This window comes from Actinomadura chokoriensis, from assembly GCF_039529475.1.
In the GTDB taxonomy this organism is placed as follows: domain Bacteria; phylum Actinomycetota; class Actinomycetes; order Streptosporangiales; family Streptosporangiaceae; genus Spirillospora; species Spirillospora bangladeshensis.
The window spans coordinates 1-56,084 of sequence record NZ_BAAAMW010000033.1 but is presented as its reverse complement, the minus strand read 5'-3'; the positions used below and the strand labels follow the sequence as shown (position 1 = coordinate 56,084).

Below are 56,084 nucleotides of genomic sequence, written 5' to 3'. Positions count from 1 at the left end.
GGCTTTCGGCCATGTCGCCCCCCTTGACTGAAGGTCCGGTAGCCCGGAGTCCCCGTGGCTCAAGACGTGAAACATCTTGAAGTTCAATGTTTTGCAGTGCATCACGAAATATGTTGAACTTCAAGGTATGTCCGAGGATCGATTCGCCGCCGACGCGTCGATCGACGCCGACATGGAGACGATGGTGCAGCTCCTGAGCCGGACGATGCGCGGCATGAAGGGCGCGCGCCCCGAGGCCGAGGACCTCATCCACCGGGTGAAGGAGGCCGGGCTCGGGCCCCGGCACGTGCCCGCGCTGATGCAGCTCGTCCTGCACGGCCCGGCGCCGGTGGGCGTCCTCGCCCGGCACATGGCGCTCAACCCCGCCACGGTCAGCCAGCTCGTCGGCGAGCTGCAGCGCGGCGGCTTCGTCGACCGGCGGCCGGACGAGCGGGACCGCCGCCGCATGATCGTCAGCCTGGCCGAGGCGCACCGCGCCGCGATCGAGCGGTTCGCCTGGCGCCGGCTGCGCCCGCTGCGCGCCACGCTGGAGGCGCTGACCCCGACCGAGCGCAGGCACTTCCTGCACGGCTGGCGCACGCTCGCCGAGAACATGGAGCTCCGCGGCCCCCTCGCCGCCGACGACACGCCCCCGGACTGCCCCGGAGACCACCATGAGCCGTGACCGCCCGAGGCCCATGACCATCGGGGCTCCGTGACCGTCCGGGTTCTGTGACCGTCCGAGCTCCGTGACCACCCGGAGTCCGTGACCACCTGGATCCGGACCGTCAGGGCCTCATGACCGCCCGAGCTCCGTGACCGCCGGGACTCCGTAATCGTCAAGGCTCCGTGACCCGGCTGGGCTCCAGGAGCGTCTGGGCGCCGTAGATCACCTGGAGCCGGTGATCATCGGGCCGGTCGTGCAGCGCGGCCGCGGTGATCATCGCGGGCCGGGGCCGCGGGCGGGGTCAGCCGCGGCGCATGAGGCGGCCGACGGCGGCCATCAGCTCGGTGGACATCTCGTCGCCCTTGCCCTCTTCCGCGCCCTCCGCCACGCAGTGCCGGACGTGCCCGTCCAGCAGGCCGAGCGCCACCTTGTCCAGCGCGGCCTGGACGGCGCTGATCTGGGTGAGGATGTCGATGCAGTAGCGGTCGTCCTCGACCATCCGGTCGATGCCGCGCACCTGGCCCTCGATCCGGGCCAGCCGGGTCTGCAGCTGGTCCTTGGTGGCGGTGTACCCGCGGGTGGGGGTCTCGCTGGTCGCCATTACCGTCCTCCGCAATCCTTCCGAGGGCGCACGCCCGGGTACCCCTGGGGGACATCCCCCAACAGGTACCTTATGCGCTGACCGGGGTTACGGCGGCGGGACGTTCCAGGCGCTGACGACCGGCCGGTCATGCTCGGTGCCGAGCGCCGAGAGCGTTCCGGTGCCGAGCGCGAACAGGCGCCCGAGCGCGGGCTCCAGGCCGAGCCACCGCGCCGTCAGCACCCGCAGGAAGTGGCCGTGCGCGACGAGCGCGACGTCGCCCTTCGAGAGCGGGCCGTCCGAGACCGGGCCGACCCGCGCGAGCACCGCGTCGGCCCGCGCGCCGACCTGCCCGACGGTCTCGCCCGGATGCCCGGCGCCGCCGGGGACGACCCCGTCGTCCCAGAGGAACCAGCCGGGACGCGTCTCCCGGATCTCGGCCGTGGTGATCCCCTCGTAGCCGCCGTAGTCCCACTCCCGCAGGTCCGGGTCGGTCTCCGCGGCGGGCAGCCCGGCGAGCTCGGCGGTCCGCCGCGCCCGCTCCGCCGGGCTGACCAGCGTCCGCACGATGCGCCGCTCCTTGAGCGCCGCGCGCAGGGCCCGCGCCTGCTCCTCGCCGCGCGCGGTCAGCGGCACGTCCGTCAGCCCGGTGTGCCGCCGCGCCCGGCTCCACTCGGTCTCCCCGTGCCGCACCAAGATCAGCTCTCCCATGGTGGAGTGTCTACCCGGCGGGCGGACGTCCCGGAACCCCGGGAGGGGTGAGGGCGCGGGGGAGATCCGTCAGTCCAGGATCGACGTGAGCGGCGTGTAGGGGAGGCCGTGGGCCTCGGCGACGTGGTCGTAGACGAGGTCGCCGGCGTGCGTGTTGAGGCCCCGCGCCAGGGCGCCGTTCTCGCGGAGGGCCCGGTGCCAGCCCTTGTCGGCGATCTGCACGGCGTAGGGGAGCGTCACGCCGGTGAGGGCGTAGGTCGAGGTGTTCGGGACGGAGCCGGGCATGTTCGCCACGCAGTAGAACGTCGAGCCGTGCACCGTGTAGGTGGGGTCGGCGTGCGTGGTGGGGCGGGAGTCCTCGAAGCAGCCGCCCTGGTCGATGGCGATGTCCACCAGGACGGACCCGGCCTTCATCGCCGCGACCAGGTCGTTGGAGATCAGCTTGGGCGCGCGGGCGCCGGGGATCAGCACGGCGCCGATGACGAGGTCGGCGGCGCGGGCCTCCTGCTCGACGGTGTAGGAGCTGGACACGAGCGTCCGCAGCCGGCCCTGGTAGATCGCGTCGATGTGGCGGAGGCGGTCGACGTCCACGTCCATGACGGTCACGTCCGCGCCCATCCCGACGGCGATCTGCGCGGCGTTGAGGCCGGACACGCCGCCGCCGATGACGACGACCTTGGCCGGGGCCACGCCCGGCACGCCGCCCGGCAGCACGCCGCGCCCGCCGTTGGACGCCATCAGGTTGTAGGCGCCGACCTGCGGGGCGAGCCGCCCGGCGACCTCCGACATGGGCGCGAGCAGCGGCAGCGACCGGTCCGGCAGCTGGACGGTCTCGTAGGCGATCGCGGTGACGCCGGCGGCCAGCAGCGCGTCGGTGCACGCGCGGGACGCGGCGAGGTGCAGGTAGGTGAACAGGACCTGCCCGCGCCGCATCCGGTGGTACTCGGGCGCGACCGGCTCCTTGACCTTGAGGATCAGGTCGCCCTCGGCCCACACCTCGTCCGGGCCGTCCAGGATCTTGGCGCCGGCGGCGGCGTAGTCGTCGTCGGGGATCGCTGACCCGAGGCCGGCGCCGCGCTCGGCGAACACCTCGTGGCCGTGCCGGGTCAGCTCGTGCACGCCCGCCGGCGTGATCGCCACCCGGTACTCGTGGTTCTTGATCTCTCGCGGCACGCCGATCTTCACCGGGGGCTCCTCTGTCCACGCTGACCAGGACCTGTGCTTCCAGCGTGCGGTCCGGAGCCCGCCTCCGACCATGAGCAGTGTGTCAAGGCATCGTCTTCATCCGTGACAGTCTGTAAAGGCCGGTGGGTCCGGCGGCCGGTGGAACGTTGCACGCTACGGGCGCGCCGGCAGCCACTCGTCGGCGATCGCGACCGTCAGCTGCTCCAGCAACGGCCCGGTCCGCCGGACGCGGCGCTCCTCGTCCGGCTCGATGTCGGCCAGCGCGTACGCGGCCTGGATCCGCGCCTTGCGCAGCTGCTCGCCGGTGAGCGCGCGGCGGCCGGCCACCGCGACGACCGGCGCGCCCGCGCGGGCCGCGGCGCGGGCCGCCCCGATCGGCGCGGTGCCGCGCAGCGACCGGGTGTCGAGCGTGCCCTCGCCGGTGACGACCAGGCGGGCGCCGCGCGCCTTCCCGGCGAAGCCCAGCAGGTCGAGCAGCAGCGCCGGGCCCGGCTCGATCGTCGCGCCGAGGAAGGTGAGCGCGGCGAACCCGACGCCGCCGGACGTCCCGGCGCCCGGCAGGTCGCGGGCCGCCCGCCGGGCCGCCGCCTCCGCGAGATCGGCCCAGCGGCGCAGCCCCGCGTCCAGCACCCGCACCTCGTCGCGGCTCGCGCCGCGGCGCGGGCCGTCCACGGCGGCGGCGCCGGTGCGGCCGAGCAGCGGCCCCGCGGAGTCGCCCGCCACCACCACCTCGACGCCCGACAGGTCGGGCAGGCCGCGCAGGTCGAGGGCGTGCAGCGAGCGCAGCGCCGCCCCGCCCGGCGGCAGGTCCTTGCCGAGCGCGTCCAGCAGCCGCCCGCCGAGCCCCTGCACGAGGCCCGCGCCGCCGTCGGTGCAGGCGCCGCCGCCGAGCCCGAGCACGATCCGGCGGGCACCGAGCCGTAACGCGTGCGCGACCAGCTGGCCCGTCCCGAGGCTGGAGGCGGTGAGCGGGCGCGGCTTGCCGCCCGGCAGCCGGCGCAGCCCGGACGCCTCGGCCAGCTCCACCACGGCGCTGCGGCCGTTCAGCGCCAGCCGCGCGGTGACCGGCCGCCCCGTCGGCCCGCACACCTCGACCTGGACCCGGCGCCACCCGGCCGCGACCGCGGCCTCCACGGTGCCCTCGCCGCCGTCGGCCACGGGCAGCTCCACCAGCGGGACGTCCGGCCGGGCACGGCGCAGCCCGGCCGCGAGATGCCGGGCCGCCTGCGCCGCGGTCAGCGCCCCCGGGAACCTGTCAGGCGCCAGCAGGACGTGACCCGGCGGAGACGGACGGGAGGGAGAGTCCGCGGACACCACAGCCACGCCTTTCACGCCGGGAGGTAAGGCCCTACCTTCTGCTTACGCCATGACGGCACTATTTGACACCCGCAAACGCGTCCCAGAGTCTCAAATGGCCGCAGAGCCGTGTTCTCCCGGAGCGGCTAGCGCACGTCCAGCCACTGCTCGATCGGGTTGATCGCGAAGAAGACCAGGAACAGCAGCACCACCGGCCACAGCCAGACCGACACCTCGCGGATCTTGCCCTTGGCCAGCTTGATCAGCGCGTAGGCGACCATCCCGCCGCCGATCCCGATGGTGATCGAGAACGTGAACGGCATCAGCACGATGGTGAGGAACGCCGGGATCGTCAGCTCCAGGTCGCTCCAGTCCACCTTGGCGACCTGCGTCATCATCAGCGCGCCGACCACGACCAGCGCGGGCGCGGCGGCCTGCGCGGGGACGGTCGCGGCGAGCGGGGTGAGGAACAGCGTCACGGTGAACAGCGCGCCGGTGGCGAGGTTGGCGAGGCCGGTCCGGGCGCCCTCGCCGACGCCGGCCGCCGACTCGACGAACACCGTGTTGGCGGACGAGCTGGTGACGCCGCCGAACGCGGCGGACAGGCCGTCCACCGACAGGATCCGGCCGAGCCGCGGCACCTCGCCCTTCTCGTTCAGCAGCCCCGCCTCGTCGCTGACCCCGAGGATCGTGCCCATCGCGTCGAAGAAGCCCGACAGCACCAGGGTGAACAGCACGACCAGCGCGGTGATCACCCCGGCCCGGCCGAACCCGCCGAACAGGTCGATCTCCCCGAACAGCCCGAAGTCGGGCGCGGCGAACAGCTGGTCGGGCATGTTCGGGGTGACCACGCCCCAGCCGCCCTCCTTGATGGAGGCGTTCTCCTGGATGGCGACCGCGCCGATCGTCCCGGCGATGATGCTGATCAGGATGGCGCCGGGCACCCGCCGCACGTACAGCACGATCATCAGCAGCAGGGTGAGCGCGAACACCAGCGTCGGCCAGGTGGCCAGGTGGCCGCCGGTGCCGAGGGACAGCGGCGGGCTCGTCGCGCTGGAGGTGACGAACCCCGAGTCGTAGAGGCCGACCAGCGCGATGAACGCGCCGATGCCGACCGCGATCGCGTGCTTGAGCGCCAGCGGGATCGAGTTCATGATCCGCTCGCGGATGCCGGTCAGCGCGAGGACGATGATGACCACGCCCTCGATCACCACCAGGCCCATCGCCTGCGGCCAGGTCATCACCGGCGCCGCCTGGAACGCCACCACCGCGTTGATGCCGAGGCCCGCGGCGAGCGCCAGCGGAGCGTTCCCGACCAGGCCCATGATCACCGTGGTGACCGCGGCGGACAGCGCGGTCATCGTGGTCAGCTGCGGGATCGACAGCGTCGCGCCGGTGACGTCCTTCGCCCCGCCGAGGATGATCGGGTTCAGCAGGATGATGTAGGCCATCGCGAAGAACGTGGTGACCCCGCCGCGCAGCTCGCGCGGCACCGTGGTGCCCCGCGCGGTGAGCTCGAACAGCCGCTCCAGCGGCCCGCCCCCGCCGGCCGGCGGCGATTCGTCGGTCTTCGCGGTACTGGTCTTGGACATGGCGGGCGCTCATCTCTGCGCGGCGGTGGTTCCGGCGGCGTAGAGCCGGATTCGGGCGAGCACAGATTAGCCGGTGCGAACTCCGCAGCGTGACGGGGGCGTTGGCGGGGCGGGGGCGCGCCCCAAAGCCCGCCCCTATAGCCTGCCGGAGTGCGGATTCGAACACGCTTCGGTACCGAATACGGCGAATCGCGGGCCTGACCGGCCGGGATATCGGCACACTTGAGGACCTGAGTCGGCTTCATCCTCGCCCCGCGCGCGGCGATTACCTGGTAGGCGGTGGTCACACGATGGATCGGGAGACACTGGGGCAGCGGATCCGCGCCCTGCGGATCCGGCAGGGCGTGAGCCAGGCGCAGCTCGCCTTCCCCGAACTGTCCGACAGCTACATCTCGCTGATCGAGAGCGACAAGCGGGTGCCGGCCCCGAGCGTGGTGGAGCTGCTGGCCGCGAAGCTGAACTGCTCGGCGACCTACCTCGTCAGCGGCGTCAGCGAGGACGTCGTGGACGAGCTGCGCGTCACCCTCGACTACGCCGAGATCGCGCTCAGCAACGGCGCGGCGGCCGAGGCGCGGGCCAGGTTCGCCGAGGTCCTCGCGAGCGCGGACGCGGTCGCGCTGCCCGACATGCTGCACCAGGCGCGCTGGGGGCACGCGCTCGCGCTGGAGGCCGCGGGCGAGCTGGAGGGGGCGATCGCCGAGCTGACCGCGCTGACCGAGGAGGCCTCCGCCGAGGCCGACCTCGACCACTGGGCGAAGGTGCACGTCGCGCTGAGCCGCTGCCTGCGCGAGCGCGGCGACGTCAGCGCGGGCGTCGAGGCGGCCGAGCGCGCGCTGCGGCACCTCATCGCCACCGGCGCCGACTCGACCGACGCGGCCGTGCTCCTCGGCGCGGCCCTGCTCGCCGCGTTCATCGAGCGCGGCGACCTCGTCCGGGCCCGCCAGCTCGCCGCCCAGCTCGTCGAGCGGGCCGAGCGGATCGGCAGCCCCCGGGCGCGGATGGTCGCCTGCTGGGAGGCCGCCTACGTCGCGGAGATCCGCGGCGAGTACGAGGAGGGCGTCACGCTCGCCGAGCGGGCGCTGATGCTGGCCGGCGACGGCGAGGACCCCCGCGACCTGAACCGGCTCCGCGTGATCTACGCCGGGCTGCTGCTGCGCGCCCGCCCCGACCAGGCCGCCCGCGCCCGCGAGCTGCTGGCCCGGGTGCGCGGCGAGATCAGCGCCAGCTCGTCCGGGGAGATCGACGTCGCCTGGTGCCTGACCGAGCTGGCCCGCGCGGAGACCGCGCTCGGCCGTCCCGCCGAGGCGGTGGCGCTCGCCGAGGAGGCCCTCGACCTGCTCGGGGACGCCCCGCGCCGGGCCACCGCCGGGGCGCTGACCGTGCTCGGCGAGGCGTCGGTGCGGCTCGGCCGCCGCGACCGCGCCGTCGAGGTGCTGACCCGCGCCGCGACCTGCCTGGAGCAGATGGAGTCCTCCCGCGAGGCCGCGCAGGCGTGGTTCGACCTCGCCGAGGTCCTGTCCGAGGCCGGCACCGCCGAGGAGTCCCGGATGGCGGCCTACCGCCGCGCGCTCACCTGCGTGGGGGTGTAGCCGAACCATCTCGGACGGCGCCGCGTCCATAATGCTGCGAGTTGTTCGAGGTGGGGGAGTCGCTGGTGTTCGGTGTGGTTCGTCCGTGCAGGCATGTGCTGTGCGGCTCGCTGTTCAAGGACTGGATGGCCCACCTGTGCGGGCTCTGCCTGACGCTGCGGGCCGAGCACGGCCAGGCCGCGCGGCTCGTCACCAACTACGACGGGCTGCTGGTGTCGGTGCTGGTCGAGGCGCAGGCCCCCGAGCTGTCGCCGCGCCGCAAGGCCGGGCCGTGCGCGCTGCGCGGGATGAAGACCGCCGAGGTCGTCACGGCGAAGGCGCGGGGCGCGCAGCTCGCGGCCGCCGCGTCGCTGCTGCTCGCCGCGGGCAAGGCGCGCGACCACGTCGCGGACGGCGACGGGCCCTACGCGCGCCGCCTGGTCGCCGCCGCGGCGGGGCGGATGGCCGACCGCTGGGACGCCGCCGGCGGCCGGACGGGCGCCGCGGTCGGCTTCGACCCGTCCGCGCTGCGCGACGCGGTCGCCCGGCAGCCGCTGCTGGAGTCGGCGCCGGGGCTCGGCCTCCTCGACCTGACCGAGCCCACCGAGACGGCCGTCGCCGCCGTGTTCGCGCACACGGCCGTCCTCGCGGGCCGGGAGGGCAACGCCGAGGCGCTCGCCGAGGCCGGCCGCTTCTTCGGCCGCGTCGCCCACCTCGTCGACGCCGTCGAGGACCTCGCGGACGACCGGGAGGCCGGCGCCTACAACCCCCTCCTCGCCACCGGCACCACCCTCGACGAGGCCCGGCGGCATGCGGACGACGCCCTGCACGGGCTCCGCCTCGCCCTCGCCGACCTGGAGCTGGAGCGGCCGCGGCTCGTCCGGGCGCTGCTGGACCGGGAGGTGGGCCGCTCCGTCGACCGGGTCTTCGCCGATCCGGAGAACCAGTCGAGGCACGGCCCCCGGCGGCCGCGCCCCGGCTGGCCGATCCCCTGCTTCACCGGGGCGGCCGTGTGCGTGACCTGCGGCGTCTTCCAGCCCGAGTGGAGCGACCACCACGGCGACTCGTGCGGGGACCGCTGCTGGTGCACCCGGCACTGCGACGACGGCTGCGGCGACTGCTGCGAGTGCTGCAACTGCTGCGACTGCGACTGCGATTGCGACTGCTGCGACGGCTGCTGCTGCGACTGCGGCTGACCGCGCTCCCGCGGCAACGCGATAGCACGACCCGGAACGGGCCATGGCGACCGGCTCAGTAAGGTGGACGCAGCCCTTCAACTCACTACAGAACCCGGCCCTCCATGAACATCCGCAAGCCCCGCCGGGCCGTGCGGCGCCTCGGCGTCGTCGCGGCCCTCGCCCTCGCCCTCGGCGCCGTGACCGCCACCTCCGCGCTCGCGCACACCCGGCTCATCGACAGCACCCCCGGCAAGGGCGCGTCCGCCGAGTCGGTCACCGAGATCAAGCTGGTCTTCAGCGACGAGATCAGCCTGGCGAAGGTGGTCGTCACCGACGCGCAGAAGAAGACCTACCAGTCGGGTGAGGCGGAACGCTCCGGCACGACGGTGACGCAGAAACTGGCGGGGCCGCTGCCCGCCGGGTCCTACACCGTGGCCTACCGGGTCGTCGGCGAGGACGGGCACCCGATCGAGAACGCCGACCTGACGTTCACCGCGACCGGGGGCGAGGCCGCCGCCCCCGCGCCGTCCGCGGGCGCGGTCGGCGCGGAGGAGCAGGCGGGTACGGCCGCCACCACCGACGAGCAGCCGCTCAAGGCCGACCAGGAGGCCGAGAAGAAGGACTCCGGTTCCGGCGCGGTGCTCTGGGTGCTGATCGTCGTCGGCCTCGGGGTCGGCATCGGCATCGGGGTCGGCATCGTCTACCGCGCCAAGCGCAAGCACCAGGCGGCGACCGGAAGTGAATAGCGGTGACTAAGGGCAGCCTGGTCGTCTGGCGGGCCGCCGCGGTCGCGGTGGCCGCGGCCGGGGCCGGCCTCGTGGCCGCCCTGGTCCTCGGCGGCTCGGTCGCCGAGAAGGTCATCCCCGGCCTCGGCGACGCCGGCGCGCTGACCCGATGGGGGCTGCCGGCCGCCCGCACGGCGATGGACCTGCTGTCCGCGCTGACCGTCGGCGCCCTGCTCGCCGCCGCCGCGTTCCTGCCCGTCGAGGGCGGGCGGGGCGCGCCGCGGCTGTCCAAGGACGCGATCGGCTACCTGAGCGTGGCGTCCTGGACCGCCGCCGGGTGGGCCGCCGCCGCGGCCGCCACCCTCGTCCTCACCGTCGCCGACGTCCTCGGCCGGCCGGTCGGGGAGGTTCTGACCGGCAGCGAGCTGAGCAGCTACGTCGGCTCGCTGCCGCAGGGCACCGCCCTGATGATCGTGGTGCTGCTGGCCGTGGTCGTGGCGCTGCTGGCGCGCACCACGACCACGCCCGGCGCCGCGTTCGGGCTGCTCGCGATGGCCGCGGTCGCGCTGCTGCCCGCGCCGCTGACCGGGCACTCGGCCTCCGCCGCCAACCACGCCACCGCGACGACCGGCGTCGCGCTGCACGTCGCCGCGGTCGCGCCGTGGGTCGGCGGGCTCGCCATCGTCGGCGCGCACGCGCTGCTGCGCCGCGACAAGCTCGCGATCATGGCGGACCGGTTCAGCCGGATGGCCCTCTGGTGCTACATCACCGTCGGCGTCAGCGGCCTGGTGAACGTCATCGCCCGGCTGCCCGACCCCGCCGAGCTGGTGACCACGAACTACGGGCGGCTCGCGCTCGGCAAGATCATCGCGTTCGCGGTGCTGGGCTGGTTCGGCTGGTGGCACCGGGAGCGGACGCTGCCCGCCCTGCACGACCGCAAGCCCCGCGCCTTCGCCCGGTTCGCCACCGTCGAGGCGGCGGTGATGGCGGCCACCATGGGCCTCGCCGTCGCGCTGGCGCGCACCGCGCCGCCCCCGCCGACCGAGCCGGAGTCCGCGGTCAAGTCGCTGCTCGGCTACGACATGCCGCCCGAGGTCACCCCGGTGCGGCTGCTGACGCTGTGGCAGTTCGACCTGTTCTTCGCCGCCCTCGTCGCCGTCCTCGGCGGCCTCTACCTCGGCGCCGTCGTCCGGCTGCGGCGGCGCGGCGACTCCTGGCCGGTGGGCCGCACCGCCGCCTGGCTCCTCGGCCTGGTCAGCATCATCGCCGTCACGCAGACCGGCGTCGCCAAGTACGCGCCGATCCTGTTCAGCGTGCACATGGCGCAGCACATGGTGCTGAACATGCTGACGCCGATCCTCCTCGTCGTCGGCGCGCCGGTGACCCTGGCGCTGCGCGCGCTGAAGCCGGCCCGGGTGCGCGGCGACCTCGGCCCGCGCGAGTGGCTGACCGTGCTGCTGCACAGCCGCTACCTGCGGGTGATCGCGCATCCCGGGGTGGCCACGGTCATCTTCGTGGTGAGCCTGTTCGCGCTGTACTTCACGCCGCTGTTCGAGGCGGCGATGCGCAACCACCTCGGCCACATCGCGATGATGGTGCACTTCCTCGCGGCCGGGTCGCTGTTCTTCTGGGTGCTGCTCGGCGTCGACCCGGCGCCGCGCAAGCTGCCCTACCCCGCCCGGCTCATCCTGCTGTTCGTGACGATGCCGTTCCACGCGTTCTTCGGCATCGCCGTGATGAGCATGAGCCAGGCGCTGGCGCGCGGCTGGTACGCGGCCGTCGACCCGCCGTGGGGCACCACCGTCCTGCACGACCAGCACACCGGCGGCGCGATCGCCTGGGCGTTCGGCGAGATCCCGACGTTCATCGTCCTGATCGTGATGGCGTGCCAGTGGTACGCCGACGACCAGCGGCAGGCGCGGCGCTCGGACCGCAAGGCCGACCGCGCCGCGAGACCCGGCGGCCGTCCCGAGGACGACGAACTGGCCGCCTACAACGCCCGCCTCGCCAAGCTGGCCCAACTGGACAAGGCCGCCGAAGAACAAGGCAAGGCGTAGGACCGCACTCCCTCTCACGGGGGAGGGGCATCGGAGAGGGGTCTGCCAGGATCGGGGTGTGGTTCACGTGCTGCGGCCGCTGATCGAGCGGACGACCTGGCAGCGCTGGTCGCACCTCGTGGTGGGCGGCGCGCTGCTGATGCCGTACTGGTTCCTGGCGATGAGCCTTTCCCCGCTGCTGCCGATCGGCAACGCCGTGGTGGCGGGCGCGCTGCTGCTGCTCGTGCTGCCGGCGGCGGCGACGTTCGTGACCGGGCTCGTGCCGACGGTGCGGCTGCTGGAGGCGTCCCTCGCCAGGGAGCTGCTCAAGGGGCCCGCCGCGGCGCTCGTGCCGGGGTCGGCGCGCTCGTGGGAGAGCCGGCTCCGCGCCGCGGCGTGGTTCAGCCTGCATCTCGGCGCCGGGGTGGTGGTCAGCGGTCTCAGCCTGGCGGTGCCGCCGTTCGCGGTCGTGATGACCCTGGCGCCGATGGTGACCTGGGACACCCGGTTCCTGGAGGTCTGGGGCTGGCAGGACGACTGGCGGCAGTGGACGACGCCGGCGATCGGGCTGGCGTCGCTGGCCGTGCTGCTCGCGCTGATCGTGGCGGCGGGCACCCTGCTGTCCAGGCTCGCGCCGTGGTTCCTCGGCCCGTCCGCCGCCGAGAGGCTCGCCGCCGCCGAGGACAGGGCGGTGAAGCTGGCCGAGCGCAACCGGCTGGCCAGGGAGCTGCACGACTCGGTGGGCCACGCGCTCAGCGTGGTGACGCTGCAGGCGGGGGCCGCCGGACGGGTCCTGGACGCCGACCCGGCGTTCGCCCGGGAGGCGCTCGGCGCGATCGAGGAGTCGGCCCGCGCCGCGCTGGAGGACCTCGACCACGTGCTGGGGCTGCTGCGGGAGGACGCGTCCCGTCCCGCGCCGCAGGCCACGCTGAAGGACCTCGGGCGGCTGCTGGAGCAGACCCGGATCGCGGGCGTGAAACTCGACGCGGAGGTGGCGGCGGAGGTGGAGCACGTCCCGGCGGCCGTGTCGCGGGAGGCGTACCGGATCGTGCAGGAGGGGCTGACGAACGCCCTGCGGCACGCCGGGAGGGTCCCGGTGCGGCTGCGGCTCGGCATCGCGGGAGACCGGTTGGAGATGGAGATGAGCAACCCGCTCGGCGCGTACCGGGGCGACGGCGCCGACCACGGCGGCGGCCGCGGCCTCGCCGGGGTCCGCGAGCGCGTCACCGTGCTGCGCGGCGACATGGCCGCGGGGGCCGACGGGGACGCCTGGCGGTTCCGCGTCTCGCTGCCGCTAAGGTCCGGAACATGACGATCAAGGTGCTGCTGGTCGACGACGAGCGGCTGATCCGCGCGGGCCTCGCCGCCATCATCGGCGCCGAGGACGACCTGGCCGTGGCCGGCGAGGCGGCCGACGGCTCCGAGGTGCCGGACGCGGTGCGGCGGCTGCGCCCCGACGTGGTCCTCATGGACGTGCGGATGCCGCGGCTGGACGGCATCCAGGCGACCCGCCGCATCCTGGAGACCGTGCCGGAGCCGCCGCGGATCATCGTCGTCACCACGTTCGAGAACGACGAGTACGTCTACGACGCGCTGAAGGCCGGCGCGCACGGCTTCCTGCTCAAGCGGACGCGGCCCGAGGAGATCCTGCGGGCGATCCGGATGGTCGCGCACGGCGACAGCCTGCTGTTCCCGGCGGCGATCCGGGAACTGGCCGCCCGGCACGGCGGCTCCGGCGCGGGCGGCGGCGCCGGCTGGCACGCGCAGCTCACCGAGCGGGAGGGGGACGTCCTGCGGCTGATGGCCAAGGGCCGCTCCAACGCCGAGATCGCCGGGGACCTGTTCGTGAGCCCGCAGACGGTGAAGACGCACGTCGGCAACATCCTCGCCAAGCTGCAGGCCCGCGACCGGACCCAGGCCGTGATCCTCGCCTACGAGACGTCCTTCATCACGCCCGGCTGAGCTGCCAGGGTGGGGGGATGAGGGACTTCCGCTTCGGGTTCAACTTCTTCGACATCGCCTCCCGCGAGGACTTCACCGAGCGGTGCCGGCGCGGCGAGCGGTACGGCTACGACATCGCGCTCGTGCCCGACCACCTCGGCGCCCCGGCGCCGTTCCCGACGATGGTCGCCGCCGCGGACGCGACCGAGCGGCTGCGCGTCGGCACGCTCGTGCTGAACGCCGGGTTCTGGAACGCGCACCTGCTGGCCCGCGAGGTCGCCACCGCCGACCGGCTCACCGGCGGGCGGGTGGAGTTGGGGCTCGGCGCCGGGCACATGAAGTGGGAGTTCGACGCGGCCGGGATCGCGTGGGAGCCGTTCGGCGCGCGGGCGGACCGGATGGCCCGGCTGATCGAGGAGCTGGGCGGGCTGTTCGGCGGCGACGGCTACGAGCGGCACCGGCCGGTGGCCGAGCACTTCGGGCTGGCGCCGCTGGAGCCGGTGCAGCGCGGCGGGTTCGGCGGGTCCGGGCCGCCGCTGCTCGTCGGCGGCACCGGCGACACGGTGCTGCGGGCCGCCGCCCGGTACGCCGACATCGTCGGGATCGCGGGGGCGTACCAGGTGAGGGGCGAGGAGCCGGGGACGTTCCGGCTGGGCACCGCCGCGGAGGCGGAGGAGCGGGTCCGGTTCGTCCGCGAGCACGCGGGGGAGCGGGCCGCCGGCATCGAGTGGAACGTCCTGGTCCAGCACGTCCAGGTGACCCCGGACCGGCGCGCCGAGGCCGAGCGGATCCGGGCCGAGCGGCTGCCGTACCTGACCGTCGAGGAGATCCTCGACACCCCGTTCGTGCTGCTCGGCACGGAGGCGCAGATCGCCGGGCAGCTCCGGGAGCGGCGCGAGCGCTTCGGGTTCTCCTACGTCACCGTGCACGCGCCGTTCCTGGACGTCCTCGGCCCCGTGATCGCGCAGGTCTAGGCGGCCCCATCGGGCGGGGCTTACACCTGGTTTACCTGCCGGTAGCTACAAAAGAGACATAAGAGACATGGCTGACCGATCGGGGGATCATGGACGCCGTTACCCTGTCCGAGCTGCGCAAGCCGCGCGCCTATCCGGCGGTGTCGGTGCTGATGCCGACGCACCGGTCCGTCCCGGACAACCGCCAGGACCCGATCCGGCTGCGCAACCTCCTGTCCGAGGTGCGGCGCCGGCTGCACGACGACGCCCGGGTCGCGCCGGACGCCGCCGACCACGTCCTGCGCGGGCTGGAGCGCGCCGCGGACGAGGTCGACCTGCGGCACGCCTCCGACGGCCTCGTGCTGTTCGCCGCGCCGGACGGCGAGCACCACGCCTTCACGATCGGCCAGCCCGTGGACGAGCGGGTCGTCGTGGACACCGGGTTCGCGACCCGCGACCTCGTCGCCGCCTACACCCGCACCCCGCGCTACTGGCTGCTGTCGCTGTCGGACCAGCGGGCGCGGCTGTGGGACGGCCGCGGCGAGGAGCTGACCGAGCGCACCGCCGCCGGGTTCCCGATCGCGCCGGAGCCGATCGACGAGGCCGGGTCCGGGCGGCAGGCGCGGCGCGCCGCGCAGGGCGGCGACGGCGAGCGGCAGCGCCAGGTCATGCGGGACGTGGTGGCCGCCCTCGACCGGGTCCTCGCCCGCGACCGCCGGCCCCTGATCGTCGCCGGCGTCACCCGCCACCAGGCGTTCTTCGACGAGGTGGCCGGGCCGCACATCACGGTGGCGGGCCGCGTCGACGGCAGCTTCGAGGGCGCCTCGCCGAGCGCGCTCGCCGAGGCGGCCCGTCCCGCGCTCGCCGCCTACGAGGACCTCCGCGAGGTCGGCGTGCTCGCCGAACTGGAGGCCGCGCGCAGCATCCAGCGCTACGCGGGCGGCCTCTGCGAGGTCACGCCGCTGGTCGAGGAGGGCCGCGGCGAGCACCTGGTCGTCGAGCGCGGCTACTACGCGCCCGCGGTGAAGTCGCACGGCGAACTCGTCCCGGTGGACGGCATGCCGGGCGTCCTCAAGGGCGCCGACGTCGTCGACGACGCCGTGGACGACGTCATCGAGACGGCGCTGGAGTACGGCGGCGAGGTCACCTTCGTCTCCGACGGCTTCCTCGTCGACCACGGCCGCATCGCCCTCGTCACCCGCTACTGAGTCACCCGCTGCCGAGTCACCCGCTACTGTGCCGCCCGCTGCCGAGCCGCCGCGCAGTCCGGGTCGTGCCAGGCCGCCCAGCCGGGCCGCGCGTGCACCCGCCAGGCCGCCGGGTGGGCGGGCCATGACGCCTCCGGGGACGTCCCGTCCGGCACCGGCACCACGACGGTGCACACGCCGGGCGCGGGCGGGCGGCCGTCGCGGACGTCGATCCGGCCGATCCGCGTCCACCACACCGGGTACATGAGCTTGGTCCGGGTCGCCCAGTTGAGCGAGACGTCCGCGACGACCCCGCCCGCCGCCGGGCCGGGCAGCGGCGGGACGGGCCGGACGCGCTCGCGCGACGGCGTCATGACGAACGTCATCGCGGCCAGGTTCACCCCGGTCAGGGCGATGGCGGCGAGGGGCGCGCGGCCCACCCGCGAGAGCAGCAGCAGCGCGCCGAGCAGTGCGGCCGCGGCGAGCGTCGCCTCGGGCAGGTGCAGCGCGGCGCGGTCGCCGGTCAGGAACATGATCTCGGGGAAGTCGAACCCGATGAACGCGTGGGTGCGCAGCCGCTCGCCCGCGTAGGCGGTCACCCAGAGCCCGGTCCCCGCCAGGACGAGGACGGACGACGCCGCCGCCCCGAGCGCCGTCCGCGCGCCCGCGCGGAGGAGGACCACCGCCCCGGCCAGCGCGTACACGAGGGCCAGGCACGACAGGTAGCGGCCGTAGGCGAAGTTGCCGACCCGGTGCTCGTCCGGCAGTGCCGCCGACGACGCGTACGCGATCCCGCAGGTCGCGGTCAGCAGCACGGCCGCCATGAGGCGGTCGGCGGCCGGGGTGCGGCGCCGCACCGGTACCACCGCGACCGCCGCCAGCCCGGCGCCGGCCAGCCCCCATGTCGAGGCGACCAGGTACCAGAGCTGCCCGGCGGCCCCGGACAGCGCCCATTGCTGCCCGGCCACCGTGCCCAGCCTGGACTCCAGGATCCCGGCGAGGTCGCGCACGCCCCCGGGGTACAGCGCGTCCGTGATCTGCGCGTTCAGCATCGAACCCGCCGCGAATCCGGCGAGGGCCGCGCCTCCCGCGACCAGGGCCGCCCGCCGCCGCGGGGGATGCAGCGCGAGGACGGCGAGCGCCAGCGCGTGGACGGCGAGCAGGACGGTTCCGCGCGTGTGCACGGCCGCCGCGCAGGACGCGACCGTGCTCGCGAGGACCGCGCCGCCCGCCCGCCCGCTCCGGACGAAGCGGTCGAGGCTCAGCAGCCATCCGAGGACGAGCGCCGGCAGGACGGCGTCCGCGAGCGCGAACGCGCCGAAGAACGTCGTGGCCGGCAGCAGCGCCGCCGCGAACGCCAGTGGCAGCGCGGTCCGGCGGCCGAGCCCGAACCGCCGCGCCGCCGCGTACCCGAGCGGGAACAGCGCGGCGCCCGCCAGCGCGTTGATCACCATGACGGCCGCGTAGACCGCCGCCGGGTCACGGGTGAACCAGTACACGGGGGTGAGCAGCAGCGGATATCCGCCCTGGTAGAAGGTGTTCCCGGACAGGTCGGCGCCGGGCCCGCCGGCCAGCCAGCGGGCCGCGATCAGGTAGCCGGTCTCGTCCGGGTCCGCGGCGGGTCCGGTCCGGGTGCGGGCGAGCCACAGGCGCAGCGCCACCTGGGCGAGCACTCCGGCGGCGAGCAGGCAGCCGAGCGCGCGGCGGCGGTCCGGTCGCGGGGGAGCGGCCGGCGCGTGGGGACGTGCCGGGATGATCGCGAGAGCCATGGGGCCCACCGTTCCGGCGCGGTGTCATCGCCGGGTGCGGGGAGTGTCCGGATTTCGTGACACAGCCCGGAACTTGATCACGAATATCCGATAATGACCTGGTGGCGAGCATTCTCTTCGTGGAGGACGACCCCTCCGCCCGCACCGCGCTGGAGCTGGCGCTCACCCGCCAGGGGCACGGGGTGACGTCCCGGTCCACCGGCGAGGACGGCCTGGCGGCGCTGCGGGCGCGGCGCCCCGAGATCGCGCTGCTGGACGTGATGCTGCCCGGCATCGACGGGATCGAGGTGTGCCGGCGCATCCGCCGCGAGGACTCGCTGCCGGTGATCCTGCTCACCGCGCGCGGCGACGACCTCGACATCGTCCTCGGCCTGGAGGCCGGCGCCGACGACTACGTGGTGAAGCCGGTCGAGCCCCGCGTGCTGGACGCCCGCATCCGCGCCGTGCTGCGCCGCGCGGACCAGACCCGCACCGACCGCTCCGTCTACGGCGACCTGGTCGTCGACCGGCTGTCGCTGAAGGTGACCAAGGGCGGCACCGACCTGCGCCTCACCCCGACCGAGCTGCGGCTGCTGCTGGAGCTGACGCGGCGCCCCGGGCAGGTCCTCACCCGCCGGCACCTGCTCGCCGAGGTGTGGGAGCACACCTATCCGGGCGACTCCCGGCTCGTGGACGCGTGCGTGCAGCGCGTCCGCGCCAAGATCGAGGACGAGCCGGCCGAGCCGCGGCTGATCGAGACCGTCCGGGGGTTCGGCTACCGGTTCACCGCGCCGTGACGGGCCGCCGCCGGCTCACCGGCCTGCGGATGCGGCTCGCGGCGGCCTTCACGGCGGTCGCGCTGCTGGCGTCGGTGCTCGCGTCCGGCATCTCCTACGTGCTGATGCGGCGGGTGATGCTGCAGCGCGCCCAGGACGCGGTGCTGACCGACGTGCGCACCACGCTCGCCCAGCGCGTCCCGCAGCGCCTGCCGCCGGAGGTCCAGGACACCCTCGGCGCGGATCTGGCGATCGCGCTCGAGGCCGAGGGCCGCAGGGCGGCATGGGTCCAGGTGCCGCTGGACGGATCCGTCCCGCGGCCGGGCCCCGACGTGCTGGACGTCCCGGTGAGCGAGGAGTTCGCGCGGCGCGCCATGCGGGGGATGGTCTTCCAGCGCGTCGTCCGCGAGGACCGGGCGAACCGGAGCCACCCCTATCTGCTCATCGGTACGCGCGTCACCGGCTACGAGACGACGGCGGACGAGCCGTGGCGCACCACCCCGCCGATGGTCTTCGTCTCGGCGAGCCTCGCGCGGGAGGAGGCCGACCTGCGCTCGTTCACCCGGGTGCTGTCGGTCGCCGACGTGCTCGCGCTGGCGGCGGCGCTGCTGCTCGCGCTGCTGGCCACCCGCGGCGTGCTGCGGCCGGTGCGCCGCCTCGCCGCGGCCGCCGGCGCCCTCGGCGCGGGCGAGCTCGGGACGCGGGTCCGGGTGCGCGGCCGCGACGAGCTGGCCGACCTCGCGCGCACCTTCAACGGCACCGCGGCGGCCCTGGAGCGGACGGTCACCGAGCTGCGCGCGATGGAGGCCGCGTCCCGCCGGTTCGTCGCCGACGTCTCGCACGAGCTGCGCACCCCGCTCACCTCGATGATCGCGATGACCGGCGTGCTGGCCGAGGAGGAGGCGGCGGACGGCCCGGACGGCGGCGCGGCGCGGCTCGTCGCGGCGGAGACGCGGCGGCTCGGCCTGCTGATCGAGAACCTGGTCGAGATCAGCCGGTTCGACGCGGGCGCCGCCGCGCTCGTCCTCGACGACGTCGACCTCGGGGACGCGGTCGCCGGCACGCTGGCGGCGCGCGGCCTGGCGGACGGGGTCGCGGTCGAGGGGCCGCACGGCCTGCTCGTCCGGTGCGACCCGCGCCGGCTCGACGTCATCGTGGCGAACCTCGTCGGCAACGCGGTCCGGCACGGCGGCCCGCCCGTCACCCTGCGCTTCGGCCCGGCGTGCCGGGCGGACGCGCCGGGCGTGGAGATCGCCGTCGCCGACCGCGGGCCGGGCGTGCCGGAGGAACTGCTCGGCGCGGTCTTCGACCGGTTCGTCAAGGCGGAGGCGGCCCGGTCCCGCAGTGACGGCAGCGGACTCGGCCTGTCGATCGCCAGGGAGAACGCCGTCCTGCACGGCGGGACGCTGGAGGCGGCCAACCGCCCGGACGGAGGCACGGTGTTCACCCTGTGGCTGCCCGCACGGCCCGGCGATGCGGAGGCGGCCGATGACTAGGCGCCGTTCCGGAGCCGCCGCGGCGGCGTCCGTGCTCGCGTCCGTGCTCGCGCCCGTGCTCGCCTGCGGGCTCGCCGTCGCGGGCTGCGGCGTGCGGCCCACCGGGATCATCAGCGCGGGAAGCCCCCCGGTCGCGGACGGCCAGGCGCCCACCATGACCCTGTACCTGGTGCGCGAGGAGCGGCTGACGCGGGTCGCCCGCCCGGGGCTGGCCGGCCATCCGTATCTGCCGCTGACCCAGCTCGGAAAGCCGGTGACCGTGGACGAGCGCCGCAGGGGCCTGTACAGCGAGGTCGGCGACACCGACGCCATGACGGTGTACGAGGTGCGGCGCGGAGTCGTGGGCGTCCAGCTGCCGGGCCTCAGGTTCGGCGGCGGGCGGGCCGAACCGGGAGGCGAGTGGTCCCGCACGGCGCTGGCGCAGGTGGTGTGCACCGCGGAGGCGATCCCGGGCGTGTCCGCCGTCCTGGTCTCCAACGCGTTCGAGGAGGGGGCGTCGCAGACGATGGGCTGCGACCGGTTCGCCGACCTGCTCGAATGATCAGTTCCTGGTCAGCCACTGGGCGGTGACGTCGCCGAGGACCGACCGGACGGCGAGGATCGCGATGCCGAGGGTGAGGACGGGCATCACGACCCAGCGCTCCACCTTGCCGTCGGTCTTCGGGACGACCGGGATGTCGATGCGCCACGGCAGCGGCCAGAACACCGGACACCCCCGCGGTGTCAGGCAGTCTCCGACGACGTGCGCCAGGCAGCCGAGTGTGACCGCGAATCCGACGAAGCTCATATCGATCTTGTGCATGAGCCAGACGGCGACGAGGGCGAGCGCGCAGTCGGCGAGCGCCGACTGGGGCTCCTTGCCCTCGAAGTCCAGCCCGACGCCGCGCAGCCCGAGGCCGACGATCATGAACAGGCAGGCCCACCAGGCGTACACGTAGTGGGTCGCGAGGGTGTCCATCGCCCAGCCGATGCCGACCGCGAACAGGATCGAGTGGGTCGCGTGCCGGTGCCCGCCGGACAGCTTCCCGATCCACTTGCACATGTGGTGGGTGATCGGGCCGAACGTGTTGGCGATGCGGCCGTTGTGGTGGTCGATGTCCGGCAGGATCGCCGCGCCCGCGCAGACCACGGCGCCCGCGGCGACCTGCTCCACCGACAGCGACACCGCGTGGTCGCCGAGCAGCGGCTCGTAGCCGAGCACCGGGACGGCGGCCAGCCACGCCAGCGCGCCGCTCAGGGCGTGCGTCTTGCCCATCATGTGCCGTTCCCCGCCTTCCAGAGCGCCCGCCGCCCGTACTCAGGGCGGGACTCTAACCCGCGCATGATCGGTTTCTGTGGCGACGCGCCGAAGCGGGTGCAACGTCCCTTTGATGCGGGGGAGGGCGCTCCGGTTCCGCCGTCAGGCGTGGGCCTCGCGGGCGGACAGGACGGCCCCGACGTTCTCCTCCGCCCAGTCGGCGACGGCCTTGATCGGCGTCTGCAGCGACAGGCCGAGCGGGGTGAGGGCGTACTCGACCCGGGGCGGCACCTCGGCGTAGACCGTCCGGACGAGGAGCCCGTCGCGCTCCATCGCGCGGAGGGTCTGCGTCAGCACCTTGGGGGTCACGCCGCCGATCGTGTCGCGTAGCTGGGTGAACCGGCGCGGCCCGCCGGTCAGGCTGAGCACGACCAGCACCGACCACTTGTCGCCGATGCGGTCGAGGATCAGCCGGGTCGGGCAGTCGGGGTCGAACGCGTCGCCTCTCATAGTTCCCAAAGGGTATCAATGGCACGTTGAAGTAACCAGTATCCGATAGATACCGTCGAGCGGACGACGTTCGAGGAGGTCACGTGAAGATCCTGCTGATCGGTGCGACGGGGATGGTCGGGAGCCGCATCGCGGACGAGGCCCGCCGCCGCGGCCACGAGGTCACCGGCGTCACCCGCAGCGGCGGCGCGGGGACGGCGAAGGCCGAGGCGGGCGACGCCGCCGCGATCGGCGGGCTCGCCGCCGGGCACGACGCCGCGGTGCTGTCGGTCCCGCCGCCCCGCGATGGGTCGGAGACGACCGGCCCGCTGCTCGCCGCCACGCGCGGCGTGCTCGACGGGCTGCGGCGGGCCGGCGTCCGCCGGCTGATCGTGGTGGGCGGCGCCGGCAGCCTGGAGGTCGCGCCCGGCGTGCGGCTCGTCGACACCCCCGAGTTCCCCGAGATGTACAAGAGCGAGGCGCTCGCGGCGGCGGAGCAGCTCGGCGTCATCCGGGCCGAGGCCGGCGACCTCGACTGGACCTACATCTCGCCCGCCGCCGTCATCCAGCCCGGCGAGCGCACCGGCACGTTCCGGCTGGGTGGCGACCAGCTGCTCGCCGACGCCGAGGGCAACAGCGCGATCAGCGCCGAGGACTACGCCATCGCGCTGGTCGACGAGCTGGAGAAGGGCAACGCCCTGCAGCGCCGCATCACCGCCGCCTACTGAGCGCCGCCGACTGAGCGCCGCCTACTGAGGCCCGCCCACGGGGACGAAGCGCCAGGCGCCGGACTCCTCGCCCGGCTCGTACGGGGAGTCCAGGCGCTTGGCGAGGACGCCCGGCAGGCCCTGGTCGCGGGCCGCGTCCCGGACGGCGTCGCCGTCGCCGGGGAACCAGGGGGCCGTCTGCCACGTCGGCCCCGACAGCCCGAGGCCGTCGAGCCGCTCGCGCCGCTCCCGGTACGGGACGTCCAGCAGCGGATGCCCGTCCAGATGGAGCAGGTCGTAGACCATGTACGTCTCGCGGCCGTCCAGGACGGCCAGTTCGCCGTCCAGCACCGTCCGCCGGACGCCGAGCTCGGCGCCGAGCCGGGAGCCGAGCCCGCCGGGGCCGTCCACGGCGCGGCCCCGGCCGTCGGTGAACCGGGTCCGGCCGCCCTCGACGTAGGCGGCCAGCCGCCGGCCGCCCCAGGCGAACTCGAACGCCCACGCGTCCTGGTCGCGGGGGAGGCGCGCCTTCTCGGCCGGGCGCATCGGGACGACCGACGCGGGCAGCGGCTCGGCGTCCGGGTCGGCCGGCGGGTCCATCCGGTGGATCATCCAGTTCTTGCCGCGCGTCCGGAACAGCACGTACCGGCCGGACACCCGCGAGCCGTGGATGACGATCTTCACCTCGCGCTCGGACCACTTCTCGGTCTCGTACGTCCCGCGATCCCAGACGGTCATCTGCCCGGCGCCGTACTCGCCGCGCGGGATCTCGCCCTCGAACGTCGCGTACTCCAGCGGATGGTCCTCGGTGTGCACGGCGAGGTGGTTCGTCTCCGGGCTCCACGGCAGGCCCTTCGGGACCGCCCACGAGACCAGCACTCCGCCGCGTTCGAGGCGCAGGTCCCAGTGCAGGCTGGTCGCGTGGTGCTCCTGGACGACGAACGTGTCGTCGTTCCCCTGGGGCAGGGCCTTCTCCTTCGGGACGGGCTCCGGCGTCCTCCCCGGATCGCGCCTGCCCCGGTACTCCGCCAGCCGGTCGCCGCCGTTCTTCCGCTTCTTGGGGGCCACGCAGGGTGCATACCCGAGATCAGCGGATGAAGACGGCGTAGTCGGCGAGGTCGCTCGTCAGCGACGGCGGCAGCCCCGCCACGGCCGACAGCTCCTCCGCGGACATGAAGCCGCCCGCCTCCTCCCGGACCCGCTCGATCTTCCCCGCCAGCTCCGGGGTGATGCCGGGCAGCAGCGTCAGCGCCTCCGCCGGGGCGTGGTTGACGTCGACGAGCCCGCCGTCGTTGTACTGGCGCGGCAGGTCGGGACGCCCGATCCGCAGCTCCTTGGCGAGGCCCGGGTCGGCCGCGGCCAGCTCGCGCGCCTTCTCCCGCAGCAGCCGCCGCCGCTTGACCCGCTCCACCACGGCCTCGTTGTCGACCGCCGACAGCCCGTGCGGGTCGAACACCCGGCGCCGGATCAGGAACGCGTGGCCGCAGCCGACCACCGCGAGGACGAACAGCAGGACGCCGACCGTCCGCTCGGTGCCGTCGTCCTTGCCGATGCCGGGGAGCAGGAACATCGCCGCCACGAACACGCCCAGGTACGCGGCCGTCGACACCACGAGGTGCACGCTGCGCCGCCACAGCGCCGCCGCCGCGAACGTGAACGGCGTCGCGTAGCCGAGGGTCAGGAACGGGAGCGCCGCCCACGTCACGCTCAGCGCGGCCCGCCCCGGCGGCATGCTGTCGGACGGAACCCGCGGCTCGTACGGCGCTGGGGCGTTCATCTCTAGAGAGTCTCCCGGCCGGTAAGGGGGCGAATCGGACCCTAGATCAACAGGACTGTCACGGCAGGGTGAGGATTTCGTGGCCGTCGTCGGTCACCAGCAGCGTGTGCTCGAACTGCGCCGTGCGCCTGCGGTCCTTGGTGACGACCGTCCAGCCGTCCGGCCACATGTCGTAGTCGTGGGAGCCGAGCGTCAGCATCGGCTCGATCGTGAACGTCATCCCCGGCTCGATGATCGTCGTGGCGCTCGGGTCGTCGTAGTGCGGGACGACCAGGCCGGAGTGGAACGTCGTGCCGATCCCGTGCCCGGTGAAGTCGCGGACGACCCCGTACCCGAACCGCTTGGCGTACGACTCGATGACCCGCCCGATCACGTTCAGCGCGCGTCCCGGCTTGACCGCGCGGATGCCGCGCATGGTCGCCTCGCGGGTGCGCTCCACCAGCAGCCGCGACTCCTCGTCGACGTCGCCGCACAGGAACGTCGCGTCGGTGTCGCCGTGCACGCCGTCGATGTAGGCGGTGATGTCGACGTTGATGATGTCGCCGTCGCGCAGGACCGTGTCGTCCGGGATGCCGTGGCAGATCACCTCGTTGATCGAGGTGCACAGCGACTTGGGGAACCCCCGGTACCCGAGCGTGGACGGGTAGGCGCCGTGGTCGAGCATGTACTCGTGCCCGATCCGGTCGAGCTCGTCGGTGGTGATCCCCGGCCGGACGTGCCGGCCGACCTCCTGCAGCGCCTGCGCCGCGATCTTCCCGGCCACCCGCATCCGCTCGATGATCTCGGGGGTCTTGACGTCCGGCTCCCCGGTCCTCGGCCGCTTCTTCCCGACGTACTCCGGCCGCGGGATGCTCGACGGGACCTTGCGCATCGGTGAAACGTGTCCGGGCCGGAGCAGCTGGGTCGTCATAGTGATGGAGTGTAGTCAGCGGGATCGGGGCAACGAATCCCGTCCGAGCGCGATCGAGAGGAGCGCCGATGGCGGACGACGACGGCGACTGGTGGTTCTGCCTGAAGCACATGAAGGTCGAGCACGGGGCGGGCTGCCCCGGCAAGGACCGCATGGGCCCGTACGCGTCCGAGGGGGAGGCCGCGAACGCCCTCGCGCTCGCCCGCGAGCGCAACGAGGCGTGGCGCAAGCAGAACGAGGACTAGACCCGGGGCCGGCCGCCTCACCGCTGGTCGACGACGGGTCCCGACACGGCGTCGAGCAGTTTGGCGAGGCGGTGGCGGAGCCCGCGCGGAGTGCGCGCGGGCTCCTGCCCGGCCGCCGCGCTGACGAGGTGCTGCGCGCCGTCGAACGACATGAGCGCCTCGTCCTTCGGGACGGTCAGCGCCTCATGGGCGAGGCCCCGCAGCTCCCGGTCGCCGCCCTCCAGCGCGAGGACGGTCGCGCCGGTGCGGCGCGCGTCGTCGACCCGCTCCAGCAGCGGGACGGGCGCGTCCTCCTCGGCGACGACGAACAGCGTCTCGCCGCGCCGCGCCGCCTCCAGCCGCTCCAGCCCGACGCGCAGGTGCGCGGGCGCGTTCGGCGGCGGCGTCCAGCGCACCAGCGTGGGCGCGAGGCCGGGGGCGCCGCCGAGCCGGCTCTCGTCGTCCAGGTGCGCCGCCAGGTGCCACGGGTCGCCGCCGGGCGTGCCGACCAGCAGCAGCCCGCCCGGGGTCCGGGAGGTGGTGCGCAGCGCGCGGGCGAACTCCCCGGTCCGCTCCAGCCAGCCCGTCGTCGACAGGACCTCGCGCAACATGGTGATCTGCTCGGCGTCCACGGGCACCATGGTGCCGCACCGGAGCCGCTGATCAGGCCGTTTTCGGCGATGCGGGAGCCCTGGGCACCGCCCGCCGGACCGGGTTTGGCAGACTCGGCGCCATGACTGAGCAGCAGCAGAAGACGCCCTACGACCTTCCCGACGTCGGCGGCCTGTCGATCGGCATCCTCGGCGGCACCGGCGACCAGGGCAAGGGGCTCGCGCGCCGGTTCGCGCTGGCCGGGCACACGGTGACGATCGGGTCGCGCAGGGCCGAGCGCGCCCAGGCCGCCGCCGCCGAGCTGGCCGCCGAGCGGGACGGCCTGCGGATCTCCGGCGCGGAGAACCCGGTCGCCGCCGGGCGGTCGGACGTGGTCGTCGTCGCCGTCCCGTGGGACGGCCACAAGGCCACGCTGGAGTCGCTGCGCGCCGAGCTGGCCGGCAAGATCGTCGTGGACTGCGTGAACCCGCTCGGCTTCGAGAAGGGCAAGGGCGCGTTCGCGCTGCCGGTCGAGGAGGGCAGCGCCGCCGAGCAGGCCGCCGCCGTGCTGGCCGACAGCCGCGTCGTCGCCGCCTTCCACCACGTCTCCGCCAAGCTGCTGCTCGACCCCGGCGTGGACGAGATGGAGCTGGACGTCCTCGTCCTCGGCAACGACCGCGAGGCCACCGACCTCGTCCAGGCCCTCGCCGGCCGCATCCCCGGCATGCGCGGCGTCTACGGCGGCCGCCTCCACAACGCCCACCAGGTCGAGGCGTTCACCGCCAACCTCATCTCCATGAACCGCCGCTACAAGGCCCACGCCGGCCTGCGCATCACCGACGTGTGACCGGTGACCGGAATGGAGCGCCAGCGGAATGGAGGGCGCCGGTCACACGGCACTTCCGCGGGGCCGGGGGGTCGTCCCCCAGAAGGGAAGGGGCTCCCTTAAGCTCGGTCCGGTGCCGAGCTTGAACGATCCCGAGGCGGCGCGGCGGCCGCTGGTGCTGCTGCCCTCGTCGACGACGGGGCCGCTGCGCGCGGTGGCCAAGCGCGTCGGGATCGCGCTGCTGCTGCTGTTCGCCGTGGTCGCCGTCGTGTACGCCGACCGCGGCGGCTACCGCGACAGCGGCGACGGGGAGCTGTCGCTGCTGGACGCCTTCTACTACGCGACGGTCACCGTCTCCACCACCGGCTACGGCGACATCACGCCGGTCGGGGACGCCGCGCGGTTCGTCAACATCGTCTTCATCACCCCCGTGCGGGTGCTGTTCCTCATCGTCCTCGTGGGCACGACCCTGGAGGTCCTGGCGGAACGCACCCGCGAGGACTGGCGCAAGTCACGCTGGAGGGCACGCGTGCGCGACCACATCGTGGTGGCCGGCTACGGCACGAAGGGCCGCAGCGCCATCAAGACCCTGCTGAGCACCGGCGTCGAACGCGACTCCATCGTCGTCGTCGACCCGGACCCGCGCGTGGTCGCCGAGGCGGCGGAAGCCGGGTTCGTCAGCATCGTCGGGGACGCGACCCGCAGCTCGGTGCTGAAGCAGGCGGCGGTGCAGCGGGCCCGCGAGATCGTGGTGGCGAGCGCCCGCGACGACACCGCGGTGCTGATCACCCTCACCGCGCGGCAGCTGAACCCGCATGCCGGCATCCAGGCGTCGGTGCGCGAGTCGGAGAACGCCCCGCTGCTGCGGCAGTCGGGCGCCGACCGCGTGGTGACCTCGTCGGAGGCGGCGGGGCGGCTGCTCGGGATGTCCACCAGCCAGCCGAGCGTCAGCGAGGTCATCGAGGACCTCCTGGAGCAGGGCAGCGGCCTCGACCTGGTGTCGCGCGAGGTGCTCCCGGAGGAGGTCGGCGGGTCGCTCGGCGCGGTGCGCCAGCCGGCGCTCGCGGTCGTCCGGGACGGCCGGACGCTGCCGTTCGACCACCCCGAGTGCACGACGCTCGAAGCCGGCGACCGGCTGATCGTGGTGCGCTCGTCGCCGCGGCTGCGGGCCGCGGCCAAGGACAAGGACGGGGACGGGGACAAGGACGGGGACGGGGCGGGCGCGTCGCGCGCGTCCGGCCGCTGACGCGGGAAGACCCGGCCGCGTCCCCGCGGGCTGCGGGGGGCGGCCGGGTCTCCGGGCGGGGCTCAGCGGTAGGAGTGCTCGGGGGCGGGGAAGGCGCCGCCGACGACCTCGTCGGCGTAGCCGCGGGCGGCCTCGCCGAGCAGCGTGTTCAGGTCGGCGAACTTCTTCACGAACTTGGCGGTGTGCGGGGTGAGGCCCGCCATGTCCTGCCAGACGAGCACCTGCGCGTCGGTCCCGGCGCCGCCGCCGATGCCGATCGTCGGGATCGACAGCGACGAGGTGACGCGGGAGGCGAGGTCGGCGGGGACGCATTCCAGGACGAGCGCGAACGCGCCCGCGGCCTCCAGCGCCTTCGCGTCGGCCATCAGCTCGTCGCCGTCCTGGCCGCGGCCCTGCACCCGGTAGCCGCCGAAGACGTTCACCGACTGCGGGGTGAGGCCGAGGTGCCCCATGACCGGGATGCCGGCGGAGACGAGCGACTCCACCTGCGGGATCACGCGGCGGCCGCCCTCCAGCTTGATCGCGTGCGCGCCCGCCTCCTTCATGAAGCGGGTGGCGGTCGTCAGCGCCTCGCCGACGCCCGTCTGGTAGGAGCCGAACGGCAGGTCGGCGACGACCATGGCGCGCTTGGAGCCGCGCACGACCGCCGCGGTGAGCGGGATCAGCTCGTCCACCGTCACGGGGATCGTGGAGTCGTAGCCGTACACGACCATCGCCGCGGAGTCGCCGACGAGCAGCACGGGGATGCCGGCCTCGTCGAAGACCCGCGCGGTGAGCGCGTCGTACGCGGTGAGCATCGGCCACTTCTCGTGCCGCTCCTTGGCGGCGGCGATGTCGCGTACGGTCACCCTGCGTCCGCTCGTACCGCCGTACAGTGCGGTCGGCTGCGCCGAGGGCATGGCAGAAGAAGACATGCGGGATCCTCCCGTCTTGAGGCGCCACGGTGGCGTACCCAGACAGCTCCGATCGTGCCACTTGGAAAACGATTCGGGAACCCCCGCGATTCCCGATTCCGGGCGGCCGGGAACAAGTTCCGAAACGATACCGTTGCGTATCGACATGGACCCCCAGACGATCCGGCGGCGCCGCTGGTACATCCTCGGCGTGCTGACCATGAGCCTGCTGGTGGTGGTGCTCGACAACACCATCCTCAACGTCGCGCTCAAGACCATCGCCGACCCGGAGAAGGGGCTCGGCGCCACGCAGAGCCAGCTCGAGTGGTCGATCAACTCCTACACGCTCGTCTTCGCGGGCCTGCTGTTCACCTTCGGCGTGATCGGCGACCGGATCGGGCGCAAGCGCGTGCTCATCGGCGGCATGGCGGTGTTCGCCCTCGCCTCGCTGGTGTCGGCCTACGCGCAGTCCCCGGACCAGCTCATCTACGCCCGCGCGCTGATGGGCCTCGGCGGCGCCGCGGTCATGCCGCAGACGCTGTCGATCATCACCAACGTCTTCGAGCCGGCCGAGCGCGCCCGCGCCATCGGCATCTGGGCCGGCGCGGTCGGCCTCGGCGTCGCGATCGGCCCGCTCACCGGCGGCCTGCTGCTCGCCCACTTCTGGTGGGGCTCGGTCTTCCTCGTCAACGTGCCGGTCATCGCGGTCGGCGTGACGCTCATGGCGTTCCTCGTGCCCGAGTCGCGCAACCCCGAGCCCGGACGGCTCGACCCGCTCGGCGTCGTGCTGTCGGTCATCGGCCTGGTCGTGCTGTCCTACGGGATCATCCAGGGCGGCGAGAAGGGCGACTGGCTGGCGCTCTCCGTGCTCGGCCCGATCCTCGCCGGTGCCGCCGTCATCGCGCTGTTCGTCGCGCACGAGGCGCGCTCCTCGTCCCCGGCGTTCGACGTCCGGCTGTTCAGGGACCCGCGGATGTCGGCCGCCGTCGCGTCCATCGCGCTGTGCTTCTTCGCCGCGAGCGGCGTGTTCTTCTTCGCCAACTTCTACATGCAGTCGGTGCGCGGGCTGACCCCGCTGGAGTCCGGCGCGATGGTGCTGCCGTTCGCGATCGCCCAGCTGGCGTTCGCGCCGCGCAGCGCCGAGATGGTCCGCCGCTTCGGCGCCAAGGCGGTCTGCACGACCGGCCTCCTGCTCGTCGCCGCCGCGCTCGCGAGCTACCGGTTCGTCGGCACCGACACCCCGATGTGGATCCTCGGCGCGATCTTCTTCGTGCAGGGCACCGGGATGGCCAACGTCATGCCGCCCGCGACCGAGTCCGTCATGTCGGCGCTGCCCCGCGAGAAGGCGGGCGCCGGCTCGGCCATCAACAACGTCGCCCGGCAGGTCGCCGTCGCGATGGGCGTGGCCGTGCTCGGGTCCGTCGTCGCCTCCGTCTACCGCCGCGACCTGGACGGCGACCTCGCCGCGCTGCCCGCCGGCGCCCGGGAGGCCGCCGGCGAGTCCATCGAGGGCGCGCACGCCGTGGCCGCCCGGCTGGGCGCCGCCGGGGAGCGGCTCGCCGGGCACGCCGACATCGCGTTCGTCAACGCCATGCACACCGCGTCCGCGGCCGCGGCGGTCATCGCCGTCCTCGGCGCGCTGGTCGTCCTCACATGGATGCCGGGACGCGCCCAGGCCGCCCCCGCTGCGGAGGCCGACGCGCCGCGGCGGCCGGAGAAGGCCGGGGTGTGAGAGCGTGAGGGAACCATGACCGAGACCGAGCGGCGCGGCGGACGGCCCCGCAGCGAGCGCGCCGAGAAGGCCATCATCGAGGCGGCCCTCGACCTCCTCGCCGAGGAGCCGGGGCTGGCCGGGCTGTCCATCGAGGCGGTCGCCGCCCGGGCCGGCGTCGGGAAGACGACCATCTACCGGCGCTGGCCCAGCAAGGACGCGCTGATCCTGGACGCGCTCGGCGCGGCGAAGGCCCCGCTGCCCGAGCCGTCCGGCGGATCCGTCCGGGACGACCTCGTCGAACTGGCGCGCGCGCTGACCGACGAGCGCAAGAACCGGTACTCGCGCTGCTTCTGGAACGTCGCCGGCGGCGCCGAGAAGCATCCCGAGCTGTACGCCCGCTACAAGCGCGACATCATCGAGCCGCGCCGCGACATCGTCCGCCGGGTGCTGCGGCGCGGCGTCGAGACCGGGGAGTTGCGCGCCGGGCTCGACGTGGAGGTGGCGATGACGATGCTGCTCGGCTCGCTGCTGCCGCGCAGGCCGCAGGAGACCGTCCCCGCCGGGCACGCCGAAGCCGTCGTCGACACCCTCATGCGGGGCATCGGAGCGCCCGCGCGGTGACGCGCGGGCGACGGATCCGAAGCGATTTCGGCACGGTAACCGTGATCTTCTCCCACCGCGAGGGGGTCATGCCCCATACTGTCGCTGGGTAGTGCTGAGACGACCGGCTGTCTGGAGCGCGTCAGGTGAGATCCGTCATGGCGCCGCGAGGCGATGCGCCCGCCACCGATTCGGCGTCCCGGACCCTGGTCCTGGGCATCGACGGTGCCAGGCGGATCGTGCAGTGCGGGCCGAACGCCCGGGCCGTCCTCGGCCGGGCCCCAGAGGACCTGATCGGCCGTCCCGCCACCGACCTGGTGGGGGACGAGGCCAAGGCCGAGCTGGAGGCCCTGCTGGAGGTCGGCGACCAGGAGCGCAACGGCGTGATGACCGTGCTGCGCGGCGACGGGGGGTCCGGCAACGCCCTCGTCACCGTGCAGCCGATGGTCGGCGGCCCCGCGCCCGCCGCGCTGCTGTTCGTCCGGGTCGAGCTGCCGCCCAGCGAGCGCTACCAGGACCCGGCCCTCATGCGCCGCGCGCTGATGGACGACCAGCTCACCCGGTTCGGCGCGTCCCTCGACCTCGACCAGTCCGCCCGCGGCCTCGTCGACGTCGTCGTCCCGCACTACTGCAACGCCGCGTCCGTGCTGGTGCTGGAGAGCCTCGTCGCCTCCGACGAGGTGCACAGCGAGTCGGGGTCGGCGGTGCTGCGCCGCATAGCGGTCACCTCCGACGACGGCAACCCGGCCTGGACGTCCACGTTCCCCGTCGGCGAGGTGCTCGTCTTCCCCGAGGGCACCCCGTACCGGCAGGTCATGGAGACGGCCCGGCCCGTCCACCTGCCGCACGTCACGGTGGACGCGGCGAGCGAGATCGGCCGGCTGTGGCGGCGCGGGCCGGCCGGCGACCTGCTGTCCGACGTGTCGATGGTGCTGCTGCCGATGATCGCGCGCGACACCCTGCTCGGCTTCATCGCCTGCACCCGCGTCCCCGGGTTCCGCAAGTTCGACGCCTACGACGTCGAGATCGGCATGGAGTTCGCGACCCGCGCCGCGATCGTCATCGACAACGCCCGCAAGTTCAGCCGCGAGCGCTCCACCGCCCTCGCGCTGCAGCGCAGCCTGCTGCCGCTGCGGCTGTCGGCGCCGTCCTCGGTCGAGGTCCGGCACCGCTACCTGCCCGGCAGCAAGCTCGTCGAGGTCGGCGGCGACTGGTACGAGTCGATAGCGCTGCCCGGCGCCCGCGTCGCCCTCATCGTCGGGGACGTCGCCGGCCACGGCGTCCGCGCCGCCGTCACCATGGGCCGGCTCCGCACCGCGCTGCACACCCTCGCGAACCTGGAGCTGCCGCCCGCCGACGCGCTGCACGTCATGCACGAGCTGATGATCGAGCTCGGCGAGCAGGAGCCGCACTTCGCCACCTGCGTGTACGCGGTGTACGACGCGACGACCGGCACGATAGAGATCGCGTCCGCCGGGCACCTGCCGCCGCTGCTCGCGACCCCCGCCGGCGACAACGAGTACCTGCAGGTCCCGCCCGCCCCGCCGCTCGGCGTCGCCGGCGGCGCCGCCATCGAGAGCCGCGAGTTCACCGTCGAGGACGGCAGCCTCTTCGTCATCTACACCGACGGCCTCGTCGAGAACCGCGGCCGCGACATCGACGACGGCCTCGCCCGGCTGCAGAAGATCTTCGGCCCCGACTCCGTCGACCGCCCCATGGAGGACCTCGCCAAGGCGACCCTCGCCGGCGTCTACGCCGACCAGCACCGCGACGACATCGCCGTCCTCATCGCCCGCCTCCGCCGCCTCCCCGAGGACCGCTACGCCTCCTGGACGCTGCCCGCCGACCCGGCCGCCGTCCGCCGCGCCCGCGGCCTCGTCAGCTCCAAGCTGGAGGAGTGGGGCCTCGGCGACCTCGACTACACCACCGAGCTCCTCGCCTCCGAGCTCATCACCAACGCGCTCCGCTACGCGCCCGGCCCCATCGTGCTGCGCCTCCTCCTGGAGCGCACCCTCGTCTGCGAGGTCCTGGACCGGTCCGCCGCGCTGCCCCGCCTCCGCCGCGCCGAGGACGACGACGAGAACGGCCGCGGCCTCCTCGTCGTCAGCCAGCTCGCCCACCGCTGGGGCACCCGCCGCACCGCCGCCGGCAAGGTCGTCTGGTGCGAGCAGATCGTCCCCGGCATAGACCCCGACGCGTCCGAACAGGTCCCCGCCTGGCCGGAGGAGACCTGGCCCGGCGAGAACCACCACAGGGGCTGAGACCCGCTACCTCTCGCGCCAGCGGCTGGTGATGGGGAGGCGGCGGTCGCGGCCGAAGTTCTTCGGGGTGATCTTGGGGCCCGGGGGGTACTGGCGGCGCTTGTACTCGGCCAGGTCGACCAGGCGGATGGCGCGGTCGACCAGGTCCGGGGCGTGGCCGGCGGCGATGAGGGACTCGCGGCCCATGTCGCGTTCGACGTAGTCGGCGAGGACCGGGTCGAGGACCGTGTACTCGGGGAGGGAGTCGCGGTCGCGCTGGCCGGGGCGGAGCTCGGCGGACGGCTCCTTCACGATGATCGCCTCGGGGACGGGCTCCTGCGCGAACGGGTGCAGGAACGGCAGGTCGACGCCGGTCTGGGTGTTGCGCCAGCGGGCGAGGTCCCAGACGGTGAGCTTGAAGACGTCCTTGATGGGGGCGAAGCCGCCGGCGGAGTCGCCGTAGAGGGTGGAGTAGCCGGTGGCGAGCTCGCTCTTGTTGCCGCCGGTCAGCACGAGGTGGCCGTGCTCGTTCGACAGGGCCATCCAGACGTTGGCGCGGATGCGGGCCTGGAGGTTCTCGGCGGCGAGGCCGTGCAGGTCGAGGTGCTTCTCGAACGCCTCCACCATGTCGGCGATGGGGACGATGCTCGAGTTGATCCCCTGGCGCTTGACGAGGTCCTCGGCGTCCACGACGGAGCCCTCGGAGGAGTAGCGGCTGGGGAGCAGGACGGCGTGCACGTTCTCCGGGCCGATCGCGTCGGAGGCGATGGTCGCGACGAGCGCGGAGTCGATGCCGCCCGACAGGCCGAGGACGACCGAGCGGAAGCCGTTCTTGCGGACGTAGTCGCGGGTGCCGAGGACCAGGGCCGCGTAGATCTCGGCGAGGTCGTCCATGGGCTCGGCGGCGGTCTGCGGCAGCACCGGGTAGGCGGGCAGCGGGTCCGGGGTGAGGACGTGCCGGTCGATGGTGATCGTGGTGCCGTCGAGGGCGTCGACCGGGGTGCGGCCGGGCTCGGACGCCTCCGCGGCGGGCAGCGCGAGGTCGGCGACCAGGAGGTGCTCGACGAACTGGGGCGCGCGGGCGAGGGGGGTGCCGTCGGGGCCGACGATGACGGAGTCGCCGTCGAAGACGAGCTCGTCCTGGCCGCCGACCATGTTGACGTAGGCGAGGGCGCAGCCGGCCTCGCGGGCCCGCTCGGCGCACAGGTCGAGGCGGACGTCGTCCTTGTTGCGCTCGTAGGGGGACGCGTTGATGGACAGGAGCAGCCCGGCGCCGGAGGCCGAGGTGACGCTGACCGGGCCGCCGTCCTGCCAGAGGTCCTCGCAGATGACGGTGGCGACGTCGACGCCGTGGACGCGGACGACCGGCAGCCGGTCGCCGCGCACGAAGATGCGGTACTCGTCGAAGACGCCGTAGTTCGGCAGGTGGTGCTTCGCCGAGCGGACCAGCACCTCGCCGTCGTGCAGCCACGCGGCGGCGTCGAGGGGCGCTCCGGCGGGCTGACCGGACCGGACGAGGCCGACGGAGCGGCGGTCCAGGTAGCCGGTGACGACGGGGAGGTCGCCGAGGCCCTCGTCGGCGAGGCGGCGGGCGAGCCGGTCCAGGGCCCGCCGGCACGCCTCGACGAAGGACGCGCGGAGCGCGAGGTCCTCCACCGGGTAGCCGGTCAGCATCATCTCGGGGAAGGCGACCAGGTGCGCGCCCGCGTCGGCGGCGCGCCGGCTCCATTCCACGATCAGGTCGGCGTTGCCGTCGAGGTCGCCGACGGTCGGGTTCACCTGCGCGAGCGCGATCCTGAGCTGTGCCACGCTCCCAGGGTAAAACGCCGGAGGTGGTTTCGTCACTTTGACGAGAAGTGCGTGTCGAGCGCGAGGGCCCTGCGGCGCCTGATCGCGGGGGCCAGGGCGAGCTGTGCGGCCGCCGCCACGAAGGCCAGTGCCGCGCAGGTCAGCCATAGTGCGGCGGCCCCGCCGGTGCCGAGCAGCTGGGTGCCGCCGAGGGGCGCCAGCAGGAAGCCGCCCGACCACGCCATCCCGTAGAGGCCGCCGTACCGGCCGCGCAGGTCGGCGGGGGCGAGGTCGGCCACGACCGCCTGCAGGACGGACGCCGCCGTGATCTCCCCGAGCGTCCACACCAGGATCGTCGCGGTATAGGCGAGGACGGTCGAGGCGAGCGAGGTGAGCCCGTAGCCGATCCCGACCAGGACGAACCCCGCGACCATCACCAGGCTGTGGTCGCGGCGGGCCAGCCACGCGTTCACCAGCGGCTGGACGATGATGATCAGCACCCCGTTCGCGGCGATGGCGAGGCCGTACGCCTGCGGCCCGAGCCCGTCCTCCTTCATGGCGAGCGGCATCGTCGTCATGCCCTGCATCAGCACGAACGTGTACACGAGGGTGACCAGTACGTAGCCGACCATGACCCGGTCGCGCAGGGCGCGCCCGAACCCGCCGCGCTTCTCCGCCCGGACGTCCCGCGACCGCGTCTCCGGGATCGCGCGCCACACCAGCACCCCGAACCCGGCGCAGGTGAGGGCGTCGATCCAGAACAGCCACAGGAAGCCCTGCTGCGCGAGCGTCCCGCCCAGCACCATCGCGACGGCCCAGCCGAGGTTGATCGCCCAGAACAGCAGCCCGAACGCGCGCGGCCGCTCGGTGGGGGAGATGATGTCGGCCACCATCGCCTGCGCGGCGGGCCGGTACATGTCCAGCAGGACGCCGAGCAGCAGCGCCGCCGCGACGATCGCGGCGATCCCCTGCGCGTAGCCGAGCGCGAGCATCGCCGCGCCGGTGCCGACGGTCGCGAGCGTCAGCGTCGCGCGCCGGCCGAGCCGGTCGGCGAGCAGGCCGCCGGCGATCTGGCCGCCGAGCGAGCCCGCGCCGAGCACCGCCATCACCACGCCGGCCTGCGCCAGCGACAGCCCCCGCACGGTCGTCAGGTAGAGGCCGAGGAACGGCTCGACCATGGTGCCGAGCCGGTTGAGCAGGGTTCCCGCCCACAGCACCCAGAACGGCCGCGGGAACCCGCCGACGCGCGGGTGCAGGAACGCCGCGATCCTGCCCGGGCCGGGCGCGACGGGAGCGTCTTCCACAGTGGTCACCCGCCCGATGGTGGGGCGTCCGCCGCGCGCGCGGTAATCATTTAGCCTGGACTAAATGATCGAGTTCGTGCTCGCGCCGGACGACGTGGCCCGCGTCCGGTTCGCGTTCTCACCGCTGTGGGAGCTGGTGCGCAGCCTGCGGGTCCTCGCCGACCCGTCCGGGCACGCGCTGCACCTGCCGTGGGTGCGCACCGTCCGGCCGCGGCTGCGCGGGCTCGGCCTGGAGCCGCTGTTCGCGGTCGTCCCGCCGGCCGGCTACATCCCGGACTTCCTCACCCCGCCGCCGCGGACCCCGCTGCCCGACCTCGGCGCCGAACTGGCGGTCGTCCGGGCGACGCCGCCCGCGGTCGTCGCCGCCGAGCTGCGCTGGACCGAGCGCGGGAACCGGCCGGGGCCGGCCCGGCTGGCGCTGGCCGCCGACCCCGCGCGCTCCCTGGAGCGGCTCGCCGGCCTGCTCGAACGGTACTGGGAGGTCGCGGTGGAGCCGTTCTGGCCGCGCGTCCGCGACCTGCTGGAGGGGGAGGTCCTGCGCCGCGCGGGCGCGCTCGCCGCCGAAGGGGCCGCCGGGGTCTTCGGAGACCTGCACGAGGCCGTGTCCTGGCGCGCCGGGACGCTGACCGTCGACCGCCGCTGGACCTTCCGCGGCGAACCGGCCGGACGCGGGCTGCTGCTCGTCCCGAGCGCGTTCGTCTGGCCGAACGTGTCGGTGATGGTGCCGCCCTACCAGCCGATGCTCAGCTACCCGCCGCGCGGCGTCGCGACGCTCTGGGAGAGCGGCCGCCCGGACGAGCCGAGGGCGGACGCCCTCGCCGCGCTCCTCGGGCGGCGCCGCGCCGAACTGCTCGCCGCGCTGGCCCGCCCCGCCTCGACGACCGACCTGGCCCGGCGGCTCGGCGTGACGGCCGGCGCGGTCAGCCAGCATCTCGGGGTGCTGCGCGCGTGCGGCCTCGTCACCGGACACCGCATGGGCCGCCGCGTCCTCTACGTCCGCACCCCCGCCGGCGACGCCCTCGCCGGCGGCTAGCGGGTCACCGGCTCCGTTGATCTGCGGCGTGTTGTTGTTATGAGCGCGTTGAAAACAACAACACGCCGCAGATCAACGACGGGGTGGGCGCGTCAGCGGAGCGAGGCGAGCGCGTCCAGGCGCGGCGGGCCGGTGCCGGGCGCCGACTCGCGCTCGTAGCGGCCCGACTCGGCGAGCCAGTCCAGGTGGGCGCGCGGCGTGTCCAGCAGCACCTTCACGACCTGCGCGGCGGCGGCGCGCTGCGCGACGGTCAGCTCCAGCCGGTCCAGCATCTCCGGCAGCCGCCGCGCCGCCGCCCACGCCTCCTCCAGCCGGTCGACGATCTTCTCGGCGACCGCGGCGGCGGCCTGCGCGGCGTCGAGCCCGCGGGTGCGGGCCAGCACGGCGGGCAGGTCGTGGACGTCGCCGCGGGCCGACTCCAGGTCGTGCGAGGCGAGGTCGTTGGACCAGGCCACGACGTCGGCGACGCCGTCGGCGAGGGTCTTCCAGCGGGGCGTGCGCAGCAGCCGGGCCGGCAGCTCGACGCCGAGGACCGGCTCGACCAGGTCGTACATGAACGGCCCGCACGCGCGGCGGCGCAGCGGCGCGTACTCCGCCTCCGTCGGGACGTGCCGGATCCGCCGGTTGACCGACTCCTCCGCGCACCCGTCCCGGTGCGCCTCCAGTTGCAGCATGAACCTGCGCCGCCAGTCGCGGCTCATGTCCTTGGACGTGGCGTGCCACAGCTCCACCAGCGCGGCCTCCAGCGGCCGCGCGCCCGGCCGGGCGTGGCCGCGCCGCATCGCGCGCAGCAGGTCGTCGTACAGGGCGTGCACGGCGCTGCCGCTGTCGGCGAGCGGCGGATGGTCCATGGTGTCGTCGAGCGCGAGCGTCCAGACCAGCCAGCGCGCGAGCAGGTCCACCCCGGCGAGGTCGGCGGACGGCAGGACGCGGGCGGCGAGCCGCTCGCAGCGGGCCCGGCCGAGCGGCGAGGTGTCGGGGTCCCCGAGCACGAGGCCCCGGCCGCGGGCCCAGGCCTCCACCTGCGCGCACAGCCGCCACGACTCCGGGTGCATGGCCGACGGGGTCGCCAGCGCGGGCACCCGGTCGCTCATCGAGAGAAGAAGAGAGATGTCCACGGCCCTGTCCACGCTAATGATCACTTCGTCGAGCGACCATGATCGCCACGTCAATTTCCGGGAAACCGATATCCGGGGGCGGTCATGTCCGTCCCGTCCGGCCGCCCCTGCCGGGCGCGGGCGCGACGTGCGATAGTTCGGTGATCAGCAACGTGCATAACAGGAGGAAAAGTGTCCAGAGGGACCGTGCGATGGGCACTGGGCGCGGGCCTGGCGGCCCTGGCGCTGACGGCGACCGCGTGCGGCGGCGACGACGGCGCCACCGTGCAGGGCGTGAAGCTCATCGAGAAGGGCGCGCTGACGTCCTGCACCCACCTGCCCTACCCGCCGTTCCAGTCCGAGGACAAGAAGACCGGCAAGGTCGTCGGCTTCGACGTCGACATCATCGACCTCGTCGCCAAGAAGCTCGGCGTCACGCAGAAGGTCGTCGACACCCCGTTCGAGACGATGAAGACCGGGGCGGCGCTGAACGCCGGCAAGTGCGACATCCAGATGGGCGGCATGACGATCAAGCCCGACCGGGTGAAGTTCATGGACGTCTCCGACCCCTACTTCGACGCGACCCAGTCGCTGATGGCGAAGAAGGGCAGCGGCGTCGCCTCGCTGGACGACGTCAAGTCCAAGAAGCTGAAGCTCGGCTCCCAGGCGGGCACGACCGGTGAGGACTACGTCAAGGGCAAGGGCTTCGACCCGCGCTCGTTCGACAACTCCAACGCCGAGCTGAACGGGCTGCGCACCGGCCAGGTCGACGTGATCGTGCAGGACGACCCGGTCGTCAAGGGCTGGCTGAAGGACCCGGCGAACTCCGCCTTCGAGATCGTCGCGAACCTGAACACCGGTGAGCAGTACGGCATGTGGATGCGCAAGGGCCACAACCCCGCGCTGGTGAAGCTCACCAACGAGGCCATCGCGCAGGCCAAGGCGGACGGCACCTACAAGAAGATCTACGAGAAGTGGATCGGTCCAATGCCCGCGGCCGCCGGCGGCGGCTCGTGACCGCGGAACCGGTCGGGGCGGCGGCGCCGGGCGGGCTGTCCCGCCGGCGCCGCCGGCAGCTGTCCCTCGGCGGCCAGTACGGCGTCTTCGCGCTGGTCGTGCTCCTGGTCGTGCTGCTGGCCGACTGGGGCACCCTGCGGCTGAACTTCGCGAACTGGGAGGTCGCGAAGAGCCTGTTCCCCGAGATCATCACGGTCGGGCTGCGCAACACCGCCGTGTACACCGCGGTCGGCTTCGGCCTCGGGCTCGGCGGCGGGCTGGTCGTGGCGCTGATGCGGCTGTCGTCCGTCCCCCCGTACCGGTGGTTCGCCACGACCTACATCGAGATCTTCCGCGGCCTGCCGCTGCTGCTGATCTTCATCTTCGTGGGCGTCGGCGTGCCGCTGGCCTTCCCCGGCACCAACATCCCGGGCGGCGCCGCCGGGCAGGCGGGCCTGGCGCTCGGGCTCGCCGCGACCGCGTACATGGCCGAGACGATCCGGGCCGGGATCGAGGCCGTCCCGAAGGGGCAGATGGAGGCGGCGCGCTCGCTCGGCATGTCCCGCGCCCGCGCGATGCGGTCGATCATCATCCCGCAGGCGTTCCGGATCATCATCCCGCCGCTGACGAACGAGCTGGTGCTGCTCTGCAAGGACTCCTCGCTCGTGCTGTTCCTCGGCATCACGCTGGAGCAGCGCGAGCTCACCAAGTTCGGCCGCGACCTCGCGGGCGAGCAGGGCAACACCACCCCGATCATCGTGGCCGGGATCTGCTATCTGCTCATCACGATCCCGCTGAGCCTGCTGGCCCGGCGGCTGGAGGCGCGGCAGCGCAGGGGGCAGCGATGACGACCCTCGACACGACCACCCCCGGCACGGGGGCGAACGCGATCGAGATCACCGGGCTGCGCAAGTCGTTCGGGACGAACGAGGTGCTGCGCGGCATCGACTTCCACGTCGAACCGGGCGAGGTCGTGTGCGTGATCGGCCCGTCCGGGTCCGGCAAGTCGACGCTGCTGCGCTGCGTCAACCTGCTGGAGGAGCCGTCGGCGGGGACGATCCGGGTCGCCGGCGCCGCCGTCACCGACCCGGAGGTGGACATCGACGCCGTCCGCCGCCGGATCGGCATGGTGTTCCAGTCGTTCAACCTGTTCCCGCACCTGACGGCCCTCGGCAACGTCATGATCGCGCAGCGGAAGGTGCTGAAGCGGGACAGGGCGGAGGCCGAGCGGATCGCGCGGGAGAACCTGGAGCGGGTGGGGCTGGCCGACAAGGTCGGCTCCTACCCGGCGCAGCTGTCCGGCGGGCAGCAGCAGCGCGTGGCGATCGCCCGCGCGCTGGCGATGGGCCCGGAGGTGATGCTGTTCGACGAGCCGACGTCCGCGCTCGACCCCGAACTGGTCGGCGATGTCCTCGGCGTGATGCGCACGCTCGCCGAGGCGGGGATGACCATGCTCGTCGTCACCCACGAGATGAGCTTCGCCCGTGAGGTGGCCGACCGGGTGGTGTTCATGGACGGCGGCGTGGTCGTCGAGGAGGGCCCGCCGGAGCGCGTGATCGCCGATCCGGCGCACGAGCGGACCCGGGCGTTCCTGTCCCGCGTCCTCGATCCGGCCGCCGCGCGGATCGGGGAGGGTGACTAGTCGGATATCTTCCCGTGAGCGGGAAAGGCCGGACGTAACGTCGCGGTAACAGCGACGGGGCATACTGCGAGGTAGCCGGACCGTCTCTCGCGGCCGGCATGCGTCCCCCGCCCCGATGACACCGGCAGGGCAGTACCGAGGGAGAAGGCTTTGGAGCGTCAGCAGGAGTTCGTGCTCCGCACGCTGGAGGAGCGCGACATCCGCTTCATCCGGCTGTGGTTCACCGACGTGCTCGGGTTCCTGAAGTCGGTGGCCGTCGCCCCCGCCGAGCTGGAGGGCGCGTTCGGCGAGGGCATCGGCTTCGACGGGTCGGCGATCGAGGGCTTCGCGCGGGTGTACGAGGCCGACATGATCGCCAAGCCCGATCCGTCCACCTTCCAGGTGCTGCCCTGGCGCTCGGAGTCGCCCGGCGTGGGCCGGATGTTCTGCGACATCCTCATGCCGGACGGGACGCCGAGCTTCGCCGACCCGCGCTACGTGCTGAAGCGGGCGCTGGGCCGGGCCGCCGATCTCGGGTTCACCTTCTACACCCACCCCGAGATCGAGTTCTTCCTGCTCAACGACAAGCCGGAGGACGGCAGCGAGCCCGAGCCCGCGGACGCCGGCGGCTACTTCGACCACACCCCGCACAGCGCCGCGCACGACTTCCGGCGCAACGCGATCATGATGCTGGAGGCGATGGGCATCTCGGTGGAGTACAGCCACCACGAGGGCGCCCCGGGCCAGCAGGAGATCGACCTCCGGTACGCCGACGCGCTCACCACCGCCGACAACATCATGACGTTCCGGCTGGTGATGAAGGAGGTCGCGCTGGAGCAGGGCGTGCACGCGTCCTTCATGCCGAAGCCGTTCACCGAGCACCCCGGCTCGGGCATGCACACGCACATGTCGCTGTTCGAGGGCGACCGCAACGCCTTCTACGAGCCGGGCGCGGAATTCAAGCTGTCCAAGGTCGGGCGGGCGTTCATCGCCGGGCTGCTGCGGCACTCCGCGGAGATCACCGCGGTGTGCAACCAGTGGGTCAACTCCTACAAGCGGCTGTGGGGCAACGTCGGCTCGGCCGCCGGCGCCGGGGGAGAGGCCCCGTCCTACATCTGCTGGGGGCACAACAACCGGTCGGCGCTCGTCCGCGTCCCGATGTACAAGCCGCACAAGGGCCACTCGACCCGCATCGAGTTCCGGTCGCTGGACACGGCCGCGAACCCCTACCTGGCGTTCGCGGCGATCCTCGGCGCCGGGCTGAAGGGCATCGAGGAGGGCTACGAGCTGCCGCCGGGCGCCGAGGACGACGTCTGGGCGCTGACCGTCGCCGAGCGGCGCGCCCTCGGCATCGAGCCGCTGCCGCAGGACCTCGACGACGCGATCCACGCGATGGAGCGCAGCGAGCTGATGGCGGACGTCCTCGGCGAGCACGTGTTCGACTTCTTCCTGCGCAACAAGAGGCAGGAGTGGGAGGACTACCGCCGGCAGGTGACCGAGTTCGAGCGCAGGCGGCTCCTGGCGGTGCTCTGAGGGGGCGGCCCGGTCTACGGTTGACGCTGTGACCGAGTCGCGGACGCCCGAACGCCGTTCCTCTCTCGCCGGGCGCCTCGCGCGGCTCGGCTTCACCGACGCGGCACGGGCCGAGTGGCTGCTGCGGGACGCCGAGCGCGGCACCGGGTCCCGGCCCGGCGACGACCTCCTCGACGCGCTCGGCGGCACCGCCGACCCCGACCTCGCGCTGGACGGGCTGCTGCGCCTCCTCGCGTCCGCCGACGAGCACGGCGCCGGCGGCGGGCTGCGCACGGCCCTCGCGGCCGAGCCGGGCACGCGGGAGCGGCTGACGGCGGTGCTCGGGGTGAGCGCCGCGCTCGGCGACCACCTGGCCCGGCACCCGGACCACTGGCGGGTGCTGCGCGACGGCCCGGCCGCTCCGGACGGGGACCCCCGCGCCGACCTGCTCGCCGCCGTGGGCGCCGACCCGTCCGCGCCGGAGCCGGTGGCCGGCGGCGACGGCGCGCTCGCCGCGCTCCGCGTCGCCTACCGCCGCCGGCTGCTCGCGCTGGCCGGCCGCGACCTGATCGGCTCGGCGGACGTCGCCGAGGTCGCCGCCGAGCTGGCCGACCTCGCCGCCGCCGCCCTGGAGGCGGGCCTCGCGATCGCGCGCGCCGGCGTCCCCGAGCACGGGACGTGCCGGCTCGCCGTGATCGGCATGGGCAAGGCCGGGGGCCGCGAGCTGAACTACGTCAGCGACGTCGACGTGATCTTCGTGGCCGAAGCGCGGGACGGGCACGACGAGGACGCCGCGCTGCGCACCGCGACCCGGCTGGCGTCGGCGATGATGCGGGCGTGCTCGGCCAGCACCGAGGAGGGCGCGCTCTGGGAGGTCGACGCGGCGCTGCGCCCCGAGGGCAAGGCCGGGCCGCTGGTGCGGACCCTCGCCAGCCACCGCGCCTACTACGAGCGGTGGGCCAAGACGTGGGAGTTCCAGGCGCTGCTGAAGGCCCGTCCGGTCGCCGGTGACGCCGAGCTCGGCGCCCGCTACCTCGACATGGTCACCCCGATCGTGTGGAAGGCCGCCGAGGGCGAGAGCTTCGTCGAGGACGTCCAGGCGATGCGGCGGCGCGTCGAGACCGACCTGGACCGGCGCACCGCCGACGCCGAGCGGCAGCTCAAGCTCGGTCCGGGCGGGCTGCGCGACGTCGAGTTCTCGGTGCAGCTGCTCCAGCTCGTGCACGGCCGCGGCGACGCGACCCTGCGGGACCGCGCCACCCTCGACGCCCTGGACGCCCTGTCGAGGGGCGGCTACGTCGGGCGCGACGACGCGGCGGTGCTGACGTCGGCGTACCGGTTCCTGCGGCGGGTGGAGCACCTCGTCCAGCTGCACCGGCTGCGCCGCACCCATCTCGTCCCGGACGAGGCGGACGGGCTGCGCCGCCTCGGCCGCGCCCTCGGCCTGCGCACCGACCCGGTGGGGGAGTTCACCGCGCTGTGGCGGCGGCACGCGCGGGAGGTCCGCCGCATCCACGAGAAGCTGTTCTACCGGCCGCTGCTGCGGGCCGTGGCGCGGCTTCCGGGGGAGGAGGCGCGGCTCACCCCCGAGGCGGCCCGGACCCGGCTGGAGGCGCTCGGCTACGCCGACCCGGCGGGCGCGCTCCGGCACATCGAGGCGCTGACCTCGGGCGTGTCGCGGCGCGCCGCGATCCAGCGGACGCTGCTGCCGGTGATGCTCGGCTGGTTCGCCGACGCCCCCGACCCGGACGCGGGCCTGCTCGGGTTCCGGCAGGTCAGCGACGCGCTCGGCACCACGCCCTGGTACCTGCGGCTGCTGCGGGACGAGGTGACCGTCGCCGAGCGGATGGCGTGGGTGCTCGGCTCCAGCCGCTACGCCACCGACCTGCTGCTGCGCGCCCCCGAGGCGGTCGCGCTGCTCGGCGGCGAGGGCGACCTCGCCCCGCGTCCGGAGGAGGCGCTGCGCGCGGAGGCGCTGGCCGCGGTCCGGCGGTATGGAGGGGCGCCCCCGAAGGACGCCGCCGAGGGGAGCCGGTCGGCGGAGGAGGCCGTCGGGGTGGTGCGCGGGCTGCGGCGCCGGGAGCTGTTCCGGGTCGCGGTCGCCGACCTGCTCGGCCTGGCCGACGTCCGGACGGTCGGGGACGCCCTCACCGGCATCGCCACCGTCACGATCGAGGCCGCGCTGGCCGCCGCCGTCCACAAGATCGAGATGGAGGCGCGGGAGCCGCTGCCGACCCGCGTGGCGGTCGTCGCGATGGGCCGGTTCGGCGGGCACGAGCTCGGCTACGGCAGCGACGCCGACGTGATGTTCGTGCACGACCCGCCGCCCGGCGCGGACGAGGCGGCCGCCGGGCGCGCCGCGCACGCCGTCGCCGAGGAGCTGCGCCGGCTGCTCGCGCTGCCCGCCCCCGACCCGCCGCTGGTGATCGACCCGAACCTGCGCCCGGAGGGCCGGCAGGGGCCGCTGGTGCGCACCCTCGCGTCCTACGCCGCCTACTACGCCCGCTGGTCGGAGCCGTGGGAGGCGCAGGCGCTGCTGCGCGCCGACCCGCTGATCGGCGACGCGGGGCTGCGCGACCGGTTCCGCGCGCTGATCGACCCGGTCCGCTGGCCGGAGGGCGGCATCGGCGAGGACGCCGTCCGGCAGATCCGCCGTTTGAAGGCGCGGATGGAGTCCGAGCGGCTGCCGCGCGGCGTCGAGCGGCGGCTGCACACCAAGCTCGGGCCGGGCGGCCTCGCGGACGTCGAGTGGGTCGCGCAGATCCTCCAGCTCAAGCACGCGCACGACGTCCCCGGCCTGCGCACCACCCGCACGCTGGACGCGCTGGACGCCGCCGTCGCGGGCCGGCTGCTCGACGCCGGCGACGCCGAGGTCCTCGCCGAGGCGTGGTGCCTGGCCACCCGCATCAGGGGCGCGATCATGCTGGTGCGGGGCCGCGCGTCGGACCTGCTGCCGACCGACCACCACCGCGAGCGCAGCGCCGTCACCCGCGTCCTCGGCTACCCGGCGCCGGGGGACCTGCTGGAGGACTACCGCCGCCACACCCGCCGCGCGCGGGCCGTCGTCGACCGCGTGTTCTACGGCGCCGAGTGAGCGCACCGCGTGCGCCTGTAGTACCAGGGGTGTACGTACCGCGGGAGGCGTACTCCGGTCAGGGCCGCCCGGCGCGGCAGGTGGCGGCGGATCCGGCCCCCGAGCGGCTCGCGCCGCGCCCGCCGCGCTGCGCGAGCCGGTGGGTGATGCGGGCCCGCGCGATCAGGATCGGGACGGGGCAGCGCATATAGAGCAGCCACGACACCGCCAGGGCGCCGCCGATCAGCGCCATCCCGGCCACCGCGTCCAGTACGTAGTGGTTGGCGGTCGACAGGATCACGAACACGGTCGTCGCGGGGTACAGCGCGCCGAGGGCCTTCGCCCACAGCGGCGTCGCCAGCCTGACCAGGATGACCCCGCACCACAGCGACCAGCCCGCGTGCATCGAGGGCATCGCCGCGTACTGGTTGGTGAGGCTTCCGGACGCGTCGCTGGCGTACAGGCCGAGCGAGTGCAGCGCGGTCACCGGGTCGACGAAGCCCTCGCTGTGCAGGAACCGCGGCGGGGCGAGCGGGTACAGCCAGAAGCCGATCAGCGCCACCCCGGTGGCGACCATGATGGACGTGCGCAGCCACCGGTAGTGCTGCGGCCGGTAGCGGTACAGCCAGACGACGACGCCGAGCGTCACGATGAAGTGCATCGTGGCGTAGAAGATGTTGGCGGTCCGCGCGAGCCACGGCACGGCCAGCAGCGTGTGGTTGAGGTGCAGCTCGACGTCCAGCCCCAGGTCGCGCTCCAGGCGCAGGATCTCTTCCGCGTGGGCGAACGCCGGGCCCGTGCCGTCCTGAACCAGCACGACGCGCGTCAGCGTATATCCGGTGTAGAAGAGGACCACCAGCAGAAGCTCACGCCAGACCGGGGGCGCGGTGAGCACCCGGTGCCGCATCCGCGCGGCGGCCTGGCCTCTGCGGGCTGCTGGGGGGGCGGGTTGAGCCATGCTACCTATCTTTGCCTCAGGGCCCCCTGAATGAGATCACCGCATTGAATGGTCTTCATCTCAGCCTTGAGTAGTACGACCCTGATGCGGCATCCGGACTTTCGGGGGAGGGCCTTGGGGACGCCTGGCGGATCCCCCCGCGCTTCCCTCCTCGTGTGGAGCCTATGGAGTTGATCAGGAGTCAGCATAGGAGGCCCTGGGTAGGTCCCGATCGCCCCCCGTGACACGAACGGAGGGACGAATGGCCAGGTACTGGGCCATACCCGGCATTGCGGTGGTGTCCGCCGCCGCGCTGGCCGTTTCCGGACTGATCTCCCTCTCGGGAACGACCGGGCACGGGCGCACGGTCGCCGGCGTCCCCCGCGCCGCGATCGGCACGCCCCCCGCCTCGCCCGTCGTCGCACCCGCCGCCTCGCCCGCCGTCGCGCCGCTGAACTGGAAGCGCTGCACCGGGCTGCCGTCCCCGCCGCCGGGCGGGAAGCCGCCGCCCGCCGCCGCCCGGTGCGCGACGCTCCGGGTGCCGCTCGACTACGCGCGGCCGTCCGGCGCGACGATCGGCATCGCCCTCATCAGGATCCCGGCGACCGACCGGCGGCACCGCATCGGCTCGCTGCTGTTCAACTTCGGCGGCCCCGGCGGCGCGGGCGTCGACACGCTCGCCCGGGTCGCCGGCGAGTACGCCGCCCTCCGCACCCGCTACGACCTGATCGGCTTCGACCCCCGCGGCGTCGGCCGCAGCACCGCCGTGCGGTGCGTGGACGGCCGGCGCATGGACGCGCTCACCGCCATGGACGACAGCCCCGACACCCCCGCCGAGGAGACGGCGCTCACCGGGGCCCGCGCCGGCTACGCACGGAGCTGCGCGGCCCGCTCCGGCGGGCTGCTGCCCCACGTCGGCACCGTGAACGCCGCCCGCGACATGGAGATGATCCGCATCGCGCTCGGCGACGGGAAGTTGCGCTACTTCGGCGTCTCCTACGGCACGTGGCTCGGCGGCGTCTACGCCCACCAGTTCCCCGGCAGCGTCGGCCGGGCCGTCCTCGACGGCGCCGTGGACACCCGCATCAGCGGCGCCGACCTCGCCCTCCAGCAGGCCGCCGCGTTCCAGCGCGCCCTCGGCGACTTCGCCGCCGCCTGCGCCCGGCTCGGACGCGAGGCCTGCCCGCTCGGGACGGACCGCGCGTCGGTCACCGCGTCCGTCGGGCGGATCCTCGCCGGGCTCGACCGCAGGCCGCTCGCCACCTCGTCCGGCCGCACGCTCACCCAGAGCCTCGGCACGACCGGCGTCGCCGCCGCGCTGTACTCGCGCGACGCCTGGCCGTACCTCGCGCAGGGCCTGGTGGACGCGGTGAAACGCCGCGACGGATCGCTGCTGCTGATGCTCGCCGACGCCCAGAACGGCCGCGCCGGGGACGGGACGTACAGCAACCTGTCCGCCGCCAACACCGCCATCACCTGCGCGGACAGCACCGACCGCTACACCGCCGCCGACGTCCGCCGGCTGCTGCCGAGCTTCCGCGGCGCGTCGCCGGTGTTCGGCCCGTCGATGGCGTGGAGCCTGCTGCAGTGCACCGGCTGGCCGGCGCGGGGCGACGGCGCGGCCCGCGAGGTGTCCGCCCCGTCCGCCGCGCCGATCCTCGTCGTCGGCAACACCGGCGACCCCGCCACCCCGTACGCGTGGGCGCCGGCGCTGGTGCGGGAACTCGGCGGGCGCGCCGTGCTCCTCACCCTCAAGGGGGAGGGGCACGGCGCCTACGACACCGGGAATCCGTGCATCCGCGAGGCCGTCGACACCTACCTCCTGCACGGCCGTCTCCCCGCGCCGTCCACGACCTGCGGCTAGACCAGGCGCGGACTGCGCGGTCAGACGACCTGCTCGACCTTCTTCGGCTCGCGGAGGGCCTCGCCGACCGTGCAGTACCGCTCGTGGACGCGTGCGGCGACGGCCTTCAGCACGTCCTCCGCCGCGTCGTCGCCCTCCGGGAGCTCGACGTCGTAGGTGAGCGTGATCGTGCCCAGCGTGCTCGTCGCGACCTTGTCGGCCTGGACGGTCGCGGCGAGCCGCGCCATCCGGTGCCCGCGCTTCGCGGTCAGCGGCTCGACGGTGACCAGCTCGCAGCCGCCGAGCGCCGCCAGCAGCAGCTCCACGGGAGTGAACACGCCCTCGGTGTCGCCGTCGCCGATGGCGACCCGCGCGCCCCGCGCGTTGACGGCCTGGAACCCGTCCTCGGTGCGCTCCACCCTGACCTCGGCCATGGCATCCCCTTTGATCGTCCGCTGTCGCCACCTGAACACGGCGTCCCGGCGCGTTCTTCCCGCCCCGCCCGGCATCGATGCGTCCGGCCCCGCCCCGGGGTTTCACCGCCGGCCACGGGGTACCCGGCGCCTGAAGGCGGCCGCGTGGGCGCCGCCGGAGATCCGGAATCATCGATCTGGGGGGACCGATGGGCCACATCAAGACGCGCGACGGCACGGAGCTCTACTACAAGGACTGGGGCCAGGGGCAGCCGGTCATCTTCAGCCATGGGTGGCCGCTGAACGCCGACGCCTGGGACGACCACCTGAAGGCGGTCGCCGACGCCGGCTACCGCGCCATCGCGCACGACCGCCGCGGGCACGGCCGCTCGTCCCAGCCCTGGCGGGGCTACGACTTCGACACCTTCGCCGACGACCTCAGCGACCTGATCGACGCGCTCGGCGTGTGGGACGTCGTCCTCGTCGCGCACTCGATGGGCGCCGGGGAGGTGGCCCGCTACATCGGCCGGCACGGGACGAGCCGGGTGTCGAAGGCGGTGCTGCTGTCGGGGATCCCGCCGCTGATGATGCAGAGCGACGCCAACCCGGCGGGGGTGCCCGCGCAGGCGTTCGAGGACATCAAGAAGGGCATCCTGAACGAGCGGTCGCAGTTCTGGAAGGACGTCTCCGAGGCGTTCTTCAGCACGAACCGGCCCGGCACCAGCGCCACCCAGGGCAACCGGGACGCGTTCTGGTTCATGGCGATGCAGGAGAGCGTCAAGGCGGGCGTCGACTGCGTGACCGCGTTCGCCGAGACCGATTTCACCGAGGATCTGCGCCGGTTCGACATCCCGACGCTGATCGTGCACGGGGACGACGACCAGATCGTCCCGATCGACGCCACCGGCCGCAAGTCCGCCGAGATCGTGCCCGACGCCACGCTGAAGGTGTACGAGGGCGGCTCGCACGGCCTGGCGCTGGTGCCCGGCTACAAGGAGCGCTTCGCCCAGGACCTGCTGGACTTCCTCCGGAGCTGACGCGCCGGTGACGGCTCGGGACCCGGGGGTCAGGTCCCGAGCCGCTCCTGCTCCTCCGCGACGATCTGCCGGGCGAGGGCCTGCTCGGAGACGTCCACCGCGTCCGGCGTCTGCTCGGCCAGGTCGCTGCGCCGCGCGTACTGGTCGAACAGCATGCTCTTGACCTGGAGGATCTCCAGCATCCGCTCGTCCACGCTGCCCGGCGTGAGCAGCCGGTGCACCTGCACGGTGCGCACCTGCCCCATCCGGTGGGCGCGGGCGACCGCCTGCGTCTCCATGGTCGGCTTCACCTGCGGCTCGCAGAGGATCACCACGGACGCCGCCTGCAGGTTGAGCCCGACCCCGCCCGCCTGGATCTGCGCCAGCAGGACGGCGTGCCCGGGGTCGGCGGTGAACGCGTCCACGATCTCCTGCCGCCGGGCCACCGGGGTGTCGCCCGCGATCGGGCCGCGCGCCTCGGGGCCGAGCGCGTCGCGGACGGCGGCGAGGACGTCCCGGAAGTAGGAGAACACCACGACCTTCAGGTCGTTCTCGGCGGCCTCGTCCACCAGCTCCCTCAGCCGGTCGAGCTTCGCCGACTTCTTCGGGACGGCGTACGCGGCCCGGCGCATCGCCATGAAGTTGCCGTCCGCCACCGCCCGCCGGTAGGCGGCGGCGTCGGCGCGGCTGAACTCCTCCAGCTCGTCCACGTGCACGACCTCGGGCAGCTCGACGAGGACGTCCCGCTGGTTGCGGCGCAGGTAGACGGGGGCGACCGCCGACCGGAACGCCCGCGCCCCCATCGCCGCGTCGCTCGGCCGGACCCGCTCGGCCACCTCGGGCCGCAGGTGCGCGACGAGGCTGCGGAACTCCTCGACCCGGTTCTCCATCGGGGTGCCGGTCAGGAACAGGACGTTCTCCGTCCGCCGGCACCACCGCGCGACGGCCTGCGCGCGGCGGGTCTCGTGGTTCTTGGCGTAGTGGGCCTCGTCCACGACGAACATCCCGACCCGCAGGTCCGGCGGGACGTCCAGGGAGTGCAGCGTCGAGAGGGTCGTGACGGCGATGCCGCCGTCCCCGGCCCACTTCCGCAGCGCCGCCGCGCGCCCCGGACCGTGCAGCGGGTGCGCGGCCATCGTGCTGCGCGTCTCGATCTCCCGCACCCAGTTGATCAGCACGCTCGCCGGGCACGCCACCAGGAAGTGCGTCGCCCCCTCGGCGCGCAGGTGGGCGATCGCGGCGATCGCCTGGATCGTCTTGCCGAGCCCCATCTCGTCGCCCAGGATCACCCGCCGCTGGACGAGCGCGAACCGGGCCCCGAACGACTGGTACCCGCGCAGCGACACCCGCCGGAACGCGTCGTCGAGCGGCTGCGCCTTGACCCGCGCCGCCAGGTCGCCGGGCAGGAACCCCTCGGCGGCGCCGCGCTCGGGGTCCAGCGCCGCCAGCTCGGCCAGCAGGGTCTGGTAGTCGGACGCCCGCAGCTCGAAGTCGATCCACGCCTCGTCGGGGGAGGCGTCGGGGCGCAGCAGGTCCACCGACGCCTGCGAGATCAGCAGCCGGGCGTCCCGCCGCTCCTCGGCGCGCAGGGCCTCCGCCAGCTCGCCGATCGCCCGCCGCGCCCGCTCCCGCTTCGCCGGCCCGGCGATGAGCCGCCGCCACCACGACCCGGCGGGCCGCGCGTCGTGGACCAGCGGCGCGAAGCGCTCGTCGACCTCCTCGGCCGCGGTCCGCGCGCGCGGCAGGTCGGGCCCCGCGTTGACCAGCCGGTGCAGCGCGACGACGACGGGCGCCATGGCCGCGTCGCGCCGCTCGACGTCGATCCGGACCGTCGCCGACCGCTCCGCCGCCTCCGCCAGGCTGCCCGCCGCCGCGTGGAGCTGCCGCGCGGTCTGCGGCCCGATGCCCGGCAGCAGCTGGAGCCGGTACGGCGTCGCCGCCAGGACGTCGGCGACGCTGGCGAACCCCGCGTCCTCCAGCGGCCCGAGCCGCAGCCGGCCGTCCGTGACGTCCTTCAGCCGCGCGAGCGGGATCGACCCGAGCTGCTCCCGCGCCGCCGCGGCCCGCAGCGGTGCCAGCGCCGCGTGCACGTCCGCGAGCGCCCGCCGGTGGTCGGCGATCAGGTCGCGCGCGGCCCCGAGCAGCGCGTACCCGCCCCGAAGGACGTCCTTCGCCTCGTCCGCCATCGCGCTCCCAACCACGTGCCCCGCCACATGATGCCAGCGCCCTGAGACGATCCCCGCTCGTCCCCGACGATTCGCGCGGGGCCGCCGTTCGGGCACTCGCCCGCGCCGCCCGGCTGGGCGAGGCGGGCGGCCGGGCGATACCGTTCCGCCGGTCGGCCGAGCCCGCCGGCGTCGCCGCGGTGGCGCGTTCCCGGCGTCCGACGAGGCCGGCTTCGTGACCGCGCGGACCCGAGAGCAGGCGAGGGAAGAGATGGACTACACCGGATACGAGCAGCTGCGGTTCGAGCGGCGCGCCAACGGCGTCCTGCTGATCACGATGGACCGGCCCGAGAAGTACAACGCCGCGGACGAGGGCATGCACGGCGAGCTGGCGCGCGTCTGGAAGGACGTGGGTGCCGACCCCGAGACCCGGGTCGCGGTGGTGACCGGGGCGGGGAGGGCGTTCTCCGCCGGCGGCGACCTCGGCATGGTCGAGCGCATGATCGGCGACCACGACCGCGTGTCGCACATGCTGTCGGAGATGAGCGACCTCGTCTACAACATCGTCAACTGCGAGAAGCCGGTGGTGTCGGCGATCAACGGGGTCGCGGTCGGCGCCGGGACGGTGGTGGCACTGCTCGCCGACATCTCCGTCTGCGCGCTGGACGCCAGGATCGGCGACGGGCACGTCAAGCTCGGCGTCGCCGCCGGGGACCATGCGGCGATCATCTGGCCGCTGCTCGCCGGCATGGCCAAGGCCCGCTACTACCTGATGACGGGGGAGATGATCGACGGCGCCGAGGCCGAGCGGATCGGTCTGGTCAGCAAGGCCGTCCCGCGCGAGGAGGTGCTGCCGGAGGCGCTGCGCGTGGCCGAAACCCTCGCGACCGGCGCGCAGCCGGCGATCCGCTGGACCAAGCGCGCCCTCAACGGCTGGCTGCGGATGGCCGGGCCGATCTTCGAGCAGTCCGCCGCCTACGAGATGCTCGGCTTCCTCGGCCCCGACGTCGTCGAGGGCGCCGCCGCCCTCCGCGAGAAGCGCGCGCCCCGCTTCCCGTCCGCCCCGCCCACCGCCCCCTGACGCCCCGGGACGGGAAGAGCGCGCCGCCCCCGTGGGAAGCGGGGGCGGCGCGCTCGTCCGGCCGATCAGATGTCGTAGATCTGCGGCCCGCGCGGCGGCTACCTGCGGCAACTCCGGACGCATGTGCCCTGACCAGCGATTTCTATGCTGAGGACTACCGGGCGATACCGGGCAATACCGGGTGCGCTGTGCCCTGCATGTGCCCTACCCCTTCTTGCGCAGGTACCGCCGTAGGCAGTCGTTGACGACGTCCGAGACGTTCTTGCCCTCCGCTTCGGCCTTCTCCTTGGCCTCGTTCCAGACGGCATCAGGCACCCGCACAGTGCGGTTGGGAGTCTTGCCCGTCGCGGGGCGACCGCGCTTCTTTTCTGCCATGGCAGCAACCCTAGCGAACCAGGGGTTTCCCCGGTTGACGCGTCCGAGGTGACGCGCATATTGTGCAATGGCAGTAATTCGGGATGGCCAGCAGCTATACCGAAACAGGTCGGCCCCGGACGCGGTGACTGCAACACCGGCCGGGGCCTAGGCAGAAGGGTCCTCCGCCATGAACACGCATCCTATCGAGCTGTGCGCCGCGTGCGCCGAGCCGGTCGACTGGTCGGCCGGACCGCACGAGTTCGTCCGCGCGGACGGCTCGACGGCGGTCGTCTGCGGCGACTGCTGCAGCATCATCGCCGAGGCCACGGCGCCCGACGAGCAGGGGGTCCACAGCGTGGAGGCCCTGGGAGACGAGAGGGCGTCCGCGGTCGTGGACACCCCCGCCGACGTGAAGGGGGTGCACAGTGTGCGCACCCTTGACGGCGAGCAGGGGGTCATTGCTGCTGAGACCCCCGCCGCCGACGACGCGACGGCCGGGAAGTCGGCGACGTGGCCGGACGGCGAGGTCGCGTCGGTGCGCGACATGGCGCGGCGACACGACCTCGCGCGACGCGCCGACGACCTCGCGGCCATGCTGTCGCGCGACCTCGGGGACGTCCGCGACGAGCGTCTCACCGTCGCCGTCCGGGCGACCGTCGAGGGCCTGCGTGCCCTGTCGGCCGCGTGCCCGACCGCCGACGAGGAGATGATCCTGCGGGCCGCCGAGCACGCGCACACCGCCCTCGTCCGCTGCGCCGACCTGGTCGCCGAGATCGAGCGGGGGGACGCGTGAGCGGCCAGCAGACGCCGGACACGGCCGAACTGGTCGAGCGCCTGGAGCGCGCCGAGGCCCGCATCGAGCGCCTGTCGGAGATCCTCGCGGACCTGTTCGGCGACGTGCTCCGGGAGTCGCAGCGGCGGCGCGGGCGCCCGCACCTGCGAGCGGTGAAGTAGCCGGTTCGGTCCGGCAGACGGATGGAACGCCCTGAACTACCGCCTTGAGGCCGGTGGTTCGGGGCGTTCTCGCGTCCGCGACGGCCGCCTGTACCGGGCCGAGTTCGGGACGTTCGAGGAGTACTGCCGGGAGCGGTGGGGGTTCAATCGGCACCGAGCGTCCCAGCTCATCACCGCTGCTGACGTGGTTACAAATGTAACCAGCGCTGGCCTCCCCGCCCCGTCCAACGAGGGACAGGCTCGCGAGCTGGCTCGCGTTCCCGAGCCGGAGCGCGCCGAGGTGTGGCGGGAGACCGTCGAGCGGACGACCTGCGTATAGTTCAGCTCAACTCAGGTGGTCTGACCTGCGCGTTTGCCGTCACGGCAACGCAGGTTGCCAGGTCACTCCTGCTCGTCGCCGGCGGCCGGGCGGACGAACGTCCCGCGGCCGGGCGAGGTGACGACGAGGCCCTCGTCGCGCAGGGCGTCCACGGCCTTCTTCACCGTCTTGGCGTTCAGGCCGAACTCCTCGACGAGCGCCATGAGCGACGGCATGCGCTTGCCCGGCGCGTACTCGCCGGAGCGGATGCGCTCGCGCAGGATCTCGGCGAGTTGCAGCCACGGCGCGGTGATGTCGTCGGGGTCGATGGCCATGATCGAAACGCTACGTGACCAGGGGAAACCCTTCCAAGGTACGGTGCACCCTGGTGTACCAGGGGACTCCAGGGGTACGGTGCCGTTACGTTCGGCAACCTCGGGAGGGTCCCCCGTGACAGAGCCACGACGCGCGCACGAACCTGCGCGCCAGATCCCAGAGTTCGACGTCTTCGAGCTCGACGGCGACCGGTGGCGGGCGGTGCATCGCGCCGATCACGACCTCGTGCTCGAACACTCCGACTGGCAAGAGCTGTTCATGAACTGCGTCGGCGTCCGGATCCGCCGTGTGATCGACCAGGCCCGCGACGAGCTGATGGAGCGGCACCTGCTCGCCCGCGACGAGCACGGCCGGACGGGGCGGCTGTGACCGGGCAGGCGGCACCCGACCTCGACGGCTACGAGCTGTCCGGCAAGCACGGCGTGTGGATCATCGCCGAGCCGGACGGCGGCCCCGTGGTCGCTGCCTTCTACACCGTGAAGGGCTCGCCCGGCTGGTGGCGCGGCCACAGCCGCGGGCGGGTCAAACAGGTGTTCGCGCCGCGGGCCGAGCCGCCGGCCGTCGCGGCGCGGTTCCTGCGCCCCTGAGACGCCACACCCCCGGTTGCCTGCGCGGGAGGCCGGGGGTGTGGTCTGTTTGCGCAGGTCAGAGGGTTGCTCGGCAACCTCGGACGGCAGGGAGAAGGGACACGCAGCGTGACGCCGGGGCGTGATCATCGGGCCGCTAAATCGGCTCCGTGCGAGTCCGGTCGATAGCGGGACCATGATCGAGCAGTGTCACAGAGTGTGACGATCACGGGGGTCGCTAATTGAGGCAAGTCGGAGTTCGGTCCAGTAAGGCCGTTACCCTGAGTGACGGGGAGAGAATAGGGCGACCGTGGTTTGGGTCTTTGCAGGTCAGCGACTCAAAACTCTCGGCATCCTCGCAGGTCAATCGCATTTGTGCAGGTCAGAGCGTTGCTCGTCTCTGGTCACGTTTGGTGACGCTTGCGGTGATCGCTCTCGCCCCCATCACACTCCGCTACCCCTGCGGCGATCATGCTTCGGGCGCTGCCGTCACACTGTGTGATGCGGGAGCCGGGACGCAGGTCGCCGTCTGCGCTGTGGTCGGCCTCGGGTGACCGACCGGGCTGCCGACCTTGCTTCCCCTGCGGTGCGGAGATGCCCACACCGAGCGGCGAGGTTGACG

The 56,084-nt window shown here is 73.8% G+C and carries 54 protein-coding genes (1 of these 54 running past the window's edge); 32 read left to right on the top strand and 22 right to left on the bottom strand.

Features of this window, described 5'->3' with window-relative positions:
- Positions 1–13, bottom strand: the 5' end (the start) of a protein-coding gene (locus ABFX46_RS39460) for an MDR family MFS transporter (protein WP_346049119.1). 1,526 nt of this gene lie to the left of the window's left edge; only the first 13 of its 1,539 coding nucleotides appear in the window; its start codon is at positions 11–13; its stop codon lies off the left edge, out of view.
- A gap of 114 nt (positions 14–127) precedes the next feature.
- Here ABFX46_RS39460 and ABFX46_RS39455 point away from each other — a divergent pair, with 114 nt between their 5' ends.
- Positions 128–664 carry a MarR family winged helix-turn-helix transcriptional regulator gene (locus tag ABFX46_RS39455; protein WP_346049118.1) on the top strand — a complete coding sequence of 179 codons (537 nt, stop codon included), beginning with the start codon at positions 128–130 and terminating at the stop codon, positions 662–664.
- Positions 665–947: 283 nt separating this feature from the next.
- Here the strand turns inward: ABFX46_RS39455 and ABFX46_RS39450 are convergent, their stop codons facing one another.
- The 5 genes from ABFX46_RS39450 to ABFX46_RS39430 form a co-directional block, all read right to left on the bottom strand.
- On the bottom strand, positions 948–1,247 hold the full coding sequence (locus ABFX46_RS39450; RefSeq protein WP_346049117.1) for a metal-sensitive transcriptional regulator: 300 nt from the start codon (positions 1,245–1,247) through the stop codon (positions 948–950).
- Between the two features lie 87 nt (positions 1,248–1,334).
- Positions 1,335–1,937 carry a histidine phosphatase family protein gene (locus tag ABFX46_RS39445; RefSeq protein WP_346049116.1) on the bottom strand — a complete coding sequence of 201 codons (603 nt, stop codon included), beginning with the start codon at positions 1,935–1,937 and terminating at the stop codon, positions 1,335–1,337.
- Between the two features lie 69 nt (positions 1,938–2,006).
- Positions 2,007–3,122 carry an alanine dehydrogenase gene (gene ald, locus ABFX46_RS39440; RefSeq protein WP_346049115.1) on the bottom strand — a complete coding sequence of 372 codons (1,116 nt, stop codon included), beginning with the start codon at positions 3,120–3,122 and terminating at the stop codon, positions 2,007–2,009.
- 153 nt (positions 3,123–3,275) lie between these two features.
- A complete protein-coding gene (locus tag ABFX46_RS39435) occupies positions 3,276–4,439 on the bottom strand; it encodes a glycerate kinase (protein WP_428831365.1) in 1,164 nt (387 codons plus the stop codon).
- A 125-nt stretch (positions 4,440–4,564) separates the two neighbouring features.
- Positions 4,565–6,010: an NCS2 family permease gene (locus ABFX46_RS39430; RefSeq protein ID WP_346049113.1), complete on the bottom strand. Its 1,446-nt coding sequence runs from the start codon at positions 6,008–6,010 to the stop codon at positions 4,565–4,567.
- Positions 6,011–6,300: 290 nt separating this feature from the next.
- Here ABFX46_RS39430 and ABFX46_RS39425 point away from each other — a divergent pair, with 290 nt between their 5' ends.
- The 8 genes from ABFX46_RS39425 (at position 6,301) to ABFX46_RS39390 (ending at position 15,619) form a co-directional block, all read left to right on the top strand.
- Positions 6,301–7,599 (top strand): helix-turn-helix domain-containing protein, encoded by a 1,299-nt coding sequence (locus ABFX46_RS39425; RefSeq protein ID WP_346049112.1) that lies wholly within the window; start codon positions 6,301–6,303, stop codon positions 7,597–7,599.
- Positions 7,600–7,649: 50 nt separating this feature from the next.
- Positions 7,650–8,774 (top strand): DUF5685 family protein, encoded by a 1,125-nt coding sequence (locus tag ABFX46_RS39420; protein WP_346049123.1) that lies wholly within the window; start codon positions 7,650–7,652, stop codon positions 8,772–8,774.
- A gap of 104 nt (positions 8,775–8,878) precedes the next feature.
- On the top strand, positions 8,879–9,502 hold the full coding sequence (locus ABFX46_RS39415; RefSeq protein ID WP_346049111.1) for a copper resistance CopC family protein: 624 nt from the start codon (positions 8,879–8,881) through the stop codon (positions 9,500–9,502).
- A gap of 2 nt (positions 9,503–9,504) precedes the next feature.
- Complete coding sequence (locus ABFX46_RS39410) at positions 9,505–11,538, top strand: bifunctional copper resistance protein CopD/cytochrome c oxidase assembly protein (protein WP_346049110.1); 2,034 nt, start codon at positions 9,505–9,507, stop codon at positions 11,536–11,538.
- A 58-nt stretch (positions 11,539–11,596) separates the two neighbouring features.
- Positions 11,597–12,829: a sensor histidine kinase gene (locus ABFX46_RS39405; protein WP_346049109.1), complete on the top strand. Its 1,233-nt coding sequence runs from the start codon at positions 11,597–11,599 to the stop codon at positions 12,827–12,829.
- Positions 12,826–13,479, top strand: a complete 654-nt coding sequence (locus tag ABFX46_RS39400; RefSeq protein WP_346049108.1) for a response regulator transcription factor — start codon at positions 12,826–12,828, stop codon at positions 13,477–13,479. The genes ABFX46_RS39405 and ABFX46_RS39400 overlap by 4 nt, the downstream gene beginning before the upstream one ends.
- A 17-nt stretch (positions 13,480–13,496) precedes the next feature.
- A complete protein-coding gene (locus ABFX46_RS39395) occupies positions 13,497–14,432 on the top strand; it encodes a TIGR03621 family F420-dependent LLM class oxidoreductase (protein ID WP_346049107.1) in 936 nt (311 codons plus the stop codon).
- Between the two features lie 89 nt (positions 14,433–14,521).
- The gene (locus ABFX46_RS39390; protein ID WP_346049106.1) at positions 14,522–15,619 is read left to right on the top strand and encodes a baeRF3 domain-containing protein; all 1,098 of its coding nucleotides are present in this window, start codon (positions 14,522–14,524) and stop codon (positions 15,617–15,619) included.
- 23 nt (positions 15,620–15,642) lie between these two features.
- On the opposite strand, the gene ABFX46_RS39385 is transcribed toward ABFX46_RS39390, so the two are convergent.
- Positions 15,643–17,367, bottom strand: coding sequence for a hypothetical protein (locus ABFX46_RS39385; protein WP_346049105.1), 1,725 nt, complete (start codon positions 17,365–17,367; stop codon positions 15,643–15,645).
- A 101-nt stretch (positions 17,368–17,468) separates the two neighbouring features.
- Between ABFX46_RS39385 and ABFX46_RS39380 the strand changes: the two genes are divergently transcribed.
- The 3 genes from ABFX46_RS39380 to ABFX46_RS39370 are packed head-to-tail and all read left to right on the top strand — an operon-like array spanning position 17,469 to position 20,159.
- Complete coding sequence (locus ABFX46_RS39380) at positions 17,469–18,143, top strand: response regulator (protein WP_346049104.1); 675 nt, start codon at positions 17,469–17,471, stop codon at positions 18,141–18,143.
- Positions 18,140–19,618, top strand: coding sequence for a sensor histidine kinase (locus tag ABFX46_RS39375; protein ID WP_346049103.1), 1,479 nt, complete (start codon positions 18,140–18,142; stop codon positions 19,616–19,618). Before ABFX46_RS39380 ends, ABFX46_RS39375 begins: the two co-directional genes overlap by 4 nt.
- Entirely contained in the window at positions 19,611–20,159 is a 549-nt protein-coding gene (locus tag ABFX46_RS39370) for a hypothetical protein (RefSeq protein ID WP_346049102.1), read from the top strand. The genes ABFX46_RS39375 and ABFX46_RS39370 overlap by 8 nt, the downstream gene beginning before the upstream one ends.
- On the opposite strand, the gene ABFX46_RS39365 is transcribed toward ABFX46_RS39370, so the two are convergent.
- Together ABFX46_RS39365 and ABFX46_RS39360 are read right to left on the bottom strand one after the other, a co-directional pair.
- The gene (locus tag ABFX46_RS39365) at positions 20,160–20,876 is read right to left on the bottom strand and encodes a metal-dependent hydrolase (protein WP_346049101.1); all 717 of its coding nucleotides are present in this window, start codon (positions 20,874–20,876) and stop codon (positions 20,160–20,162) included.
- Between the two features lie 141 nt (positions 20,877–21,017).
- On the bottom strand, positions 21,018–21,365 hold the full coding sequence (locus ABFX46_RS39360; protein ID WP_131938432.1) for a winged helix-turn-helix transcriptional regulator: 348 nt from the start codon (positions 21,363–21,365) through the stop codon (positions 21,018–21,020).
- Between the two features lie 83 nt (positions 21,366–21,448).
- Here ABFX46_RS39360 and ABFX46_RS39355 point away from each other — a divergent pair, with 83 nt between their 5' ends.
- Positions 21,449–22,072, top strand: a complete 624-nt coding sequence (locus tag ABFX46_RS39355; protein ID WP_346049100.1) for an NAD(P)-dependent oxidoreductase — start codon at positions 21,449–21,451, stop codon at positions 22,070–22,072.
- Positions 22,073–22,093: 21 nt separating this feature from the next.
- Here the strand turns inward: ABFX46_RS39355 and ABFX46_RS39350 are convergent, their stop codons facing one another.
- From ABFX46_RS39350 to map, 3 genes are read right to left on the bottom strand one after another with little or no spacing between them, the layout of a single operon-like run.
- The gene (locus tag ABFX46_RS39350) at positions 22,094–23,119 is read right to left on the bottom strand and encodes a DNA polymerase ligase N-terminal domain-containing protein (protein WP_346049099.1); all 1,026 of its coding nucleotides are present in this window, start codon (positions 23,117–23,119) and stop codon (positions 22,094–22,096) included.
- 19 nt (positions 23,120–23,138) lie between these two features.
- Entirely contained in the window at positions 23,139–23,828 is a 690-nt protein-coding gene (locus ABFX46_RS39345) for a ComEA family DNA-binding protein (RefSeq protein ID WP_346049098.1), read from the bottom strand.
- Positions 23,829–23,886: 58 nt separating this feature from the next.
- Entirely contained in the window at positions 23,887–24,738 is an 852-nt protein-coding gene (map, locus tag ABFX46_RS39340) for a type I methionyl aminopeptidase (RefSeq protein WP_346049097.1), read from the bottom strand.
- 68 nt (positions 24,739–24,806) lie between these two features.
- On the opposite strand from map, the gene ABFX46_RS39335 reads away from it, so the two are divergent.
- Positions 24,807–24,983, top strand: a complete 177-nt coding sequence (locus ABFX46_RS39335) for a hypothetical protein (protein WP_165965176.1) — start codon at positions 24,807–24,809, stop codon at positions 24,981–24,983.
- A 17-nt stretch (positions 24,984–25,000) separates the two neighbouring features.
- On the opposite strand, the gene ABFX46_RS39330 is transcribed toward ABFX46_RS39335, so the two are convergent.
- Positions 25,001–25,603, bottom strand: a complete 603-nt coding sequence (locus tag ABFX46_RS39330) for a hypothetical protein (RefSeq protein WP_428831364.1) — start codon at positions 25,601–25,603, stop codon at positions 25,001–25,003.
- Positions 25,604–25,695: 92 nt separating this feature from the next.
- On the opposite strand from ABFX46_RS39330, the gene npdG reads away from it, so the two are divergent.
- Together npdG and ABFX46_RS39320 are read left to right on the top strand one after the other, a co-directional pair.
- Positions 25,696–26,400, top strand: coding sequence for an NADPH-dependent F420 reductase (npdG, locus tag ABFX46_RS39325; RefSeq protein ID WP_346049095.1), 705 nt, complete (start codon positions 25,696–25,698; stop codon positions 26,398–26,400).
- A gap of 112 nt (positions 26,401–26,512) precedes the next feature.
- Positions 26,513–27,625, top strand: a complete 1,113-nt coding sequence (locus ABFX46_RS39320; RefSeq protein ID WP_346049094.1) for a potassium channel family protein — start codon at positions 26,513–26,515, stop codon at positions 27,623–27,625.
- A gap of 62 nt (positions 27,626–27,687) precedes the next feature.
- Here the strand turns inward: ABFX46_RS39320 and panB are convergent, their stop codons facing one another.
- On the bottom strand, positions 27,688–28,539 hold the full coding sequence (gene panB / locus ABFX46_RS39315) for a 3-methyl-2-oxobutanoate hydroxymethyltransferase (RefSeq protein WP_346049093.1): 852 nt from the start codon (positions 28,537–28,539) through the stop codon (positions 27,688–27,690).
- A 145-nt stretch (positions 28,540–28,684) separates the two neighbouring features.
- On the opposite strand from panB, the gene ABFX46_RS39310 reads away from it, so the two are divergent.
- From ABFX46_RS39310 to ABFX46_RS39300, 3 genes are all read left to right on the top strand, one after another.
- A complete protein-coding gene (locus ABFX46_RS39310; RefSeq protein WP_346049092.1) occupies positions 28,685–30,250 on the top strand; it encodes an MFS transporter in 1,566 nt (521 codons plus the stop codon).
- 15 nt (positions 30,251–30,265) lie between these two features.
- Positions 30,266–30,853, top strand: a complete 588-nt coding sequence (locus ABFX46_RS39305; RefSeq protein ID WP_346049091.1) for a TetR/AcrR family transcriptional regulator — start codon at positions 30,266–30,268, stop codon at positions 30,851–30,853.
- A gap of 137 nt (positions 30,854–30,990) precedes the next feature.
- The gene (locus ABFX46_RS39300) at positions 30,991–33,093 is read left to right on the top strand and encodes a SpoIIE family protein phosphatase (RefSeq protein ID WP_346049090.1); all 2,103 of its coding nucleotides are present in this window, start codon (positions 30,991–30,993) and stop codon (positions 33,091–33,093) included.
- 6 nt (positions 33,094–33,099) lie between these two features.
- On the opposite strand, the gene ABFX46_RS39295 is transcribed toward ABFX46_RS39300, so the two are convergent.
- Both ABFX46_RS39295 and ABFX46_RS39290 read right to left on the bottom strand, forming a co-directional pair.
- On the bottom strand, positions 33,100–34,881 hold the full coding sequence (locus tag ABFX46_RS39295) for an NAD+ synthase (RefSeq protein WP_346049089.1): 1,782 nt from the start codon (positions 34,879–34,881) through the stop codon (positions 33,100–33,102).
- A 32-nt stretch (positions 34,882–34,913) separates the two neighbouring features.
- Complete coding sequence (locus ABFX46_RS39290; protein ID WP_346049088.1) at positions 34,914–36,173, bottom strand: MDR family MFS transporter; 1,260 nt, start codon at positions 36,171–36,173, stop codon at positions 34,914–34,916.
- Between the two features lie 55 nt (positions 36,174–36,228).
- Between ABFX46_RS39290 and ABFX46_RS39285 the strand changes: the two genes are divergently transcribed.
- Positions 36,229–37,197 carry an ArsR/SmtB family transcription factor gene (locus tag ABFX46_RS39285; protein WP_346049087.1) on the top strand — a complete coding sequence of 323 codons (969 nt, stop codon included), beginning with the start codon at positions 36,229–36,231 and terminating at the stop codon, positions 37,195–37,197.
- A 92-nt stretch (positions 37,198–37,289) separates the two neighbouring features.
- On the opposite strand, the gene ABFX46_RS39280 is transcribed toward ABFX46_RS39285, so the two are convergent.
- A complete protein-coding gene (locus tag ABFX46_RS39280) occupies positions 37,290–38,291 on the bottom strand; it encodes a terpene synthase family protein (RefSeq protein WP_346049086.1) in 1,002 nt (333 codons plus the stop codon).
- Between the two features lie 195 nt (positions 38,292–38,486).
- Between ABFX46_RS39280 and ABFX46_RS39275 the strand changes: the two genes are divergently transcribed.
- From ABFX46_RS39275 to ABFX46_RS39255, 5 genes are all read left to right on the top strand, one after another.
- Positions 38,487–39,311, top strand: a complete 825-nt coding sequence (locus ABFX46_RS39275) for a transporter substrate-binding domain-containing protein (protein ID WP_346049085.1) — start codon at positions 38,487–38,489, stop codon at positions 39,309–39,311.
- The gene (locus ABFX46_RS39270) at positions 39,269–40,138 is read left to right on the top strand and encodes an amino acid ABC transporter permease (RefSeq protein WP_346049084.1); all 870 of its coding nucleotides are present in this window, start codon (positions 39,269–39,271) and stop codon (positions 40,136–40,138) included. The genes ABFX46_RS39275 and ABFX46_RS39270 overlap by 43 nt, the downstream gene beginning before the upstream one ends.
- On the top strand, positions 40,135–40,932 hold the full coding sequence (locus ABFX46_RS39265) for an amino acid ABC transporter ATP-binding protein (protein ID WP_346049083.1): 798 nt from the start codon (positions 40,135–40,137) through the stop codon (positions 40,930–40,932). The genes ABFX46_RS39270 and ABFX46_RS39265 overlap by 4 nt, the downstream gene beginning before the upstream one ends.
- A gap of 150 nt (positions 40,933–41,082) precedes the next feature.
- A complete protein-coding gene (locus ABFX46_RS39260; protein WP_131938446.1) occupies positions 41,083–42,444 on the top strand; it encodes a glutamine synthetase family protein in 1,362 nt (453 codons plus the stop codon).
- Between the two features lie 28 nt (positions 42,445–42,472).
- Entirely contained in the window at positions 42,473–45,517 is a 3,045-nt protein-coding gene (locus ABFX46_RS39255; protein WP_346049082.1) for a bifunctional [glutamine synthetase] adenylyltransferase/[glutamine synthetase]-adenylyl-L-tyrosine phosphorylase, read from the top strand.
- A gap of 58 nt (positions 45,518–45,575) precedes the next feature.
- Here the strand turns inward: ABFX46_RS39255 and ABFX46_RS39250 are convergent, their stop codons facing one another.
- Entirely contained in the window at positions 45,576–46,454 is an 879-nt protein-coding gene (locus tag ABFX46_RS39250) for a phosphatase PAP2 family protein (RefSeq protein WP_346049081.1), read from the bottom strand.
- Positions 46,455–46,695: 241 nt separating this feature from the next.
- Between ABFX46_RS39250 and ABFX46_RS39245 the strand changes: the two genes are divergently transcribed.
- On the top strand, positions 46,696–48,297 hold the full coding sequence (locus tag ABFX46_RS39245) for an alpha/beta hydrolase (protein WP_346049080.1): 1,602 nt from the start codon (positions 46,696–46,698) through the stop codon (positions 48,295–48,297).
- A 20-nt stretch (positions 48,298–48,317) separates the two neighbouring features.
- On the opposite strand, the gene ABFX46_RS39240 is transcribed toward ABFX46_RS39245, so the two are convergent.
- The gene (locus ABFX46_RS39240) at positions 48,318–48,710 is read right to left on the bottom strand and encodes an OsmC family protein (protein ID WP_346049079.1); all 393 of its coding nucleotides are present in this window, start codon (positions 48,708–48,710) and stop codon (positions 48,318–48,320) included.
- 188 nt (positions 48,711–48,898) lie between these two features.
- Here ABFX46_RS39240 and ABFX46_RS39235 point away from each other — a divergent pair, with 188 nt between their 5' ends.
- Positions 48,899–49,726, top strand: a complete 828-nt coding sequence (locus ABFX46_RS39235) for an alpha/beta fold hydrolase (RefSeq protein WP_163055374.1) — start codon at positions 48,899–48,901, stop codon at positions 49,724–49,726.
- Between the two features lie 29 nt (positions 49,727–49,755).
- Here the strand turns inward: ABFX46_RS39235 and ABFX46_RS39230 are convergent, their stop codons facing one another.
- A complete protein-coding gene (locus tag ABFX46_RS39230; protein ID WP_346049078.1) occupies positions 49,756–51,891 on the bottom strand; it encodes a DEAD/DEAH box helicase in 2,136 nt (711 codons plus the stop codon).
- 250 nt (positions 51,892–52,141) lie between these two features.
- Between ABFX46_RS39230 and ABFX46_RS39225 the strand changes: the two genes are divergently transcribed.
- Positions 52,142–52,951, top strand: coding sequence for an enoyl-CoA hydratase/isomerase family protein (locus ABFX46_RS39225; protein ID WP_346049077.1), 810 nt, complete (start codon positions 52,142–52,144; stop codon positions 52,949–52,951).
- Between the two features lie 204 nt (positions 52,952–53,155).
- Here the strand turns inward: ABFX46_RS39225 and ABFX46_RS39220 are convergent, their stop codons facing one another.
- On the bottom strand, positions 53,156–53,326 hold the full coding sequence (locus tag ABFX46_RS39220; RefSeq protein ID WP_346049076.1) for a hypothetical protein: 171 nt from the start codon (positions 53,324–53,326) through the stop codon (positions 53,156–53,158).
- A 169-nt stretch (positions 53,327–53,495) separates the two neighbouring features.
- On the opposite strand from ABFX46_RS39220, the gene ABFX46_RS39215 reads away from it, so the two are divergent.
- The gene (locus ABFX46_RS39215) at positions 53,496–54,101 is read left to right on the top strand and encodes a hypothetical protein (RefSeq protein WP_346049075.1); all 606 of its coding nucleotides are present in this window, start codon (positions 53,496–53,498) and stop codon (positions 54,099–54,101) included.
- Positions 54,098–54,262: a hypothetical protein gene (locus ABFX46_RS39210; RefSeq protein ID WP_346049074.1), complete on the top strand. Its 165-nt coding sequence runs from the start codon at positions 54,098–54,100 to the stop codon at positions 54,260–54,262. Before ABFX46_RS39215 ends, ABFX46_RS39210 begins: the two co-directional genes overlap by 4 nt.
- Before the next feature lie 381 nt (positions 54,263–54,643).
- Here ABFX46_RS39210 and ABFX46_RS39205 read toward each other — a convergent pair whose 3' ends face one another.
- On the bottom strand, positions 54,644–54,895 hold the full coding sequence (locus ABFX46_RS39205; protein ID WP_346049073.1) for a GntR family transcriptional regulator: 252 nt from the start codon (positions 54,893–54,895) through the stop codon (positions 54,644–54,646).
- Positions 54,896–55,010: 115 nt separating this feature from the next.
- Here ABFX46_RS39205 and ABFX46_RS39200 point away from each other — a divergent pair, with 115 nt between their 5' ends.
- Positions 55,011–55,265, top strand: a complete 255-nt coding sequence (locus ABFX46_RS39200; protein WP_346049072.1) for a hypothetical protein — start codon at positions 55,011–55,013, stop codon at positions 55,263–55,265.
- Positions 55,262–55,483 carry a hypothetical protein gene (locus ABFX46_RS39195; RefSeq protein WP_346049071.1) on the top strand — a complete coding sequence of 74 codons (222 nt, stop codon included), beginning with the start codon at positions 55,262–55,264 and terminating at the stop codon, positions 55,481–55,483. Before ABFX46_RS39200 ends, ABFX46_RS39195 begins: the two co-directional genes overlap by 4 nt.
- Positions 55,484–56,084 lie beyond the last annotated feature (601 nt).

Bases quoted from the DNA above. Each gene is read 5' to 3' on its own strand.
- ABFX46_RS39455 (WP_346049118.1), top strand. From the start codon at position 128: ATGTCCGAGGATCGATTCGCCGCCGACGCGTCGATCGACGCCGACATG.
- ABFX46_RS39450 (WP_346049117.1), bottom strand. From the start codon at position 1,247: ATGGCGACCAGCGAGACCCCCACCCGCGGGTACACCGCCACCAAGGAC.
- ABFX46_RS39445 (WP_346049116.1), bottom strand. From the start codon at position 1,937: ATGGGAGAGCTGATCTTGGTGCGGCACGGGGAGACCGAGTGGAGCCGG.
- ABFX46_RS39430 (WP_346049113.1), bottom strand. From the start codon at position 6,010: ATGTCCAAGACCAGTACCGCGAAGACCGACGAATCGCCGCCGGCCGGC.
- ABFX46_RS39425 (WP_346049112.1), top strand. From the start codon at position 6,301: ATGGATCGGGAGACACTGGGGCAGCGGATCCGCGCCCTGCGGATCCGG.
- ABFX46_RS39415 (WP_346049111.1), top strand. From the start codon at position 8,879: ATGAACATCCGCAAGCCCCGCCGGGCCGTGCGGCGCCTCGGCGTCGTC.
- ABFX46_RS39400 (WP_346049108.1), top strand. From the start codon at position 12,826: ATGACGATCAAGGTGCTGCTGGTCGACGACGAGCGGCTGATCCGCGCG.
- ABFX46_RS39395 (WP_346049107.1), top strand. From the start codon at position 13,497: ATGAGGGACTTCCGCTTCGGGTTCAACTTCTTCGACATCGCCTCCCGC.
- ABFX46_RS39390 (WP_346049106.1), top strand. From the start codon at position 14,522: ATGGACGCCGTTACCCTGTCCGAGCTGCGCAAGCCGCGCGCCTATCCG.
- ABFX46_RS39385 (WP_346049105.1), bottom strand. From the start codon at position 17,367: ATGGCTCTCGCGATCATCCCGGCACGTCCCCACGCGCCGGCCGCTCCC.
- ABFX46_RS39370 (WP_346049102.1), top strand. From the start codon at position 19,611: ATGACTAGGCGCCGTTCCGGAGCCGCCGCGGCGGCGTCCGTGCTCGCG.
- ABFX46_RS39365 (WP_346049101.1), bottom strand. From the start codon at position 20,876: ATGATGGGCAAGACGCACGCCCTGAGCGGCGCGCTGGCGTGGCTGGCC.
- ABFX46_RS39360 (WP_131938432.1), bottom strand. From the start codon at position 21,365: ATGAGAGGCGACGCGTTCGACCCCGACTGCCCGACCCGGCTGATCCTC.
- ABFX46_RS39345 (WP_346049098.1), bottom strand. From the start codon at position 23,828: ATGAACGCCCCAGCGCCGTACGAGCCGCGGGTTCCGTCCGACAGCATG.
- map (WP_346049097.1), bottom strand. From the start codon at position 24,738: ATGACGACCCAGCTGCTCCGGCCCGGACACGTTTCACCGATGCGCAAG.
- ABFX46_RS39335 (WP_165965176.1), top strand. From the start codon at position 24,807: ATGGCGGACGACGACGGCGACTGGTGGTTCTGCCTGAAGCACATGAAG.
- ABFX46_RS39330 (WP_428831364.1), bottom strand. From the start codon at position 25,603: ATGGTGCCCGTGGACGCCGAGCAGATCACCATGTTGCGCGAGGTCCTG.
- npdG (WP_346049095.1), top strand. From the start codon at position 25,696: ATGACTGAGCAGCAGCAGAAGACGCCCTACGACCTTCCCGACGTCGGC.
- panB (WP_346049093.1), bottom strand. From the start codon at position 28,539: ATGTCTTCTTCTGCCATGCCCTCGGCGCAGCCGACCGCACTGTACGGC.
- ABFX46_RS39310 (WP_346049092.1), top strand. From the start codon at position 28,685: ATGGACCCCCAGACGATCCGGCGGCGCCGCTGGTACATCCTCGGCGTG.
- ABFX46_RS39305 (WP_346049091.1), top strand. From the start codon at position 30,266: ATGACCGAGACCGAGCGGCGCGGCGGACGGCCCCGCAGCGAGCGCGCC.
- ABFX46_RS39300 (WP_346049090.1), top strand. From the start codon at position 30,991: ATGGCGCCGCGAGGCGATGCGCCCGCCACCGATTCGGCGTCCCGGACC.
- ABFX46_RS39285 (WP_346049087.1), top strand. From the start codon at position 36,229: ATGATCGAGTTCGTGCTCGCGCCGGACGACGTGGCCCGCGTCCGGTTC.
- ABFX46_RS39280 (WP_346049086.1), bottom strand. From the start codon at position 38,291: ATGAGCGACCGGGTGCCCGCGCTGGCGACCCCGTCGGCCATGCACCCG.
- ABFX46_RS39265 (WP_346049083.1), top strand. From the start codon at position 40,135: ATGACGACCCTCGACACGACCACCCCCGGCACGGGGGCGAACGCGATC.
- ABFX46_RS39250 (WP_346049081.1), bottom strand. From the start codon at position 46,454: ATGGCTCAACCCGCCCCCCCAGCAGCCCGCAGAGGCCAGGCCGCCGCG.
- ABFX46_RS39245 (WP_346049080.1), top strand. From the start codon at position 46,696: ATGGCCAGGTACTGGGCCATACCCGGCATTGCGGTGGTGTCCGCCGCC.
- ABFX46_RS39240 (WP_346049079.1), bottom strand. From the start codon at position 48,710: ATGGCCGAGGTCAGGGTGGAGCGCACCGAGGACGGGTTCCAGGCCGTC.
- ABFX46_RS39235 (WP_163055374.1), top strand. From the start codon at position 48,899: ATGGGCCACATCAAGACGCGCGACGGCACGGAGCTCTACTACAAGGAC.
- ABFX46_RS39230 (WP_346049078.1), bottom strand. From the start codon at position 51,891: ATGGCGGACGAGGCGAAGGACGTCCTTCGGGGCGGGTACGCGCTGCTC.
- ABFX46_RS39225 (WP_346049077.1), top strand. From the start codon at position 52,142: ATGGACTACACCGGATACGAGCAGCTGCGGTTCGAGCGGCGCGCCAAC.
- ABFX46_RS39220 (WP_346049076.1), bottom strand. From the start codon at position 53,326: ATGGCAGAAAAGAAGCGCGGTCGCCCCGCGACGGGCAAGACTCCCAAC.
- ABFX46_RS39215 (WP_346049075.1), top strand. From the start codon at position 53,496: ATGAACACGCATCCTATCGAGCTGTGCGCCGCGTGCGCCGAGCCGGTC.
- ABFX46_RS39205 (WP_346049073.1), bottom strand. From the start codon at position 54,895: ATGGCCATCGACCCCGACGACATCACCGCGCCGTGGCTGCAACTCGCC.